The 57,335-nt window shown below is 67.1% G+C and carries 51 protein-coding genes and 1 tRNA gene (2 of these 52 only partly in view); 26 read left to right on the top strand and 26 right to left on the bottom strand.

Annotated elements, in window-relative coordinates; translation table 11 throughout:
- From LE197_RS20000 to LE197_RS19935, 14 genes are all read left to right on the top strand, one after another.
- A protein-coding gene (locus LE197_RS20000; RefSeq protein ID WP_003112720.1) for a substrate-binding domain-containing protein crosses the window boundary here: on the top strand, positions 1–593 show its 3' portion. 520 nt of this gene lie to the left of the window's left edge; 593 of the gene's 1,113 nt are visible here — the last part of the coding sequence; its start codon lies off the left edge, out of view; the stop codon is at positions 591–593.
- 182 nt (positions 594–775) lie between these two features.
- Positions 776–13,318, top strand: a complete 12,543-nt coding sequence (locus LE197_RS19995) for a filamentous hemagglutinin family protein (protein ID WP_023093651.1) — start codon at positions 776–778, stop codon at positions 13,316–13,318.
- Positions 13,319–13,709: 391 nt separating this feature from the next.
- Positions 13,710–14,312, top strand: a complete 603-nt coding sequence (locus tag LE197_RS37345) for a transposase (RefSeq protein ID WP_023093650.1) — start codon at positions 13,710–13,712, stop codon at positions 14,310–14,312.
- Between the two features lie 163 nt (positions 14,313–14,475).
- Positions 14,476–16,110: a ShlB/FhaC/HecB family hemolysin secretion/activation protein gene (locus LE197_RS19985; RefSeq protein WP_003116531.1), complete on the top strand. Its 1,635-nt coding sequence runs from the start codon at positions 14,476–14,478 to the stop codon at positions 16,108–16,110.
- Positions 16,111–16,133: 23 nt separating this feature from the next.
- Positions 16,134–17,981, top strand: coding sequence for a DUF2341 domain-containing protein (locus LE197_RS19980; protein WP_003085365.1), 1,848 nt, complete (start codon positions 16,134–16,136; stop codon positions 17,979–17,981).
- A gap of 10 nt (positions 17,982–17,991) precedes the next feature.
- Complete coding sequence (locus tag LE197_RS19975) at positions 17,992–18,411, top strand: ExbD/TolR family protein (RefSeq protein WP_003085366.1); 420 nt, start codon at positions 17,992–17,994, stop codon at positions 18,409–18,411.
- An 8-nt stretch (positions 18,412–18,419) separates the two neighbouring features.
- The gene (locus LE197_RS19970; RefSeq protein WP_003098450.1) at positions 18,420–19,166 is read left to right on the top strand and encodes an energy transducer TonB; all 747 of its coding nucleotides are present in this window, start codon (positions 18,420–18,422) and stop codon (positions 19,164–19,166) included.
- 67 nt (positions 19,167–19,233) lie between these two features.
- A complete protein-coding gene (locus LE197_RS19965; RefSeq protein WP_003145785.1) occupies positions 19,234–20,940 on the top strand; it encodes a putative porin in 1,707 nt (568 codons plus the stop codon).
- A 34-nt stretch (positions 20,941–20,974) separates the two neighbouring features.
- The gene (locus LE197_RS19960; protein ID WP_003085372.1) at positions 20,975–21,637 is read left to right on the top strand and encodes a hypothetical protein; all 663 of its coding nucleotides are present in this window, start codon (positions 20,975–20,977) and stop codon (positions 21,635–21,637) included.
- Between the two features lie 28 nt (positions 21,638–21,665).
- Positions 21,666–22,145, top strand: a complete 480-nt coding sequence (locus LE197_RS19955) for a YbjN domain-containing protein (protein WP_003085375.1) — start codon at positions 21,666–21,668, stop codon at positions 22,143–22,145.
- Between the two features lie 4 nt (positions 22,146–22,149).
- Positions 22,150–23,094: a peptidylprolyl isomerase gene (locus LE197_RS19950; RefSeq protein WP_003145782.1), complete on the top strand. Its 945-nt coding sequence runs from the start codon at positions 22,150–22,152 to the stop codon at positions 23,092–23,094.
- Complete coding sequence (locus tag LE197_RS19945; protein WP_003110838.1) at positions 23,094–23,519, top strand: hypothetical protein; 426 nt, start codon at positions 23,094–23,096, stop codon at positions 23,517–23,519. The genes LE197_RS19950 and LE197_RS19945 overlap by 1 nt, the downstream gene beginning before the upstream one ends.
- Positions 23,520–23,528: 9 nt before the next feature.
- Positions 23,529–24,515 carry a LysR family transcriptional regulator gene (locus LE197_RS19940; RefSeq protein WP_126605034.1) on the top strand — a complete coding sequence of 329 codons (987 nt, stop codon included), beginning with the start codon at positions 23,529–23,531 and terminating at the stop codon, positions 24,513–24,515.
- A 71-nt stretch (positions 24,516–24,586) separates the two neighbouring features.
- Positions 24,587–25,252 carry a helix-turn-helix transcriptional regulator gene (locus LE197_RS19935; protein ID WP_003116524.1) on the top strand — a complete coding sequence of 222 codons (666 nt, stop codon included), beginning with the start codon at positions 24,587–24,589 and terminating at the stop codon, positions 25,250–25,252.
- Here the strand turns inward: LE197_RS19935 and LE197_RS19930 are convergent.
- The 7 genes from LE197_RS19930 to LE197_RS19900 form a co-directional block, all read right to left on the bottom strand.
- A complete protein-coding gene (locus tag LE197_RS19930; RefSeq protein WP_003085391.1) occupies positions 25,235–26,140 on the bottom strand; it encodes a sterol desaturase family protein in 906 nt (301 codons plus the stop codon). The genes LE197_RS19935 and LE197_RS19930 overlap by 18 nt on opposite strands.
- A 78-nt stretch (positions 26,141–26,218) precedes the next feature.
- Entirely contained in the window at positions 26,219–27,535 is a 1,317-nt protein-coding gene (locus LE197_RS19925) for an MFS transporter (RefSeq protein ID WP_012614489.1), read from the bottom strand.
- Positions 27,536–27,605: 70 nt separating this feature from the next.
- On the bottom strand, positions 27,606–29,000 hold the full coding sequence (locus LE197_RS19920; protein ID WP_003145770.1) for an amidase: 1,395 nt from the start codon (positions 28,998–29,000) through the stop codon (positions 27,606–27,608).
- Between the two features lie 127 nt (positions 29,001–29,127).
- Entirely contained in the window at positions 29,128–30,027 is a 900-nt protein-coding gene (gene migA, locus LE197_RS19915) for an alpha-1,6-rhamnosyltransferase (protein WP_003145769.1), read from the bottom strand.
- Between the two features lie 242 nt (positions 30,028–30,269).
- Positions 30,270–30,908: a type B chloramphenicol O-acetyltransferase gene (catB, locus tag LE197_RS19910; protein WP_003145768.1), complete on the bottom strand. Its 639-nt coding sequence runs from the start codon at positions 30,906–30,908 to the stop codon at positions 30,270–30,272.
- 92 nt (positions 30,909–31,000) lie between these two features.
- A complete protein-coding gene (toxR, locus tag LE197_RS19905; protein WP_003120800.1) occupies positions 31,001–31,780 on the bottom strand; it encodes a toxA transcriptional regulator ToxR in 780 nt (259 codons plus the stop codon).
- 285 nt (positions 31,781–32,065) lie between these two features.
- Positions 32,066–32,920 (bottom strand): LysR family transcriptional regulator, encoded by an 855-nt coding sequence (locus tag LE197_RS19900; RefSeq protein WP_003145767.1) that lies wholly within the window; start codon positions 32,918–32,920, stop codon positions 32,066–32,068.
- 115 nt (positions 32,921–33,035) lie between these two features.
- Between LE197_RS19900 and LE197_RS19895 the strand changes: the two genes are divergently transcribed.
- Both LE197_RS19895 and gloA read left to right on the top strand, forming a co-directional pair.
- Complete coding sequence (locus LE197_RS19895) at positions 33,036–33,332, top strand: putative quinol monooxygenase (RefSeq protein ID WP_003085421.1); 297 nt, start codon at positions 33,036–33,038, stop codon at positions 33,330–33,332.
- Between the two features lie 44 nt (positions 33,333–33,376).
- Positions 33,377–33,772 carry a lactoylglutathione lyase gene (gene gloA, locus LE197_RS19890; RefSeq protein WP_003112706.1) on the top strand — a complete coding sequence of 132 codons (396 nt, stop codon included), beginning with the start codon at positions 33,377–33,379 and terminating at the stop codon, positions 33,770–33,772.
- A 43-nt stretch (positions 33,773–33,815) separates the two neighbouring features.
- Here the strand turns inward: gloA and LE197_RS19885 are convergent, their stop codons facing one another.
- Positions 33,816–34,322 carry a GNAT family N-acetyltransferase gene (locus LE197_RS19885; RefSeq protein WP_003145766.1) on the bottom strand — a complete coding sequence of 169 codons (507 nt, stop codon included), beginning with the start codon at positions 34,320–34,322 and terminating at the stop codon, positions 33,816–33,818.
- 59 nt (positions 34,323–34,381) lie between these two features.
- A complete protein-coding gene (locus LE197_RS19880; protein ID WP_003085431.1) occupies positions 34,382–34,639 on the bottom strand; it encodes a YjhX family toxin in 258 nt (85 codons plus the stop codon).
- Positions 34,640–34,978: 339 nt separating this feature from the next.
- Between LE197_RS19880 and LE197_RS19875 the strand changes: the two genes are divergently transcribed.
- On the top strand, positions 34,979–35,272 hold the full coding sequence (locus LE197_RS19875) for a DUF2845 domain-containing protein (RefSeq protein ID WP_003085435.1): 294 nt from the start codon (positions 34,979–34,981) through the stop codon (positions 35,270–35,272).
- Positions 35,273–35,503: 231 nt separating this feature from the next.
- Entirely contained in the window at positions 35,504–35,980 is a 477-nt protein-coding gene (locus tag LE197_RS19870; protein ID WP_025270870.1) for a hypothetical protein, read from the top strand.
- A gap of 136 nt (positions 35,981–36,116) precedes the next feature.
- Here LE197_RS19870 and LE197_RS19865 read toward each other — a convergent pair.
- The 8 genes from LE197_RS19865 to LE197_RS19830 form a co-directional block, all read right to left on the bottom strand.
- Positions 36,117–36,190: transfer RNA gene (locus LE197_RS19865), tRNA-Gly, on the bottom strand.
- A 130-nt stretch (positions 36,191–36,320) separates the two neighbouring features.
- Positions 36,321–37,223, bottom strand: a complete 903-nt coding sequence (gene phaG, locus LE197_RS19860) for a (R)-3-hydroxydecanoyl-ACP:CoA transacylase (RefSeq protein ID WP_003098365.1) — start codon at positions 37,221–37,223, stop codon at positions 36,321–36,323.
- 451 nt (positions 37,224–37,674) lie between these two features.
- The gene (locus LE197_RS19855) at positions 37,675–38,412 is read right to left on the bottom strand and encodes a murein L,D-transpeptidase catalytic domain family protein (protein ID WP_003085453.1); all 738 of its coding nucleotides are present in this window, start codon (positions 38,410–38,412) and stop codon (positions 37,675–37,677) included.
- Positions 38,413–38,491: 79 nt separating this feature from the next.
- Positions 38,492–39,535, bottom strand: a complete 1,044-nt coding sequence (locus LE197_RS19850) for a L,D-transpeptidase (RefSeq protein ID WP_023109150.1) — start codon at positions 39,533–39,535, stop codon at positions 38,492–38,494.
- 135 nt (positions 39,536–39,670) lie between these two features.
- Positions 39,671–40,363 (bottom strand): pseudouridine synthase, encoded by a 693-nt coding sequence (locus LE197_RS19845; RefSeq protein ID WP_023109149.1) that lies wholly within the window; start codon positions 40,361–40,363, stop codon positions 39,671–39,673.
- Complete coding sequence (locus tag LE197_RS19840; protein ID WP_003098360.1) at positions 40,363–40,575, bottom strand: cysteine-rich CWC family protein; 213 nt, start codon at positions 40,573–40,575, stop codon at positions 40,363–40,365. The genes LE197_RS19845 and LE197_RS19840 overlap by 1 nt, the downstream gene beginning before the upstream one ends.
- Positions 40,576–40,655: 80 nt before the next feature.
- Positions 40,656–41,471, bottom strand: a complete 816-nt coding sequence (locus tag LE197_RS19835; protein WP_023109148.1) for a DUF4824 family protein — start codon at positions 41,469–41,471, stop codon at positions 40,656–40,658.
- Complete coding sequence (locus LE197_RS19830; protein WP_023109147.1) at positions 41,468–42,544, bottom strand: DUF2157 domain-containing protein; 1,077 nt, start codon at positions 42,542–42,544, stop codon at positions 41,468–41,470. The genes LE197_RS19835 and LE197_RS19830 overlap by 4 nt, the downstream gene beginning before the upstream one ends.
- A 233-nt stretch (positions 42,545–42,777) precedes the next feature.
- Between LE197_RS19830 and LE197_RS19825 the strand changes: the two genes are divergently transcribed.
- From LE197_RS19825 to LE197_RS19810, 4 genes are all read left to right on the top strand, one after another.
- Complete coding sequence (locus tag LE197_RS19825) at positions 42,778–42,957, top strand: hypothetical protein (RefSeq protein ID WP_003098355.1); 180 nt, start codon at positions 42,778–42,780, stop codon at positions 42,955–42,957.
- A gap of 95 nt (positions 42,958–43,052) precedes the next feature.
- A complete protein-coding gene (locus LE197_RS19820; protein ID WP_003114164.1) occupies positions 43,053–43,508 on the top strand; it encodes a hypothetical protein in 456 nt (151 codons plus the stop codon).
- A 116-nt stretch (positions 43,509–43,624) separates the two neighbouring features.
- Entirely contained in the window at positions 43,625–43,870 is a 246-nt protein-coding gene (locus LE197_RS19815) for a DUF1145 domain-containing protein (protein WP_003085479.1), read from the top strand.
- A gap of 122 nt (positions 43,871–43,992) precedes the next feature.
- Positions 43,993–44,181, top strand: coding sequence for a hypothetical protein (locus tag LE197_RS19810; protein ID WP_003098351.1), 189 nt, complete (start codon positions 43,993–43,995; stop codon positions 44,179–44,181).
- 3 nt (positions 44,182–44,184) lie between these two features.
- Here the strand turns inward: LE197_RS19810 and LE197_RS19805 are convergent, their stop codons facing one another.
- Positions 44,185–45,099 carry a LysR family transcriptional regulator gene (locus tag LE197_RS19805; RefSeq protein WP_003098349.1) on the bottom strand — a complete coding sequence of 305 codons (915 nt, stop codon included), beginning with the start codon at positions 45,097–45,099 and terminating at the stop codon, positions 44,185–44,187.
- Between the two features lie 102 nt (positions 45,100–45,201).
- Here LE197_RS19805 and LE197_RS19800 point away from each other — a divergent pair, with 102 nt between their 5' ends.
- Complete coding sequence (locus tag LE197_RS19800; protein WP_003123039.1) at positions 45,202–47,178, top strand: alkyl/aryl-sulfatase; 1,977 nt, start codon at positions 45,202–45,204, stop codon at positions 47,176–47,178.
- A gap of 34 nt (positions 47,179–47,212) precedes the next feature.
- Here LE197_RS19800 and LE197_RS19795 read toward each other — a convergent pair whose 3' ends face one another.
- The 7 genes from LE197_RS19795 to LE197_RS19765 all read right to left on the bottom strand — a co-directional run bounded on the left by LE197_RS19795 (position 47,213) and on the right by LE197_RS19765 (position 54,408).
- Complete coding sequence (locus LE197_RS19795; protein WP_003110820.1) at positions 47,213–47,854, bottom strand: NAD(P)-dependent oxidoreductase; 642 nt, start codon at positions 47,852–47,854, stop codon at positions 47,213–47,215.
- A 115-nt stretch (positions 47,855–47,969) separates the two neighbouring features.
- Positions 47,970–48,614, bottom strand: a complete 645-nt coding sequence (locus tag LE197_RS19790; RefSeq protein ID WP_003085490.1) for a potassium channel family protein — start codon at positions 48,612–48,614, stop codon at positions 47,970–47,972.
- A gap of 56 nt (positions 48,615–48,670) precedes the next feature.
- On the bottom strand, positions 48,671–49,567 hold the full coding sequence (gene mmsB / locus LE197_RS19785; RefSeq protein WP_003454697.1) for a 3-hydroxyisobutyrate dehydrogenase: 897 nt from the start codon (positions 49,565–49,567) through the stop codon (positions 48,671–48,673).
- A gap of 111 nt (positions 49,568–49,678) precedes the next feature.
- Complete coding sequence (locus LE197_RS19780) at positions 49,679–50,782, bottom strand: enoyl-CoA hydratase/isomerase family protein (RefSeq protein WP_003120788.1); 1,104 nt, start codon at positions 50,780–50,782, stop codon at positions 49,679–49,681.
- A gap of 58 nt (positions 50,783–50,840) precedes the next feature.
- Positions 50,841–51,659, bottom strand: coding sequence for an enoyl-CoA hydratase (locus LE197_RS19775; protein WP_023109146.1), 819 nt, complete (start codon positions 51,657–51,659; stop codon positions 50,841–50,843).
- A gap of 65 nt (positions 51,660–51,724) precedes the next feature.
- Positions 51,725–52,888 (bottom strand): isobutyryl-CoA dehydrogenase, encoded by a 1,164-nt coding sequence (locus LE197_RS19770; protein WP_003116511.1) that lies wholly within the window; start codon positions 52,886–52,888, stop codon positions 51,725–51,727.
- Between the two features lie 11 nt (positions 52,889–52,899).
- Positions 52,900–54,408: a CoA-acylating methylmalonate-semialdehyde dehydrogenase gene (locus tag LE197_RS19765; protein WP_021264279.1), complete on the bottom strand. Its 1,509-nt coding sequence runs from the start codon at positions 54,406–54,408 to the stop codon at positions 52,900–52,902.
- A gap of 132 nt (positions 54,409–54,540) precedes the next feature.
- Between LE197_RS19765 and LE197_RS19760 the strand changes: the two genes are divergently transcribed.
- The 3 genes from LE197_RS19760 to ung all read left to right on the top strand — a co-directional run bounded on the left by LE197_RS19760 (position 54,541) and on the right by ung (position 57,095).
- Positions 54,541–55,422 (top strand): AraC family transcriptional regulator, encoded by an 882-nt coding sequence (locus LE197_RS19760; protein ID WP_003106441.1) that lies wholly within the window; start codon positions 54,541–54,543, stop codon positions 55,420–55,422.
- Between the two features lie 56 nt (positions 55,423–55,478).
- The gene (locus LE197_RS19755; protein ID WP_003114171.1) at positions 55,479–56,300 is read left to right on the top strand and encodes a VanW family protein; all 822 of its coding nucleotides are present in this window, start codon (positions 55,479–55,481) and stop codon (positions 56,298–56,300) included.
- 99 nt (positions 56,301–56,399) lie between these two features.
- On the top strand, positions 56,400–57,095 hold the full coding sequence (gene ung, locus LE197_RS19750) for a uracil-DNA glycosylase (RefSeq protein ID WP_126605036.1): 696 nt from the start codon (positions 56,400–56,402) through the stop codon (positions 57,093–57,095).
- Positions 57,096–57,221: 126 nt separating this feature from the next.
- Here the strand turns inward: ung and LE197_RS19745 are convergent, their stop codons facing one another.
- Positions 57,222–57,335, bottom strand: partial view of an AbrB family transcriptional regulator gene (locus LE197_RS19745; protein WP_003114172.1) — the 3' end only. It continues 924 nt past the right edge of the window; 114 of the gene's 1,038 nt are visible here — the last part of the coding sequence; its start codon lies beyond the right edge, outside the window — the gene reads right to left on this strand; its stop codon occupies positions 57,222–57,224.

The raw sequence follows: 57,335 nt of genomic DNA, 5'->3' as shown, positions 1-57,335 counted from the left end.
CCCGCCACCTGAACTCGGTCTGCCCGACTCGCTTCGCCACCAACTCGATCTTCACGAACGCCCGTCTGCCGGCCGGCGGTGCGCTGCCGAGCAACTGGGTGGCAGTACAGCCTTATGAAAGTGTCAGGAATGCCGTCGACAATGTGTCAGGCTCGATCGGCTATGAGGGGCCTGATGGTGTGGACCTGAGCGACAATTCAAAGATCGCGCGAGTGAATGGCTTGCTCCCTACTCTAGCCAATCGCGTGATCGCTGTTCGTAGCGTGGCTCCGCCGGGTGTCGCTGCAGATCGCGCCGATCCGAGCAAGTGGATACCGGTCTTCGTCAACCCGAACGCAGGCTACTCCATCGTCGGCTATACCAACTTTGTCTTTGGCCAGTGCTACAAGGATGCCACTGTTGCCGCCGACCTGCGTGCCTTCCTTACCCAGCATTATGGCGGCACCACTACAAATAGAGCGGTAGCTGACCACCGTTTCGTACCCCTGGTCGCTTCCTGGAAGAGCGCCATCATGAGCGCCTTCATCACTGGTACCAGCGAAAATCTCGCGATCAACAATCCCTCCGTCTGCAACGGCAAAGGGCGTCCATGAGTGACCTAGCATGACGGTGGCTGAAATCCGGCTGCCGTCGTGTTTCCGTTCGCCCAGGCTCCTCGCTCCGCTCCATGAACTTTCCATGACAAGTCTTCGGCCCACCCTCCGCCAGGCCGTCTACCAGTAACGGGCGTCGTTGCGGGCGCCCGACCGACTTCATGCTCAAGGACCCCTTCGCCATGCCGTCCCGTTCGCCGTCGTCCGCCCGTTCCTCCCGCGCGCTTTACGCGCCGCGCCTGAAGCCGCTGGCCCAGGCCATCGCCCTGCTGCTGGTCGCAGGGGGCGCCCAGGCCGCCGGGCAGCCGTTCAGCGCCGCCTGGTTCGCTGCCAAGGGCGTGGCGCAGGGCGGCGCTGCCGGGGCGCCGCGACCGGGAGCGCAGTTGCCGGGGGCGCCGCCGCCGCTGGCGCAGCAGCAGCGGGTCAACCAGCAGTTGCAGCGTTCGATGGCCAACCTGAACAACACCGTCGCCGCCATTGCCGCCCAGCAGGCCGCCCAGGCCGCCGGACGCCAGGCGGCGCTGAACCTTCCGCAGGATGTTCCGGACGGACTCGGCGAGGGCGGCCTCAAGGTCGACGCCTCGCTGCCGTTCGAGCAGGCCTGGCAGAACGCCAAGGGACCGGTGCAGACCCAGGCCGGCGGCAAGACCACGGTGAGCATCGAGCAGACCGCCGACAAGGCGGTGCTCAACTGGGAGACCTTCAACGTCGGCCGCAACACCACCGTGGACTTCCAGCAGCACGCCGACTGGGCTCTGCTCAACCGGGTCAACGACCCCAGCGCGCGGCCCAGCCAGATCCAGGGGCAGATCAAGGCCGACGGCACGGTGATGCTGGTCAACCGCAACGGCGTGGTGTTTTCCGGCAGCAGCCAGGTGGACGTGCGCAACCTGACGGTGGCGGCGGCGAACATCTCGGACGAACAGTTCCGTCAGCGCGGCCTCTACTACGACAATGCCGGCAGCCGTCCGACCTTCACCGACGCGGCTGGTGCCGTGCGCGTGGAGCAGGGCGCACAGTTGCGCACGGCAGCGCCGTCCGGCTCGACCAGGGGCGGCGGCTACGTCCTGCTGCTCGGCAGCGAGGTGGACAACGCCGGCAGCATCGTCACGCCGAAGGGGCAGACGGTCCTGTCCGCCGGCGACAACTTCGTCATCCGCCGTGGCCAGGGCACCGACGGCAACCTGACCTCCACCACCCGCGGCAACGAGGTGCTGCCGGGCTTCGCCGCCGACAGCAGTGCCGGCCGGGTGCGCAACAGCGGCCTGGTGCAGGCCGCCACCGGCGATATCAGCCTCAGCGGCCGCGAGGTGGAGCAGGCCGGCGTATTGCTTTCCAGCAGTTCGGTGGACAGCCGCGGCACCCTGCACCTGAAGGCCAGCGAGCGGATCACCCTGGCCGAAGGTGCCACCAGCGCGATCTTGGTGGACAGCAGCGGCAGCGCCGCCCTCGACAGCCAGCGCGAGGCCTTGCTCAAGCCGTTGAACGGCTCCAGTGCCGCCGTCAGCCGGGGCGACGACGACCGCCGCGACCTGTCGCGGGTGGAGATCGACTCCGCCGGCAGCGTCGATTTCCGCGACGGCTCCATCACCCTCGCCAGCGGCGGCCAGGTGGCGGTCAACGCTGGCCAGCGCGCGCTGTTGCGTGACGGCGCGGTGATCGATGTCTCCGGCGCGCAAGGCGTGCAGGTGGCGATGGAGACCAACAGCATCAAGGTCAACGTGCGCGGCAACGAGCAGCGCGACGCCTCGGTCAACCGCGAGGGCGGCGGTCTGAACAGCCAGGATGTGTGGGTCGACGTGCGCGACCTGGTACGGGTGCCTGCCGGCACCAACGGCTATGCCAGCGACCGCTGGTACACCGCCGGCGGCCTGCTGGAGGTCGGTGGCTACCTGGGCACCCAGGGCCACTCGGCGGGCGAGTGGATGGCCCAGGGCGGCATCGTCAGTTTCACCGGCAACGACGTGGTGACCCAGGCCGGTTCGCAGATCAACCTGTCCGGCGGAACCCTCGATGTGCAGGGCGGCTACATCCGCCAGACCTGGCTGAAGGGCTCGGACGGACGCCTCTACGAACTCGGGTCGGCGCCGGGCGACCTGCTCTACGACGGCATCTACCGCGGCTACGAGGCACACAGCGAGCGCTGGGACCAGACCCGTTATTTCTACAATCCGCTGATCGCGCCGACCCAGCGCTACGAGAACGGCTACATCGTCGGCCGCGACGCCGGCAGTCTGGTGATCGGCAGCGCCAATGCGCGGCTCGACGGCCAGGTGGTCGGCGACACCTACCGCGGCGAGCGGCAGACCGAAGCGCCACAGGCCGGCCTGGACGGCTACAACCAGTCGCAGAATGCCGTGGCGCGCGGCGCACAGTTGGTCGTCGGGCGCTACACCCCCTACTACGTGAAGAGCAGCGGCCTGCTGGAGTACGCTCTCGGCGCCGATGCCGGCAGCCTCAAGCAGGTGGTCATCGGTGCCGGCGAGGCGGCGGCCGAGGAGCCGACCCTGGACGCTCCGGTGGCCGCCGAGCGCCAGGGCCGCCTGAGCCTGGACAGCGAACTGCTCAACGGCTTCCAGCTGGGCGGCCTGAAGGTGGCGGCCGGCGAGAGCATCCGCGTCGACGGCGCGCTGACCCTGGCCAATGGCGGCGAGGCAATCCTGTTCGCCAACGACGTGGCGATCGACGCCGACATCACCGCCCATGGCGGCAGCCTGCAGGCCGGCAACGTGTTGGCGCAGATTTCTCCGAACGGGACGATCGATGGTTTCGTCGATGCCGGCCGCGAAGACGGCATCTTGCGCGTGGGCGACGGCGTACGGCTGGATGCCAGCGGCTTGTGGAGCAACCTGCTGCTGGCGCCGGAGGACAACGATACGTTGGCCTACCGCGACGGCGGACGGATTTCCCTGCGCAGCGGCGGCGACCTGAGCCTGGGACAGGGCAGTCTGCTCGACGTGTCGTCCGGGGCGGCGCTGCTGGCCGACGGCAAGCGACTGGGCGGTCGCGGCGGCGACATCGCCTTGCACGCCAGTGCCGGGCTGGCGCAGGCCAGCGATGGCCAATTGCAGTTGGGCGGCACATTGAATGGTCTCGGCACGAGCGGCGCCGGCACGCTGTCGCTGCAGAGCGGCAAGGTGCGGATCGGCGGCGACGACCTCGGGGATGGCAGCCTGCAACTGGCCGAAGATTTCTTCCAGCAGGGCTTCGCCAGCTACCGGGTGGTCGGTCGCTCCGGATTGACGGTAGCCGAGGATGCCCAGGTGCGGGTCGCGCGGCCGGTCTACCGTTTCGCCAGCGGGGCCGGCGAGGTCGCGGCTGGCGAGGCGCCGCGAGAGGCGCTGGAGGCCTGGACACCGCCGCTGTACCTGGAGGATGCCTTGGCCGGACGCTTGATCCAACGCGAAGGGGCGGACCTGTACCTGCAGGCAGGCGGCGACGGCAATATCCTCGGGCAGCTCGATCCCGCCAGCCAGACGCTGGAGCTGGGGCGCGGTTCGCTGGTCGAGGTCGATCCGGGGCGCGCCATCGTCCTGCGCGGTCCCGGACAGATCACCTTGGATGGCACTCTGAACGCTTGGGGCGGACGCATCGACGTGCGCCAGCAGCAGTTCGGCGCGCTCGACGTTACTCAGGACAATCAGCCCAAGGCGCAAGGCCAGCCCCATGCACGCTCCATCTGGATTGGAGAGCAGGCATTGCTGGATGTTGCCGGCCGCGCTGTCACTGCCGTGGATGGGCGCGGTCGCCGCTATGGAGAAGTGCAGTCCGGCGGCAGCATCGTCATCGGCGGCGAGATCGATCCGGGCAAGGCGATCGCGACCTCGGCGGATGCGTTCGTCATCGTACGCCCCGGTGCACGACTGGAGGCCTCCGGCAGCCAGGCACAGCTGGATGTACCGGGACTGGGAAGGGTTTTGCTGGCCGGCGACGGCGGGCGCATCGCTCTCAGTTCCTACAATGGGCTGTATCTTGACGGCTCGTTGCGCGCCGCAGCCGGCGGCTCGGGAGCGGCGGGCGGCAGCCTGGAGATCATTGCGGACGCTCCCCTGTACCAGGGTTTTACTGTCGTGGATGACCGGGTATTGGCCATGCGCGAGCTGATCCTGACGGCAGGGCATGCCGATTCGGGATTGCCGACCTTGCTGCAACCGGGAATGGACGATTCGGCTCTGCGCTATGGCCAGAGCCGAGTTGGGACGCAGTCGCTGACGAGCGGCGGATTCGACCAACTTTCATTGTTCAGCAACGGTCCGCTGTCGTTCGAGGGGAACATCGATCTTGCGATGGGGCGCAGCCTGAATTTGTACGCGGGGACGATAGCCGCCACGGGTGGTGGGCCGAGCGAGGTGAGGTTGCAGGCGCCCTATGTCCGCCTTTCCGGCATCGGGATGTATGGGCAGCAGGCCTCTGGCGAGTTTCGTCCGCGTCTCACGTACGGGCCGACCGCGACAGCGGAGCAGGTTCGCTTGCAGGTTTCTGCCGGGCGCCTGCTGGATATCGCCGGGCGCTTGTCATTCGGTAGCGACGGGGTGATCAATGGGGTCAACGCAGAGGCTGTCCGCTATCAGCGACCAGGTTTCGAGAAGGTAACGCTGCGCAGCGAGGGCGACCTGCGTTTCGCTGGCGACTATCCAGAGAATGGCGATCCGTCGGGGCGCTTGATAACCCACGGCGATCTGCAACTGACTGCGGCCCAACTCTATCCGGTGACGGGAGCGAGTTCGACCCTCTATGCCGGGTATGGACTGGATGAGGGGGGGCAGGCTGTCTTCGATGCCGAACGGCATTTGGCTATCGAACGTAGCGGCGAGTCCTTGCCGGACACTCCGCTGTCGGTATTCGGCAGTCTGGCGTTCATGGCATCGAATATCGAGCAGGGGGGCGTGGTGCGTGCGCCGCTGGGGCTCATCCAGTTCGGCAGCAATCTGGATCGTGCCCCGGGCACGGTAAGGTTGTTGCCGGGTAGCCTGACCTCGGTTAGCGGCGCTGAGCTGGTCATGCCCTATGGAGGCACGACCGATGGGATCAACTATCTGGTCAACCAGGTCCCCATTCAACTGACCGGTGCCGGGGGCGCTCTCGCTGCTGGGACACTGGTTGCGGGAGTCGGCCTTTATGCCAGCGAGGTCGATGTGCAACAGGGCGCGCGGCTGGACCTGTCCGGCGGCGGCGAACTCGCGGGGGCTGGATTCATCTCCGGCAGAGGGGGTTCGACCGATGCGCGTTTTCATCCCCTGGTGCAGCAGGACAATGATGGGTTCCGTCTGCCGGAGCTGTCCAGCAACCCGGTGTATGCCATCGTGCCTGGACACCAGGCCGTTAGTGCGCCATTGGGCGGCGAGGCGGGCGCCATCCAGCCGTTGGTCGGGCAACAGGTCACCATCGGGGGTGGCGTTCCCGGCCTGGCCGCCGGTACCTACACCTTGCTGCCTTCGACCTATGCCCTGTTGCCGGGCGCTTTCCGCGTCGAGATCAACGGTCTGGCGGGGCAAGGCGCGCCCATGGCGACGCAGGGGTTGCGCAATGGCTCCTGGGCGACGTCCGGGCAGTTGTCGATTGCCGGCACGTCCATCCGCGACAGTCTGAGCCGTCAGGTCATCCTGTCTTCCGCCGATACGCTGCGCCGCTACTCGCAGTACAACGAAATGAGCTATGCGGATTTCATTCGCGCCGATGCCGCGCGCAAGAACATCCCCAGAGCGATGTTGCCAGTGGATGCCAGATCCCTCTACCTGGGATTGCGCGCGGATGAGGAGCTTCGGGAAAACGCCCTGAGCTTCGAGGGGAAGGTCGACTTCACGCCGGAAGAAAGCGGATATGGCGGCAGCCTCATCGTGGATGCCGAGGCGGGCATCGAGATTCTGCCTGAAGGTGGGCTGCCCGACTCCGATTTCGCTGGCGTGTCGTTGGTTGCGGACGATCTGAATGCAATAGGCGCCAGCCGTATCGCCATTGGCACGCTGCCCTACGTCGAATACGGCGAGCAAGGAAACTTCGTCCAGTTCGGCGGGAGCAACCGGCTCTTTCCCGTTGTGCTGCGAAAGGGCGCGCACCTTTCCGCACCGGAGGTGATCATTGGCAGGGATATCACCCTTGAAGGCGGGAGTGGCATCAGCACTCTGGGGAAAGGCAAGACTGCATACGATTCGTCCGATGGTTTCATCTATCAACCCGGCGGCCGTAACCTGCTGCTCTTGTCCAACGGATGGCTGAACCTGCTGGCACCCGCAGCGGATAGCTCGTTACCGGTTCGTCTCGGAGGTTGTGCGGAAGGGGCGGGCTGCGCCGACACCGAACTCTATTCGGAGGGCACTCTGGGTATCGCCACCAATGGTACGGTGACGTTTGGCGACAACGTTCGTTACGGGACACGCAATCTCAGCCTGGCGCTGAGTACGATCAATATCGGCTCCAGCCAGTCGCTGGCCGACGCGGCCGCTCGCGGCGTGTTGCCGAACGGCCTGGCGCTGGACCAGACGGTGCTCCAGCGCCTGCTGCGCGGCGAGCGCGGGGCGGGTATTCCGGCCCTGGAAAACCTGATTCTCAGCGCCCGCGACGCGGTCAACATGTACGGTAGCGTCAGCCTCGACACCTACGACCCGGCCACCGGCAAATCCAGCCTGGCCAACCTGGTGCTGGGCACCCCGGCCATCTACGGCCATGGCACCGGCGAGGATGTCGCCAGCATTCGCACCGCCAGCCTGGTCTGGAGCGGCTCCAGCCAGCCGGCTGCGGCACCGGTCACCGGCGGCGCCGGTAGCGGCAGCGGAACCCTGCGGGTGGACGCCGAGCGCATCACCCTGGGCTACGGCGCGAATACCCAGCCGGCCGGCGAGACCGACGAGGCGCGCCTGGCGCTGGGCTTCGCCGAGGTGCAACTGAACGCCAGCGAGCGGATCAGCGCCAACCACAAGGGCAGCTTGCGGGTCTACCAGCGCCTGGACGGCTACGTCGCCGGCGAAGGCTTGCACTACAGCGGCGGCGACCTGCGCCTGAGCACGCCGTTGCTGACCGGCGAGGCCGGTTCGCTGAGTCGGATCAGCAGTGGCGGTAGCCTCAGCCTGGCGGCTCCGGCGGGCGCTGCCGCGGTGACCTTCGACAGCGGCACCGCCGGGCTTGGTGCCGAGTTGTCCCTCAGCGCCCGCGAGATCCGCCTGGATAGCGCGGTCTCGCTACCCAGCGGCAAGCTGAGCCTGAGCGCCGAAGACGACCTGGAGCTGGGCGATGGCGCGCGCATCGACCTGGCCGGACGCAAGGCCAGCTTCAACGATGTGGATAAATACAGCTGGGGTGGCGACCTGCTGCTGAGCAGTCGCGCCGGCGACATCCGCCAGGCCGCCGGTTCGCTGATCGACCTGTCGGCGCGCAACAACCGCGGCGGTACCCTGAGCGCCGTGGCGTTGGCCGAGGACGCCGGGATGGTGGACCTGCAGGGCCGCATACTGGGTGGCGCCAGCGGCGACTACGATGCCGGCGGCACCCGCGTGCCGTTCCTCGGTGGCGAGCTGGAGATCCGCGCCCAGCGCCTGGGCGATGGCGGCAGCCTGAGCGAGCAGTTCACCGCCTTGAACCAGCGCCTGAACCAGGGCGAGGTCTTCGGCGCGCGGCGCTTCCAGCTCAAGCAAGGCGACCTGCAGATCGGCGACGGCCTGAAGGCGCATCGCATCGAGGTGTCCCTCGACAATGGCCAGCTCGGCGTGAGCGGAACGGTGGACGCCAGCGGCGCGCAGGTCGGCGAGATCCGCCTGGCCGGTGGCCGCGGCCTGAGCCTGGGCGGCAACGCGCTGCTGGATGCGCATGGGAGCCTGCTGCGGCGCGACAGCTACGGGCAGATCATCGACAGCCCGAACCGGGCGATGGTTGAGCTGAGTTCCGGCAGCGGCACCTTGGTCCTGGCCAGCGGCGCGCGCATCGACCTGCGCCATGGCACCGCGGCGCCAGCGGAACAGGTTGATGGCGTCGCCCGTGGCACGTTGGAGTTGAACGCGCCACGCCTGGGCGGGGTCAGCGCCGGCGACATCGCCATCGATGCCAGCGGCGCGCTGGACATCCGCGGCGCCGGCAGCATCGCCCTGAACGCGGTGCAGCGTTACGACGATGCGCCCTGGGGCAACGATCCGGCGGCCGGCGGGCGGCCCTACCAGGTGATCGACCAGGCTTACCTCGATGCGCGGCATGCCGAGAGCAGCGCGTTCATCGCCGCGGCGCTGGCCAACCGCGAGTTGCTCGACGGCAAGCTGGCCGGACTGACCAATGCCACCTACGCGGATGCTTTCCACCTGCGTCCAGGGGTGGAGATCGTCAGCGCAACGGCGGACGGCGACCTGGTGGTGCAGGGCGATCTCGATCTGTCCGGCTACCGCTACGCCAGCCTCAATCCGAACACGCCGCTGACCGAGGTCTACGGTTCCGGCGAGGTCGGCGCGCTGGTGCTGCGCGCCGGCGGTGACCTGAACCTCTACGGCAGTATCAACGACGGCTTCGCGCCGCCGCCGGACTCGCCGGACGACAAGGGCTGGATCCTCACCCCGGGGGTGCAGCCGTTCGGCGGCGACCTGGTGGTTCCCGGCCCGGGCGTGGTGCTCGGCGACGGTACCGCGTTCCTCGGCGGCCGCACCCTCAACTACGACCTGCCGATCAAGGGCACCACCCTGGCCGCCGGCACCCGTCTGGCCACCGAGGCAGTACTCGAACAGCCCTATACCCTGGCCGCCGGCAGCGTGCTGGTAGCGGACATCCACGATGCCGCCGGCAACCTGCTGTACGCCGCGGGCAGCCTGCTGCGCGACGGGGTGACGCTGGAGGTCGGCAGCCGGCTGGGTGCCGGTACCCTGCTGGCGGCACCGGCCAGCGTGCAGGCGATGACCTGGCCTGCGGGCGTGCCCTTGCCGAGCATCCTGCGCGAGGGGCCCAGCAGACCCAATGTCCTGCTGCTCAATGGAGAGCTGGCCTTGGCACGTGGTTCTCTGATCCCTTCGCAGACCGAGGTGGTACTGGCTGGCGATGCGCCTTTCATCGAGTTGCGGCCCAGCGACGGTGTCCGCCAGGGACGCAACTGGGCATTGGCCGAGATGCTGCCGGCCGGTAGCCAGTCCTGGTCCATGCGCCTGGTCGCCGGTGCCGATCTCGCGGCTGCCGACAACCGTCTGGTGCGTCCGGACTCCTCGGCCAGCCTGAACCTGGCCGATACGCACTATCAGGCGAAGATCGAACAGAGCTCGGGAGGGCTGGTGTTCACCGATCAGGCTACCGACTGGGGGATCACCCCGGGAACTCCGGTCGACGAGAGCAATGAATGGATCTGCGGGCTGGGGCCGTATTGTGCCGAGCCTCCCCGCTGGACCTGGGCGCCCGGCAATTACCTGGGCATGCCTGCTGGTACGGCGATCGGCGAGGGCGATCTGTGGTGGTGCAGTGTCGATCCGTCCCTGTGTATCGAGAATCTCGGCAAAACCGTGGTCACACCGCAGAACCAGTTGTTCAGTGTGCTGCGCACCGGCACTGGCGATCTTGACCTGGCCAGTGCCGGTAACCTTACGCAATGGTCGCCGTACGGCGTCTATACCGCCGGAACGCAGGCCGCCGATGTCGCGACGGGATTCAATCAGCCTCGCGGTCTGTTCAATGGGTCGGTACTGGGCGCCGGTGGCGCGGATTACGAAGTGCTCTCAACCAGCCAGTACCAGGCCTGGTATCCGGAACATGGCGGCAACCTCGATATCGCCGTTGGCGGTGATGTGGTTGGCGATCAATGGGCCGAGAAACTGACAAGTAGCGATCCCATTCGCCCCTTGCCCCCCAGCGCTGCAGTCGGCAACTGGCTCTGGCGCCAGGGCAGCGCCGATAGGGAAGGAGTGCCGACGGCCTGGTGGGTCAATTTCGGCAGCTATGTGCGTGGCGCGGAGGGAGATGCTCCCTATCTGGTCGGCTTCACCGGTTTCGGCACTCTGGGAGGCGGCAATCTCAGCATGCGAACCGGAGGTGATGCCGGCAATATCGCGCCACGCGGAGATGGCTCGATACCTTCGTCCGGTAACCTTAATCCGCGCAGCCAGGGACTGGTCTTGGCGGTTGCCGGCACTGGCCGGCTCACCTCCGACGGCGCGCTGCAACTTGGCGGCGGCGGTGACCTGAATGTGAGAATTGGCGGGGAGGTGAACCCGAGCCGGGAGGCGCGGGCTACCCAGACCTACTCGAGTTCGGGGTTTGACGGTCTTTACAGCGGCGGCACCATTCACGATCTGCAGGGGGCCCTCATCAATCTGCGCGGTTCCGCGAGCTTGTACAGTGGTGCGCTGGGAGGCATCGATCCTCGCTACGACACTCTACTGCGGGACCCCGCCGAAGTGCGCAGCAGGGATGCGTTCAGCCCGACGCTGGCTAGCTCCACGGGTGGCCTCACCCTGGTGGCCGGAGATACTGGCATGCGTCTGGAAACCCGTGGCGACCTGGTCCTGGGTGGGGTGACTGACCCCGGTAGGGTGGGGGTGCCGAATACCGTTGGCTTCACGGCTCCCGATGGCAGCGTCTACCAAGGGGGTGGGATCGGTTGGTTCAGTCTCTGGACTGCACACACCTCGATCGATCTGTTTGCGGCGGGCGGCAACCTGACGCCCAGCACCCAATTGGTCGAGGCAACCAACGCTATTCCCATGGCAGGCCGAAACCTGTCGCCTAGCGATGGGCGATTCATCTATCCATCGATAGTACGTGCGGCTGCCCCGGAAGGAAGTATCTATCTCGGTCCTTCCAGCGGTTACATGGGAGGCGTGAGCCTGAATGTCTCGACCACTCCCTACTCCTTGTTACTGGCACCGTCGCTCAACGGTGAACTGGAGTTGCTGGCTGGAGACTCCATTTATGCCGGTGGCTATTCGGTGCAACGCTCAGGTGCCGATCCTGCGAACCTGCCATCGATCTGGACGCCGGCATTTGCCGGCTACTCCGATGCCGCGCTGCTCAACCCGATAGCGGGCAACGGCAGTCCGGACGGGAATCCGGCCGTCATTGGCGGATTGCCTCTGTTCTACTTCGGCCCCGATAGCGCTGCGAGCCTGGCGCGCGATCTGCAACCGGCGCGTTTCTATGCGTTGACAGGAGATATCGTCGGGCTCAATAGCGGTGCGCAGATTCGTTTCGGCGAGCAGGCGGGGAACCGCGCCGGGCAAACCTGGTATGAAGGCGCCGGTCCCGTCTGGATGCGCGCCGGGCGCGACATCGTTGCCTCCGGAACCCCATTGGGACAGCGTATCAGCGCTCCCAGTCAGATCAGTACGGATGCCTCGTTCACCGGCAACCTCTTCGTCCACGACGACCCCAACGACCTCTCGCTGGTCCAGGCCGGCCGCGACATCCTCTACGGCAACTTCAACGTCGCCGGCCCCGGTACCCTGGAGATCAGCGCCGGGCGCAACATCCTCATGGAGGACCGCGCAGCGATCACCAGTCTCGGCGCGGTGGTGCCGGGCGACAGCCGGCCGGGTGCCGATATCGTGCTCCAGGCCGGCGCGGCGGGGGCCGACTATCAGGCCTTCCTCGAGCGCTACCTGGATCCGGCCAACCTGGCGCAGGCCGGCACCCCGCTGGCCGAGCAGCCGGGCAAGGTGGTCAGGACCTACGAAAGCGAGTTGGCCAAGTGGTTGAACGAGCGCTTCGGCTTCGCCGGCGACGCGGAACAGGCCCAGGCGTTCTTCGCCGGCCTGCCCGCCGAGCAGCAGCGGATCTTCGCCCGCCAGGTGTACTTCGCCGAACTCAGGGCCGGCGGCCGCGAGTACAACGAAGTCGGCGGGGTACGCCAGGGTAGCTACCTGCGTGGGCGCAACGCGATCGCCGCGCTGTTCCCCGAGCGCGATCCGGCGGGCAATCCGATCAGCTACGAAGGCGATATCGTCATGTATGGCGGTGCCGGCGTGCACACCGACTTCGGCGGCGACATCCAGTTGCTCAGCCCCGGCGGGCGCCAGGTGTTCGGTATCGAGGGCGAGGCGCCGCCGTCCACCGCAGGTATCGTCACCCAGGGCCAGGGCGATATCCAGGCCTACTCGCGGGACAGCATCCTGCTCGGCCAGAGCCGCATCATGACCACCTTCGGCGGCAGCATATTGGCCTGGTCGGCGGAAGGCGACATCAACGCCGGTCGCGGTTCCCAGACCACCGTGGTCTACACCCCGCCGCGGCGCATCTACGACGCCTGGGGCAACGTCAGCCTGTCGCCACAGGTGCCCAGCACCGGCGCCGGTATCGCCACCCTCAACCCGATTCCCGAAGTGGCACCGGGCGACATCGACCTGATCGCCCCGCTCGGCACCATCGATGCCGGCGAGGCGGGCATCCGGGTTTCCGGCAACGTCAACGTGGCGGCGCTGCAGGTGGTCAACGCGGCGAACATCCAGACCCAGGGCCAGTCCAGCGGCATTCCGCTGGTGGCTTCGGTGAATACCGGGGCGTTGACCTCCGCCAGCGCCGCGGCGAGTTCCGCGACCCAGGCGGCGGAGGACGTCAGTCGCCAGCAGCAGGCCGCCGCGCGGCAGCGCATGCCGTCGGTGATCACGGTGCAGGTGCTCGGGTTCGGCAACGAGCGCCTGGAGCCTTCGCGCGACGGCGCCAGTCGTTCGCCGGGCTACAACCCGGACAGCGCCGTGCAGGTGCTCGGCGCCGGAGCCCTCGGCGAACAGGCGCGCAGCCAATTGACCGATGAAGAGCGCGGCAACCTGATCCTGTAAGGCACCGCCGCGGAGGCACGATACCCGCCAGGCCCTCCCCACGGAGGGCCTTTTTTTCGGCGAACTTCCGAGGCGCTGGTCGATTCTCGGGTGAATGCCCGTTCGTCCCCGCCGGCGGCGCGCGAACGGCCGGTCGCATGAAGTTTTCATGACAAAAGTTCGGTGGTGCGGCGGGGTCGCCGTCAAACAGGTGTGAATGAGGAAAACGGAATTCAGTGGTGAAAGGCAGGGACGGGAACGAAAGGAATCGGCCATTTCCCGGTTGCGCTGACCGGTTGCTGGAAATGAGCGTGTCGTTCGAGCAAGACGCGTTCCGCTCTGAAACAAGAGAACAGTATCCGCTAACGGCCGTGGTCACACCGGTGAATACGGCGAAGGACGGTGAGTATTGATGGAAAGTTACTCGAAAGTCGGTATGCAGGAACTTGACCAGCGCCTATCGAAGATCGTCGAAGCCGCACGCAAGAAACCGGTATCGGTTTATCGATATGGGGCGCCATGGGTCTGGATAGTGTCCCAGGAAGATTGGCAGGGTGCGCTCAAGGAAGTGTCCAGCTATATGCCGCCGGGACATTCCCTGGCGTTGCTGAAACCGCAAATAGAAAGTCTCCTTGGCGAAGAGGCGAAAGTCCTCTCGGCGCTCGCCCGCGAACATGGCATGCAGTTGGCCCCGGAGCCGCTGATCCACGCGCTGCTGCTGCAACTGCTGTACGCGATTCCCAGCGAGCAGCAGTTGTACGAGCAATTGAACTACAACCTGCTGTATCGCTGGTTCGTCGGCCTGGAAATGAAGCAGAAGATCTGGAATTTTCCGGTTTTCGTCAGCGATATAACCGTCCTGCTGAACAGCGCGGAGGCGGTAAGGATAATAGGCAGGATTATCGGGGAAGTGATTTCCGGGGATCTCATGCAGATGCCGGAGTTCTCCCTGAACTTCGCCTTGTTGCATACATGGCAAGCGCGCCATGGCGGAGCGCGACGGCTGAATATCTAGCACGAAAGTGAAAATAGAAAAGAACGAGATTTCATAAGGGCGGGCGCCGTTTTTAACAGGTTGTTCATGCGTCGCCGCTAGTTTGTTGTCTTTCACAGAACTGTTCGATGAACGGACTTGTTGCATTAGAACAATAAGTCCCGATGGAACTTCGGGGGACCGTGTGAAGCGTTCGCTGTTCAATTGTGCGCACCCGTTTCGCCAGCGCTGGTCGATCGGTTGCCTGGCTGTCGCATTGTCGTGCGCTTCGCTGGCCGACGAGGCCCCTCCCGCCGCGGCGGGAGCCGAGACCCAGCGTCTGGTGGACATCAACGAGTACGTGGTACGCGGCAACACCGTGCTGGACAACCGCGCCATCGAGGCGGCGGTGTATCCCTTCCTCGGACCGCAGCGCAGCCTGGGCGACATCGAGGGGGCGCGCGATGCGCTGCAGGCCGCCTACCAGGAGAAGGGCTACCAGTCGGTCTACGTCGAGCTGCCGGAGCAGCAGGTGAGCGGCGGGGTGGTCTACCTGCAGGTCACCGAGACCACTGTCGGTCGCGTCCGGGTGGTCGGCGCCAAGCACTATTCGCCGGTGGAGTTGCGCGAGGAAGTGCCGGCCCTGGAGGAGGGCAAGGTGCCCGACTTCGCCCAGGTCCAGCGCGAGCTGGCGCAGGTCAACCGCACCCCCGGCCGCCAGGTGCTGCCGATGGTGCGCGAGGGCCAGCGGCCCGGCACCATGGACGTCGACCTGCAGGTGGAAGACAAGAATCCCTGGCACGCCAGCATCGGCCTGAACAACGACTACAGCGCCGACACCCGTCACTTGCGCTCGGTGGTTTCGCTGGGCTACGACAACCTCTGGCAACTCGGCCACGCCATCTCGCTGACCTATTTCACCGCGCCGCAGGACCAGGACAACGCCAAGGTCTGGTCCGGCTCCTATACCGCGCCGCTGAGCCAGCGCTGGAGCGTGCAGCTGTCCGGCTACCAGTCCGACAGCGACGTGGCCACGGTGGGCAGCATGAATGTGGTCGGCCAGGGCCATTCCTATGGCGTGGCGGCGATCTACAGCCTGCCGGTGACCGGCCTCTGGTCGCACTCGTTCTCCTTCGGCGTCGACTTCAAGGACTTCGAGGAACAGACCCGGATCGGCGGCAACAACGACAGGGTGCCGATCAAGTACGCCCCGCTGACCCTCGGCTACAACGGTTTCCGCTACACCGAACGTTCCCAGTTGGCCCTTGGCCTGAGCCTGGTGGCCGGTACCGGCAGTCTCCTCGGCTACGGCGACGACGACGAGGAATTCGACCGCAAGCGTTATCGCGCCAAGTCCGGCTTCGGCGTGCTCAAGGGCGATCTCAACCACACCCTGACCTTCGGCGGCGACTGGCAGGTGGCGACCAAGGCGGCCTTCCAGCTCGCCTCCGGGCCGCTGATTTCCAACGAACAGTTCGCCGCCGGCGGTGCCACCAGCGTGCGTGGCTACCTGGCGGCGGAGAACACCGCCGACGACGGCTATCTGCTCTCCCAGGAATGGCGTACGCCGTCCCTCGGACGCTTCCTCGGCAAGCGCGCCGGCGGCTACGTCAACGACTGGCGCTTCTACGTGTTCGCCGAGGGCGCGCAACTGCGCCTGCAGGATGCGCTGCCCGAACAGGACGACGACTTCAGCCTGGCCAGCGTCGGCATCGGCACCCGCGCGCAACTCGCCGACTGGCTGTCCGGCAGCCTCGACTGGGCCTTCCCGCTGCTGGAAGGGACGAACACCGACAAACACGACTCGCGCCTGCATTTCAGCGTGCAGGCGAGCTTCTGACGCTGACCCCGGAGTAACCCCACATGTATCGCTTATTGCTGACATCGCTGATCTGCCTGGGCCTGCTGGCCCCGGCCAGCGCCAGTGCCTGGTGGCAGGACGACTGGCAGTACCGCAAGCAGGTCTCGGTCGATACCACCCCGCAAGGCGCGGCGATCAACGAGAGTCTCGGTCGCCTGCCGTTGCTGGTGCGCCTGCATACCGGCAACTTCACCTTCGACGGGGTCAACGAGAACGGCTCGGACATCCGCTTCGTCGCCGCCGACGACAAGACCGTGTTGCGCCACCAGGTCGAGAGCTTCGACCCGCTGATGGGCATGGCCCTGATCTGGGTCGACGTGCCGCGGGTGGAGGGTGGCCAGCGCCAGGACATCTGGATGTACTACGGCAACGCCAAGGCGCCGGAGAGCGGCAACGGCCAGTCGGTGTTCGACCCGGACTACACCCTGGTCTATCACTTCGACGGTGCGCCGGGCACTCCGCCGCGGGACTCCACCGCCTACGCCAACAATGCGCAGACCGCCGCCGGCAGTCCGGTGGAGGGCGTCATCGGTCGCTCCGCGCAACTGCTGGGCCAGCCGCTGCTGCTGCCGGCCAGCCCATCGCTGGCGGTGAGCGCCGGTGGCACCTTCAGCTTCAGCGGCTGGGTGCGTCCCGACCAACTGGCCGGTGAACAGGTCCTGCTGTCGCGCCGCGAAGGCGGCAACGCCCTGTTGGTCGGCCTGGCCCAGGGCGCGCCCTTCGTCGAGCTGAACGGTCAGCGCGCTGCCGCCAGCCAGGCCCTGGCGCAGGGGCAATGGCAGCATCTGGCGCTGGTCGCCGACGGTACCCGGCTGGCGCTGTATCTCGGGGGGCGCGAAGTCGCCAGCCTGGCGGCGGCGCTGCCGGCGTTCAGCGGTGCGATCGCCATCGGCGCGGAAGGCCAGGCCGCGCCTGCGGTCGCCACCGAAGCGGCAAGCGGGGAAGGTGAGGCGAGCGCCGCGGCGCCGACCCTGCAACCCTTCCAGGGCGCCATCGACGAGTTGCGCCTGTCGAAGATCGCCCGCCCGGCGGCGCTGCTCCTCGCCGACGCCACCGCCCAGGGCGCCGAGTCGCGCCTGGTGGCCTACGGGGTCGACGAGAAGCAGTCCGGCTTCGGCTTCGGCAAGCTCGGCTTCCTGCTCAACGCAGTGCCGCTGGATGCCTGGGTGATCATCGCGATCCTGGCGCTGATGATGGTCCAGTCGTGGGTCATCATGTACCGCAAGAACCAGAACGTCGGCCGTGTCAGTCGCGCCAACGGGCTGTTCCGCGAGCGCTTCGCCGAGGTCGGCACGCGCCTGGAACTGCTCGCCGACGACCGCGAGCTGGCCGCCCGCCTGCAACACTCCTCGCTGTGGCGCCTGTACCAGGTGGCGGTGAAGGAGATCCGCACCCGCCGCGAGCAGGGCGCCGACACCTCTTCCGTCTCCGCGGCCACCATCGAGGCGATCCGCGCCTCCATGGACGGCGTGCGCACCAAGGAGAACCAGCAGCTCGGCTCGCGCCTGTCGAGCCTGTCCAACGCCATCGCCGGCGGCCCCTACATCGGCCTGCTCGGCACCGTGCTGGGGATCATGGTGGTGTTCCTCGGCACCGCCATGGCCGGCGACGTCAACATCAATGCCATCGCCCCGGGCATGGCCGCCGCCCTGCTGGCCACGGCCATGGGCCTGTTCGTCGCGATCCCCGCGTTGTTCGGCTACAACCGCCTGGTCACGCGGAACAAGGAAGTCAGCGCGGACATGCGGGTGTTCGTCGACGAGTTCGTCACCCGCCTCGCCGAGGTGCATGGCGAAAGCCAGCTCAGCGAAGTGGCCCATCGTCGCAACGGCCAGCCGTTGCCGGCCTGAGGAGAACGCCATGGCTTCCGTGAACAGCAGCCACGACGATGACGACGACGGCGCCGTCGACAGCATCAACATCACCCCGCTGGTGGACGTGCTGATGGTGGTGCTGGTGATGTTCATCCTCACCGCCACCGCCCAGGTCGCCGGGATCCAGATCAACCTGCCGAAGGCCAGTGCCACCGTGGCGCTGTCGCAGCCCAAGACCAAGGCGATCTCGGTGAACGACGCCGGCCAGGTGTTCCTCGACGCCTACCCGGTGACCCTGCCCGAGCTGGAGGACCGCCTGCGTACGGAGAAGGCCCTCAACCCCGACTTCCCGGTAGTGGTCCGCGGCGACGCCACGGTGCAGTACCAGAAGGTCATCGAGGTCCTCGACCTGCTGCGCCGCCTGGAGCTGTCCCAGGTCGGCCTGGTCACCGGCAAACCGACCTGAGGCCCGGGATGAACATGTCCGCCGATCCCAAGCACACCCCCGAGCCGAAAAATGCCGCGCCACTGTCCATCGACGGCCGCCCGGCGAACCCGACCCTGCGCTACCTCAAGTGGGGCCTCGGCGCGCTGCTGCTCGCCGGCCTCGCCTGGCTGGTCTGGGAGTGGGCCAACGACATGAGCGGCGTGCGCCGCGAGGCGCCCAAGGTGCCGGCGATCATCCCGCTGCCGCCACCGCCTCCGCCGCCGCCGGAAAAACCGCCGGAACCGGAGCAGCCGGTGGAAGAGGAAAAGATCGTCGAGCCGGAACCGCAACCCGAACTGGAGGAGGTCAAGCCGCAGGAGGAAGCGCCGCCGTCGCCGGCCGACGACCTGGCCGACCCGATGCAGATGGATGGCGACGCCCAGTCCGGCTCCGACGCTTTCAACATCGGCGCCGGCAAGGGCGGCGGGATGGCCGGTTCCGGCGGCGGTCGCGCCGGCAACGCCAGCTATAGCCAGTACCTGGCCTACGCCTTCCAGCGCCTGCTGCGGGACAACCCGGAGCTGCGCAACCTGGCGTTCCGCCTGCAGGCGGAGATCTGGCTGAGTTCCTCGGGGGATATCACCCGGGCCGAACTGACCCGCTCCAGCGGCGACCCCGAGACCGACCAGAAGGTGCTGGCCGCGCTGCGCGCCGCCGGCCGCCTGGAAGAACGCCCGCCGGCTTCGCTGACCCTGCCGGTGCGCATCGCCCTGCAGGGCAAGCGGCCGGGATGAGAAGACGCCAACCCAGAATGATTTCCGGCAGGCGACTGCCTTGAAGGACCTTAGGAGCCGTACACAGATGAACGCGAAAGTGAACCGACTGGCGCTGGGGATGGGCGTCATGCTCGCCGCGCTGGCCGGCCAGGCGCAGGCCCAGCCGCCGGCGCCCTCGGAGAACGCCACGATCAACCTGATCCGCCTGCTGGTACAGCAGGGCGTGTTGAAGAAGGAACAGGCCGATGCGCTGGTCAGGCAGGCCGAGGCCGAGGCGCAGCAGGCCCAGCAGGCGCGCCAGACCGTGGCGCCCGCGGCGGCCGTTGCCGCTGTCCCCGGGGAGGTCCGCGTACCCTATATCCCGCAGGTGGTGCGCGACCAGATCCGCGACGAAGTGAAGGCCGAGGTAATGACCCAGGCCAAGGCGGAGAATTGGGCGCAGCCCAACGCCTTCCCGGACTGGGCCTCGCGCATCAGCTTCGACGGCGACGTGCGCCTGCGCTACGAGTCGCGCTCCTTCGGCAACGGCAACAGCAACCAGATCACCGACTTCGCCGAACTCAACGACGACGGTCCCTATGACGTCAACCCGAATACCAGCTCGGGCCTGCCGCCGCTGCTCAATACCCGCGAGGACCGCGACAGCCTGCTGCGCCTGCGCGCGCGTTTCGGCCTCAAGGCGGCGCTGTCGGAAAGCTGGAGCGCCGGCATCCGCATCGGCACCGGTTCGGACAACAACCCGGTGTCGACCACCCAGACCCTCGGCGGCGGCTTCGGCAAGAAGGACCTCTGGCTCGACCAGGGCTACCTGACCTGGAAGCCCAGCGAGCGCCTGAGCCTGACCGGCGGGCGGATCGCCAATCCGTTCCTGTCCACCGACCTGCTGTATTCCAACGACCTCAACTTCGACGGCGTGGCGGCGATCTTCAACCAGCCGCTGAGCCGCGATGTCTCGCTGTTCGGCACGGTCGGCGCGTTCCCCGTGGAGTACAGCTCGGACACCGCCTCGTCGAACGGTTTCGACAAGGAAGACAGCGACAACAAGTGGATGTACGGCGCGCAATTGGGCGCCACCTGGAAGATCAACCCGCAGCACAGCCTTACCGGCGCGCTGGCCTACTACCGCTTCGACGATATCGAAGGGCGGCGTTCCAGCCCCTGCCGGCCCTGGGCCGGAGATCCGGAGTGCGACACCGACGGCAGCCGTCCGACCTTCATGCAGAAGGGCAACACGGTGTTCCTCCTGCGCGACATCGTGCCCAACCCGGCCGACCCGGCGAACACGCCGAACCCGCAGTACGTCGGCCTGGCCTCGGAGTTCAATCTGCTCGACCTGAACCTCGGCTGGGATGCCGAGCTACCCAACGACTTCAAGCTGCGGGTGGCCGGCAACTACGTGCACAACCTGGGCTACGACGAGGGCGACATGCGCAAGCGCGCCGGCGGTGTGGCGCAGATCGCCAACAACCTCGGCTCCGACGGCGACATCAAGAGCGGGGCGAACGCCTGGATGCTCCAGTTCACCCTGGGCAACGCCCTGGACATGCGCGACGCCGGCGACTGGCAGGTCTTCGCCGCCTACAAGTACATCCAGCCGGATGCCCTGCCGGACGGTTTCAACGATTCCACCTTCCACCTTGGCGGGACCAACGCCAAGGGCTACATCCTCGGCGCCAGCTATGGCTTCGACAAGCGCGTCTACGGTACCGCGCGCTGGCTCAGCTCCGACGAGGTCTACGGCGCACCGTTCTCCATCGACGTCCTGCAACTCGAGGTCAACACGCGCTTCTGAGCGCTCCTCGAGGCAGACCATGAAGAGGCAGACCATGAACACGCGACCTTTCTCATTACCGATCTGGGCCCAGGCGCTGCTCGCCGGGGCCGCCTTCGCCGCCTACGCCAGCCAGGCGGCCTACGCCGACAGCCTGGAGGAACGCCTGCGCGCCCAGTTGCGCAGCACCACCCAGCAACTCCAGGCGCTGCAGACCGAACAGGCCCAGGCCACCGCGGCGAAAGCCGCGCTGGAAAGCCAGCGCGATGCGGCGCTGGCCCAGGTCAAGCAACTGAGCGCCGAGCTGGCCCGGGCCAAGGGCCAGGCCGAGCAGCTCTCGGCCCAGCAACAAGGCTTGCACGACCGGGCGCGGCAGATGGTCGAGGCGAGCAACGAGCAACTGGGCAAGTACAAGCAGGCCTACGACGAGTTGCTGGTCATGGCGCGAGCCAAGGAGGCCGAGCGGCAGAAGCTCGACCTGGCGTTCCGCGAGCACGACCAGCAGTTGCAGCAGTGCACCGCGAAGAATCGGGAGATGTATGGCGTGGCCAAGGAGATCCTCGGCGCCTACGAGAACGTCAGCGTCGCCGAGGTGATGAAGATCCGCCAACCGTTCGCCAGCGGTGCGCGGGTGAAATTCGAAGAGATGGCGCAGAAGCTCGGCGACGACCTCTACAAGACCCAGGTCGAGAACCGCCAGGCGGCGCTCGCCCAGTGAAATCCGACAGCAAACCAGGAACCCGGACATGAACGACATCACCCTGATCGAACACCTTTCCGTCGACAGCCTGACCGAGGCCTTGCAGGACGCCGGCTACCGGGTCAACCGCAGCGAGCAGAACGGCGTCGTGCAACTGCTCAGTGCCAGCCAGGGAATCGGCTACGCGGTGCGCTTCGGCAATCCGGCGGCGACGCCGGCGAGCTACCTCGACTTCACCTTCAGCTGCGCCCTGCGCGTGCAGGGCGAATTGCCCGCCGGGCTGACCGAGCGCTGGAATCTCAGCCGGCGCTTCGGCCGCCTGTCGCAGCAGGGCGAGTTCCTGGTGATGGAAATGGACGTGATCGTCGCCGGCGGCGTCAGCCCGGCCAACCTGCGTAGCCATATCGAACTGTGGGATCGCCTGCTGCAGGAGTTCATCGCCTACCTGCGCGACTACAGCCGCCTGGCCGCGGAGCAACAGGGCATGGCGCAGGATGCCGGTCAACCCGTCGATGGCGAGGCCTGAGCCGATGCGGCCGGCATTTCGTTGCGGTGTCCTGGCGTTCGCGCTTGCCCTTCTCGCCGGCTGTGGCCAGCGCGAGGACGGCGGCGCGGGCCAGGCCCAGGCCGCGCTTGCCAAGCCATCTGCCAGCGCCGCCGCGGAGCCCGCGGTGGCCCGCCTCGGCGCCTTGCAGGTGGCGCCGGACGAACTGAAGGCGCTGCTGGCCGAGGTGCCGGCGGAAACCCGCGTGCAGTTGAGCGAGAACCGCGACGCGCTGGAGCGCTGGATGCGTGCGCGACTGGCCGAGAAGGCGCTCTACGAGCAGGCCAGCGCCCAGGACTGGCAACAGCGTCCGCAGGTGAAGACGCTGATCGATGCGGCGGCGCGGCAGATCGTCCTGCGTACCTACCTGGAGTCGGTGAGCACGGTGCCCGAGGACTACCCCAGCGATGCCGAACTGCAGGCAGCCTACCAGGCGAACAAGGCGCAACTGGCTGTACCGGCGCTGTACCGGGTCAGCCAGATCTTCATCGCCGCCTCTGCGGCCGGCGGGCTTGCCGAAGCGCGCAAGCGCGCCCAGGAACTCTACCGGCAGGCCGCGGACGGCGACTTCGCCGAACTGGCGCGCAAGCATTCCGACGACCCGCAGACCGCCCGCAACGGCGGCGACATCGGTGGGTTGCTGGCGCAGGCGCAACTGCTGCCGGCGATCCGTCCGGCGCTGGAACGGCTGAAGGTCGGCGCGGTGTCCGAGCCGATCCAGGGCGCCAACGGTTTCCACCTGGTCAAGCTGACCGAGCGTCGCGACGCCCGCCTCGCCACCCTCGACGAGGTCCGTGGTCGCCTGCGCGAAAGCCTGCGCGCGCAACGCCAGGAGCAGATTGCCAAGGCCTACCTGGATGGCCTGGTGAACAACGCTACCCTGAGCATCGACGGCGCGTTGCTCGGCAAGACCCTGGCGGAACTGCACTGATGGACGGCATCCCGGAGGCCAGGCGTGGGCCGCGCGCGAGCCGCTGGCGGCACCTGCGCAGTTGGCTGTTCGGCGAGCCCGAGCGGTTCCGCGACGAACGCCAGCGGCTCTGGGGCGCCTATGCCGCATGGCTCGGCGAGCAGGTCCAGCAGCGCCTGGGCGAAGACGCCGAAACCGCGCCGCGGCTGCTGGCCTTCCTGGAGTCGCGGCGCGCGGCGGGGCAGTTGCCGAATACCGACATCGACCTGCGGGTCTGGCTCGACGAACGCGGCTGGATCGTCCGTCTCGCCTGCCTGCGCAGCGACGCCGAGCCGATCGAGAATGAACTGCGGCGCGCGCTGATGGACCGTTCGTTGCGCCTGCCGCCGCCGGAACACATGCCGCAGCCGATCGAACTGCGGATTCGCCTCATGCCTGGACGCTAGCGAGGAAGCATGGCCCTATCGGAGTCCGCCGGGCAGCGCCCGGCACTGCTCAGGCCCGCGCAGGGACGCGACGACCGTGCCTATTGGCACGAGCTGTTCGGTTCTCTGGAGGTGGTGCATTTCTTCCTGGTCACCGCCCGTTGCGGCTGTTTCATGCAGGCTGCGCGCAGCCTGGACGTCAAGCCGACGCTGCTGCGCAAGACCCTGGCCCGGCTCGAGGAGCGCCTCGGCCTGCATCTGTTCGTGCATGAGGGCAACGCCCTCTCGCTGACCCGCGAGGGCCGCATCGTCCAGGCCGCCGGGCAGCGCCTGGTCGAGGACAGCCAGAGCCACGCCGATCTTCACCGGCAACAGCCGCTGGTGGGCCTGGCGGTGGCCGAAAGCGTCCTGCACGATGTGCTCAGTCGCGAGCTGTGGGGCTACCTGCGCAAGAACGCCAACCTGCGCGTAGCCCTCGCCGAGTTGCGCGAGGGCTGGCCGGAAAGCGCAGGGCCGGCGGAGATCGCCATCTGGATCGCCGATCCGGGGCAGCCGCATCCGCCGATGGAAGGCCACTTCGCCGCACCGGCGCGCATCGCTGAGCTGGAGTACCAGCCGCACATCGGCAAGCGCTATTCGCGCGAGCGCACGCGGCCGGCCAGCGAGGACGAGCTGGACGACTACCTGCTGGCGCAGCTCCACGGCCAGGCCGCCAGCGCCGCCCTGGCACCCTGGAACCGGCGGGTGGCGGCTCGCCAGTCGGGAGTGATCGAGGTACAGAGCCACGACCTGCTGCTACAGGCGATCCTCTGGGGCGCCTGCATCGGCCTGCTGCCGCATTACGCCGGACGCCTGGAGCGCAACCTGGCGGCGTTGCCGCAGGTCTTCGACGAGCCGATGCGGCGGGAAGTCTGGATGAGCGTGCAGCCGGAAGCGGAGAACCGCGTGGAGGTGCGTGCCTTGCTCGATCTGATCGAGCACGCCTTCGACGATCGGCGCGACTGGTTCGGACGCTGACCTTGCGGGCTTGACGGCGGTCGCCATAGCCGACACCGTTTCGCCACGGAACGGTTGACGGAAGGTACGCGATGACGGAGCGGCATTGGCAGGGCGAGGTCTGGCTGGCGCGGGACCACGCGCTGTTCGCCGGGGTCAACGGCGATACCCGCGAGCACGCGCACTATGCCCACCAGTTGCTGCTGGCGGAGACGCCGCTGCGGGTGCGCGTCGCTGGCCAGGTACTGGAGGCCCGGCGCTTGCTGGTGCCCTCGCTGCAAGCCCATTGCGTCGAAGCGTCGCAGCCGTTGCTGGCGCTGTACGCCGAGCCGCTGGCGTTCGACAGCGACGACCTGCGTCAGCTTCTCGAGGACGCTCCCGGCGAGCCCGAGGCGTTGCTGGGGCGGCTTGCGCGGCTGCCTCGTCGACGGCTCGACCGCCGCGTCGAAAAGGCCCTGGCGGCGCTCGACGAGCAACTCGCGGCGCGGGTCGAGGCGGAAAGACTGGCGCGCAGCGCCAGTCTTTCGCTGAGCCAACTGGAGCGGCTGTTCGCCGTCCAGGTCGGCCTGTCGGTACGCCGCCTGGTGCTCTGGCGCCGCCTGTACCTGGCCTTCGCCCTGGCCTTGCAGGGGCGCAGCCTGACCGAGGCGGCCCATCACGCCGGCTTTGCCGACGCCGCGCACCTGTCGCGCAGCGTACGCAGCCTGCTCGGTATCCGCGCCGGCCTGTCGCTGCCGCACCTACGCCTGGCCGGCTGAACGCCCCAATCCTTCCGGCGGCTGTGGGACGTGCCTGCTGCGTGGCAGGTCGCGGAATGGCGCGAGCAACTGGCCGGCATAGTCGCGGGGATAGTCAGGCTGGTCGCCGATGCCCATGTCGGTGCTGTCCAGGCGGTAGTCGGGACGATGGAGGGCGGTGCCGAGCAGGCGGTCCCAGACGCTGAAGAACAGCGCGAAGTTGACGTCGCCGGCGCGCCCGTAGCGGATGTGGTGCAGGCGATGCAGCGGTGCCCAGGCGAACACATGGCGTAACCCGCCGATGCGCATGTCGACGTTGCTGTGTTGCAGCAGCAACTGGATGCCGATGGCGAAGGCGAGCAGCGCGGCGACCGTCTGCGGCACGCCGAGCAGCAACAGCGGCAGGGTGCCGCCGAGCGCTTCCAGGCCCAGGTGCAGGGGATGCTTCATCAGCCCGTTGAAACCGTACAGGCGCTGCACGCTATGGTGCACCGCGTGCAGCCGCCAAAGCAGCGCCGAACGGTGGCTGGCGTAGTGCACCAGGGTGATGCCGAGATCGGCCAGGACGATCGCCAGCAGCAGTTGCAGCCACAGCGGCCAGGCCTGCGGCCATACCGGCCAGAAGCCCAGGACTCCGGCCAGCAGTGGCAGGGCGAGGATGCCAAGTGCGTTCAGGCTTTCGTTGACCGACGCGTGCAGGACATCGCGCAGGCGGTCGGCGTGCGGCCGGTTCCAGCGTGGCTGGTAGGGCAGTCGTCGTTCGGCGAGAAAGGACAGGCCGAGCGCCCCGAGGAACAGGGCGACCAGCCAGGCGTGGGAAGCTTGGCGATAGCCGACCTGCCAGGTCGCCAGGCCGATGAAGCCGGACCAGAAGAGGGGCGCGTAGGCGTAGCGCAGGAAGAACTGCATGGTGGGACCTCCGGATGAATGAGGTCCCCAGCGTCGCTCGCGACAGGCCGGCGGCGCTTGAACGAACCGCGCAAGTTCTCAGTCGCGCAGCACCAGCGGCGCGCCTCCCATGTCCCCGCGACCCGGCCAGGTCTCGCGGGCCAGCCAGGCCCCACCCAGGCAGACCAGGTTGGCCAGCAGCAGGTAGCCCAGCGGCGACAGCGGATTGCCGGTGACGCCGATCAGCCAGGTCACCACGATCTGCGCGGTGCCGCCGAACGCGGCGACGCCGGTCGCATAGACCAGGGAAAAACCGGTGGAGCGCAGCGCCCGGGGGAAGCTTTCTACCAGCAGCACGATCAGCGCCGCGCCGCTCATGCCATGCAGGGCCGAGAGCAGGGCGAGGACGGCGAGGAAGACTGCCGGCTCGGGGTGACGGGTCATTGCCTGCAGTGCCGGGAACAGCACCGCGAGCAGCGCCAGGCGCGGCAGGATCAGCACGGCGCGGCGCCCGTAGCGGTCGCAGAGCACGCCGCCGAGCAACGCCGAGAGCGCCAGTGCGGCGCCGGCGACCAGCGTCGAGAGCATCGCGATGCCCGCCGGCAGGTGTAGCTCGGTAAGGGCGAAGGTGGTCATGTAGTTGAGGAAGTACTGGGTGATGGTGCTTCCGGAGAGGATCAGCAGGCCGAGCAGCAGGGCCCGCCGATGATTGCCGAACAATTCGCCGAGAAGGCTCCGGGTGCTGGCCTGGCGGCCGCGTCCGGCAAAGGTCTCGGCCAGGTTGAGGCGGATGTACAGGCCGATCGGCAGGACCAGCAGGCCGGCCGCGAAGGGAATCCGCCAGCCCCATTCCTGCAGTTGGCGCTCGTCGAGCCAGAGGGTGAGCAGGTAGCCCATCAGCCCGGCGGCGACCGCCGCGATGCCTTGCGCCACGACCTGCCAGCAGGCGTAGGTGCCGCGCTTGTGCGGCGGTGCCGCCTCGAGGATGTAGGTGGTCGCCGGCCCGGCCTCGCCGCCCCAGGCCAGGCCTTGCAGCAGGCGGGTCAGCACCAGCAGCAGCGGCGCAGCCGGGCCGATGCTGTCGTAGCCGGGGAGCACCGCGATGCCGCCGGTGCCCAGCGCCATCAGGAACAGGGTAAGGAGCATCGCCGGCTTGCGCCCGGCGCGGTCGGCGTAGGCGCCGATAAGGATCGCGCCGAGGGGGCGGATGATGAAGCCGACGCCGAACGCGGTGACCGACAGGAGCAGGCTGACGAAGGCGCTGTCGGAGGGGAAGAAAGTCCGTCCGATCATCACCGCGAAGGTGGCATAGACCCCGAAGTCGAAGAACTCCACGGCGTTGCCGAGGACCACGGCAAAGACGCTGCGGCGGCTGGCCGGATCGGCGGCCGCCGGGGGACGGGTGGGGGAGCGCATGGCGAAGGCCCTCTCGGAGTGACGACTGAAACACTCAGGCCTGGAGCCGAGCGACGAGCGGCCGCCGGCTTCAGTCAGCCGGCGGCCGGGGCCAGCCGTGGATCGGACCGCGCCAGCCTTCGTAGGTCTTGCCGATGCGCAACAGCCAGGTATCGGCGAAGCGCGGCGCGACCAGTTGCAGGCCGATCGGCATGCCGGCGGCCGTGAAGCCGCAGTTTATCGAGAGCGCGGGCTGTTCGCCCATATTCCACGGCACGGTGAAGACGATGTGCTCGAACGGCCGCTGCGGATCGTTCAGCGGCGAGGCCCAGTCGGCGGGGAAGGCCTCGACCTGGTTGGTCGGCGTCAGCAGCAGGTCGATCTCGCCGAACAGCTGGGCGGCGCGCCGGCGCATCTCGAAGGTCTGGTTGAAACCGCGCACCGCATCGACCCCGCTGACCCGTGCGCCGCCCTCGGCCCAGGCGTGGACATAGGGCAGCACCCTGGCCCGCCGCGTCTCGTCGAGGAGCAGCAGTTCGCTCCACAGGCGGGCGCGCCAGAAGTCGTTCAGGCCGTCGAGCAGGCTCCGGTCCATCAGCGGTTCGACGATCCTGAGCTGGGCGCCGTGCTCCTCGAACAGCTGCGCTGCGGCCTTGATCGCGGCGCGGATTTCCGCGTCGGGCTGCAGGCCGCAGCCGGGGTCGAGTTGCAGGCCGACCCTCAGGCCGCGCACCGACAGCGGCTCGGCGCTCCAGTCCAGCGCTTCCGGCGGCAGGCTGGTGGCGTCGCGGGCGTCGGGCTGCGCGAGGTAGCGCATCAGCAGCAGGCAGTCGTCCATGCAGCGGGTCATCGGACCGGCGCAGCGACCGGTGTAGTAGGGGTCGATGGGGATCCGCCCGAGGCTTGGCTTGAAGCCCACCAGGCCGCACCAGCCCGCCGGCAGTCGCACCGAGCCGCCGATGTCGGTGCCCAGGTGCAGCGGTCCGTAGCCGGCGGCGGCCGCCGCTGCCGCGCCCGAACTGGAGCCGCCGGTATTGTTGGCCAGGTTCCAGGGATTGCGGGTGACTCCGTGGAAGCTGGAGAGGCCGGATGAGAGCATGCCGAAGTCTGGAACCGTAGTCTTGGCCAGGACGATCGCGCCGGCTTCGCGCAGCCGAGCGGCCGGTGGCGCGTCGCAGGGCGCGGGTTGCAGGGCGGTGGCGGCGCTGCCCAATGGGATAGGTTCGCCAGCGGTGGCGATCAGCTCCTTGATGGTTACCGGCAGCCCGTCCAGCGGGCCTTTGGGCTGTCCCTTGCGCCAGCGCTCGGTGGCCGCCGCGGCCTGTTCGCGAATCCGTTGCGGGTCGAAGCGATACAGCGCGTTGAGATGCGGTTCCCAGCGCTGGATGTGGGCCAGCAGATGCTCGTAGTACTCGCTGGGCGAGAGTTCCCGGCGGGCGAACAGTGCCAGCAGGCGGGTTCCCGGAAGGTCGTGCAGCGCGGTCATTCAAGCTCCCTCGAAGAACGGCCGCGGGCGTCAAGCGGCCGGCCTACCCGTTGTCGGGCGGCAATTCGAAACCAAGGTGTATCGGGGAGGTATAGCCCATGCACGACGAATCTTCGCGGTGACGGACTCAGCTCTCGTGATGGAGAAGGAAGCGCTTCAACCGGCGGAAGGTGGTACGGTTCCACTGCCGCAGCGGCAGCGAGCGGAGTAGTTGCCAGGCATGCCGCTTGTCCGCGACCACGGCGTATTTCAGGGCCTTGTTGACCAACTCCGTGCGGCCGCGCTCGTAGGCGGGATGCGACTGGTAGGGCGCGATGGTGCGCAGGTCGGCATCGAGCAGCACCTTGTAGCGCCGCGACAGGTTGTCGGGGTGGCGCCGGTAGCGGGTGACCAGCACCGGCAGCTTGTGGATCTGGTAGCCCTGGCTGGCGATGCGCAGGGTCATCTGGAAGTCCTGCACCTTGATCTCGGGATCGTAGAAGCCGGCTGCGCGCAGGGCCTCCATGCGGTACAGGGACACCGGGGCGCCGCAGACGTAGGCGTTGCCGAGCAAGTAGTCGAAGTCCAGCTGGCGGATGCGATTGCCGTTCTGCCGCTTGGTTTCCTGGCCTTCGCTGTCGATGTAGATCACCAGGGCGCCGACGCAGCCGACCTCCGGGTGCTGGTCGAGGTACGCGGCGCGCACGCTCAACGAGTGCGGCAGCATGATGTCGTCCAGGTCCGGCGTGGCTACGTAGTCGCCGCGGGCGTGTTGCAGACCGAAGTTCAGCGCTGCGCTGACGCCCTGGTTCTGCTGGCGGTAGAGCTGGAAACCGTGGACTTTCTGCAACTGCTCCAGCATGGCGTAGCTGTTGTCGGTGGAACCGTCGTCGACGATGATCACTTCGAAATTCGTGTAGTCCTGCTCGTAGATGCTGCGCAGGGCTTCTTCCAGGTACTTTTCCGCGTTGAAGCAGGGCGCTACGACGGATACCAGCGGGGTGTCCGTCGTGCCTGAGTGCTTGCTGGAAGTGGCTTCTTCAATCATGTGTCGTTCTTGTCACTCGTCTTGCCCGGTAGCCGTTCCAGGGGGCCGTCGGTCATGAAGTCCTGCGATCGGTGCGCGGCACGGGCTGGCGGAAATACAGCGTTTCGCTCCGCCGGTACGGTCGCTGGAGTAGCTCTGGCACGCATGCCTGGATGGCCAGGCATCGCGACAGTACACCGTTGGAAGCATAGAGGGTAGGCCATCGGGCCCGAGAAAAATCCTCGACCTCCTTCGTCCAACCGTCAGGCCGTGGCCTGGCGCTGTTTCCAGTGCCGGTACAAGGCGGGGATGTCCCCGGCGCACAGCAGCGGCATGGCTGCCTCGATATCGGCCAGTGGCCAGTCCCACCAGGCGATTTCCAGCAGGTTCTGGATATCGCCATCGGAAAAGCGCTTACGAATGGTCCGGGCCGGGTTACCGCCGACGATGGCATAGGGCTCGACATCGCCGGTCACCAGCGCGCGGCTGCCGATGATGGCTCCGTGGCCGACCCGTACGCCGGGCATGAACATCGCCTCGGTACCGATCCAGACGTCATGGCCGATCAGCGTGTCGCCCGCTGGCTGATAGCCGTTCACGGCGCCGGCGAAGGCAGGCTCTTCGTGCATGAAGTGGAAGGGGAAGGTCGACGCCCATTCGGCGCGGTGTCCCTGGTTGCCGGCCATGATGAAGGCGGCGCCACTGCCGATCGAGCAGAAACTGCCGATGACCAGCTTGTCCACGTCGTCGCGGTCCGGCATCAGGTAGCGGGCGCAGTCGTCGAAGGAATGCCTGTGATAGTAGCCGGAGTAGTAGCTGTAGCGCCCCACCCGTATGTTCGGGTTGCTGACCTGTTCCGAGAGCAGCTTGCCCCTGAAGGGGCTCTCGAAATAGTTGCCCATGACCGTCGTCCCTGTCCGTCGAAACCGCCAAGGGTAGCGCCTGGTGGGATAGCGGGCCAGCCTGGCGTGACGGCTGGCAGCCGCGTCGGCGTTCAGCAGGCCGGACTGCTGAACGGCCAGGCCTGGAAAGGCTCCGAATAGTGCCTGCCGTGACGGAAGGCGAAGGGGAGTGCGTTGGCTTGTTGGTGCAGTTCCTCATTGTCGACGTTGAGGCAAAGCATCTGGATGTCCTGTGCCACCAACAGCCGGTTCAGGTACTCGATGCTCTTGCGCTGGCGCAGGTTACGCGTCAGCGGGCCGGGGGCAAGCAGGCGCGCGTCCAGGCCCAGGTAATCGCAGAGGCCGGCGTCGACCTCGGCGAAGCACTGGCGAGCGTCGGTATCGATGCGTTGCGGGTGCAGCGCGATGCGCACGCCGCTGTCGCGTAGCCGGGCGAGGGACGCCAGGTACTCCGCCGAGGCGGGTTCCTGCTCGTCGATGGCCAGCAGCAGGCAGAGTTCGACCTGGTGCTGCTGCAATTGCCTGGCCGAGGCCAGGATCCGCTCGCAGACCCCGGCGTTGCCCAGGCTGCTGGCATGCAGGGGAATGAAGTTCTTGCCGAGCAGTTCGAGGTCGGTGTTGTGCCGGTGCACGCACAGGAGGCGCGCCAGCAGGTGCTTGACCGCCGCCTCAGCAAGCAGCGGCGGTGCGCCGGAAAGGAAGGCCGACAGGTCGACGCGCTGGCGCCGTTCGCGCAGGGAGAGCTTGCTGCCGACCAACGCGCCGTTCCTCGCATAGATGCCATGGGCGAAGAGCTCGAATCCGTCGTTCGCATCACGGTTGCCGAGGCAGAGCCATTTCAATGGCGGGGGCGTTCTGTCTGTCGCAGTCATAAGTGATGGCTCTATGGGCAAATCTCGCCAAGGCGCTCGGGCATGGAGCCCGCACGCAGGGTTGAGGGGTATCTAGCGGAGACGACCCTACCTCCCACGAATCAAGGTCTTTCGTCGGAAAACCCAGGGGGCAGGTAGGGGATCGGCTCGGCAATCGGCCGCCGAGGGTACTTCCGGTGTCGCCGCCAGGCCTGGTTGGTGGCGGCTTTTTCTCTGGTCTGTGCAGTGGTTCCGCTGTTACCGATTTTTCCGAGTGCGTTTGTGTTGCGGCATCGATCGTTGGCGTCAGTCGGCGCCGATGCTGTCGATGAAGCCCTGGATCAGCGGCGAGGCTTGCTGTTTGCGCCAGACGAAATGGATATCGCTGGAGTCCAGGCCGGCTACCGGTTCGGCATGGAAACCCCGTCGCGTGGAGGGCATGCGTGCAACGAAGCTCTCCGGCACGCAGGCGAAGCCGAGACCGGCCTCGATGCAGGCGAAGAGGCTTGGGTAGGACTCGATTTCCAGGGTTGCACGCGGCTGGATACCGCTTTCCGCCAGCCAGCGGTCGACCTGGCGGCGGTAGTGGCAAGTGTGGCCGAACACATAGAGTTCGAGGCTGGCGAGGTCCTCGGGAGTGGGCGCCGGCAGGTTGGCGGGAGTGACTCGCAACAGGCGCTCGCGGAAGGCCAGGCGGCTGGCCAGCAACGGGTGTTCGATGGGGCCGTCGGCAACGATCAGGTCCAGCTCTCCCTCCATCAGCAGACGCTCGAGCAGCAGCGAATGCTCGGGGCGGATGTGCAGTTCAACGCCCGGCGACTCGCGGCGGTAGCGGGCCAGGCGCTGGGGCAGATGATTGGCCAGGGCCACGTCCAGTGCGCCGACCCGTAGCGCGCCGTGCGCCTGGTCGCCGGCGAACAGCGCAGCGGTCTCGTCGGCCAGCGCCAGCAGGCGCGTGGCGTGGCGGTACAGCAGGCGGCCCTCGGGGGTGACCAGCAGGCGATTCCTTTCGCGATTGAACAGGGCTACGCCGAGTTGTCCTTCGAGTTCGCGCAAGCGGGTAGTGATGTTCGACGGCACGCAATGCAACTGTTCGGCCGCGGCTGCGATGGTGCCGCGTTCGACCACCGCGCAGAAGAATCCGAGTTGGGAGAGTTTCACATAATTCTCTTTAAGTGAGTGCTTTGCTGATTATTGATTACTTTTAATGAGTGAAAGGCCACCCTAGCATGGACCTCGCGATCGCTTCCAACCCCATTTCACGAGGAAAGATTCCATGACCTACCACGTACTGGTTCAGTTCGACGTTCCCTCCGACAAGCGCGAAGCGTTCGCCGCGGCAGGCCTGTTCGATGCCAATGGCTCGTTGCAGAATGAACCGGGCACCCTGCGCTTCGAGGTGATCCGCGACGAGAACAACCGCAACCGCTTCTACCTCGACGAGGTGTACGAAGACGAGGCGGCGTTCCTCCAGCATTGCCGCAACGAAACCATCGCGCGCTTCTACGAACTGATCGACAGCTATGCCTTCGGTCCGCTTTTCCTGTTCAAGGGCTACCGCGTCGAGGGTTGATTCCCGCTCCGGCGGCTCGCCGCCGGATTCCACGGAGAATTTCCATGCGAATCCTGCACAGCATGCTCCGCGTGGCCGATCTCGAGGCCGCGCTGGAGTTCTACACCCGCGCCCTGGACATGCGCCTGCTGCGGCGCCGGGACTATCCCGAAGGCCGCTTCACCCTGGCCTTCGTCGGCTACCAGGACGAGCGCGCGGCCGCTGCCCTGGAGTTGACCCACAACTGGGACCGGGACGGCTACACCCAGGGCGACGGCTACGGCCACCTGGCCATCGAGGTCGAGGATGCCGCCGTCACCTGCGCCCGGGCCAGGGCGCTGGGCTATCGGGTCACCCGCGAGGCCGGGCTGATGCAGCACGGACGCAGCGTGATCGCCTTCCTCGAAGACCCGGACGGCTACAAGGTGGAACTGATCCAGAAGGGCACCCAGTTCGATTGAGCCCGCGACCAGGGGGCGACATAGCGGCTGCTGTCGTTCCGGCTCAGCCGCTGGCGTCGAATGCGGCGTGGAAGGCCACTATTCCTTGCGCCATGCGCCCGCTGAAGGACTGTGCCTGGAAGTATTCGGCGGGAACGCCGGGCAACGCCAGGCCGCTTTCCACCCGAAAGCCGAAGCGCGAGTAGTAGGTCGGTTCGCCCAGTACCACGCAGCCACCCGCGGGCAGCAGTCGCAACTCGGTGAGCAGGCGCCGGACCAACTGCGAACCGAGACCCTGGCGCTGTCGCCCGGGCGCCACCGATAGCGGCGCGAGGCCGTACCAGCCGCCCGCTTCGCCATCGATGGTCACTGGTGAGGCAGCGATATGGCCGATCACCTGGCCGTTCGCTTCGGCCACCAGCGAAAACGTCAGCGCGCCGGCACGGCGCAGGGCATCGACGATGTACTGCTCGGTATGGCTGCTATGCGTTTCGTTGCGGAACGCGGCTTCGGTCAGGCGGGCGATGGCGTCGATGTCGCCGGGCGTCTCCGCACGGATGGAAATATTCATGCAAGCACTCCTCGGAACCCCCGCCTTGTCCCGGCGGGGGCAATGGAAAAGGAAGGGGGTCAGCGATTGTCCGCCTGCGGGCGCACGGCTTTCAGCCCGGCCATGGATATCCGGTAGGGCCTGCCCTGGCGGGAGTGGACCAGGCCCTTGTTCTTCAGCCTGGAGAACACCGCCAGGGTGCAGTCGAGCAGCAGATGGCCGTCGCGGTTGTAGCACTCGACGCGGGTGATCTTGCCCGAAGCGTCGCGAAGGAAGGCGATATGGCCGCCCTGGGCCAAGGCGTGAAGCGTCCGTTGTTCCGGCTTGGAAACGTTCATGTCGGTAGAACCTGTAATCATCGGTATGACAACGCGGCCGCACGGCGCGAAAAGGCGCGTGCGAGCCATGGCGAAGGCAGATAACCGGCGACACCTCGTGCGGGATGACGAAGTGGCGGTTATCGGATGACTACTATCTCCAACATGCAAGCCTCGGATCGGGGAGGGCGCAGCCACGAAAGCGTGCTGCGATGCGGCAGTCTAACGAAGCTGGCGAAGCGACGGCAAGGAACTGCCTGCGTCGCCATGCCGCTGTGCGACGCTTGCGCCTTTGTGAGGGAGTTCGCCTCGCCCCGCGGCGGTCCGCGCTTTCATTATCGGGGGAGGCGGGAGGTATCCATGTTTCGCACGGCGCTGACGCTGTTCATGTCTTCGTTGGCAATTCCTGCCCTCGCCTCGATGAGATGCGGCACGCATCTGGTGGACGAGGGCGACAGCGTCGAGCAAGTCCTGGAAAGGTGCGGGCAACCGCTGAGCAGGATCGTCAACGAGCCTGCCCTGCGCAACAACGGCGTGCCCAAGTTGAATGCCGCACGCACCGAATTCTGGGTGTATGGCCCCAGTGGAGGCGTCTACCGACACTTGCGCTTCATCGATGGCAAGCTGGTCGAGATTCGGCTCGAGCGGAAGTGATACGAGGCTGTTGAGGAGTTATTCCTACAGATAATTACTAATTTGCTGCGGAACACCGTGAAAGAGCGCTGAGCGAGAAGACGAGCCGGGTGCGGGCCCAGGTGGATGCGTCTTCTGTCGTGTAGGAATTGCCCGATATCGGGCGGCGGGGCGGAAGGTTGCGGGCCACCCTGATCGCATACCTGAAAAGTTGGCGGCGTAATCTCCGCGATTTTCAGGCGAGGACGCGTCGTGTTGAAGTTATTGGTCGTGGTTGCTTCCCTGTTCATCGGCGGAGGCATGGCCATGGGAGAGCCCGGGGGGGCGGATGGGTCTTCCGCTGTCGCAGCGGTCGATCCGGGAGCGAACCCCGAAGCGCAACTGGACGGGGAGCCTCAGGAGGTCAGCGAAGCGCCGGCCTATCGCGTGGATGACCTCACCTTCCTGTACCTCACCCATGAGGTCTATCTGGAACCCTACGTTTCCTGCCGTCCGAAAGTCCTGGGCGAACGTTCGTACGTCGCCTGCTGGAACGAAACCTACTCCGGCCGCTCCCCGCTGAACTTCTGGGAATACGACGGGGGTGACTTCCTCGCCCTCAACGACCCGGCACGTGTGTTGGCCGAGGGAAAGTTCGCCAGCGAGCAGCACATCGGCGAAGCGCCCCTGCCGCTGCCTCTGGATATCGATCTGGACCAGTTGGAACGGGCCTACTCGCTGATGATGTAAGGAAGAGGAACCTTCCGGCTGCGCCTCCGCCGAAATCCAGGGGGCGCTTCCGATCTTTCCTGGGCTTTACGCGGTAAAGCCTGAAAACAGAAAGCCCCTGGCACTGGTTGGTGTCAGGGGCTTTTGCATTGGGATCTGGAGCGGGCGAAGGGAATCGAACCCTCGTCATGAGCTTGGGAAGCTCAGGTAATGCCATTATACGACGCCCGCTCGGATGGCTTTTGCGGCCAGGGCGCCTTTTTACCAGATGCGCGGCGGCAGGTGAAGCCCGGGGCGGGGTTTTTGTTGATTTCGCTGGGTTTTTCCGCCAGGGGAGCGGGGCTCCCCGTGGCGGTGGCGGTTAGCTGGCGAGGGCGGCGAGGGGGACGCTGGCGCCGTTGGGCTGGGGGCGGTAGATCGGGTTGAGCGGCTGCGTGCGCTGCGGGCGGAGGAAGGCCAGCAGGGCGTCCTGGGTCTGCTGCCAGGCGGCCTTGTGCTCGACGTCGATGAAGTGGCCGGCATTGCGGATGGTGTGGAATTCCGCGCCGCGGATCAGTTGGCCGAACTGGCGGGCTTCGTGGGGCGTGGTGTAGATGTCCAGCTCGCCGTTCATGAACAGCACCGGGATCTCGATGCCGGCGAAGCTCTCGGTATAGCTATCGGCGTTCAGGCGCAGCACTTCGCGGATATGGAAGTGCATCTGGTGGTATTCGTGCTCGTCCAGGCTGCTGACGTGGCGGAAGTTGTAGCGCTTGAACAACTGTGGCAGGTAGCGGCCGATGGTTTCGTTGACCAGGTTGCCGATCTGGGTGCGATCGCAGGCGGCGAGGTAGTCGAGGCCGCGATGCAGGTAGTCGAGCATGGCCGGGTTGAGCTGAGGCGAGAATGAGTTGACCACCGCCCTGCGGATCCGTCCGGGACGTTGCGCCAGGGCCAGCAGGGTGGCGACGCCGCCCCACGAGAACGACATCACTACCTCGGCACGGAAGCGTTCGATCAGTTCCAGCAGGATCCTGGCCTCGCATTCCTTGCTGATCGGCGTGTGGTTTTCGTTATGGGGTTTGGACTGGCCGGCATACGGCTGGTCGTAGAGCACCACGTTGTAATGCGGCTGCAGGTACTTCACGGTCTGGGCGAAGGACGCTGTGGTCGACAGCGAGCCGTTGACCAGGATGATGGTCTGCTGCGCCGCGGGGTTGCCGTAGAACTCGGTGTGAATCCTGTATTGCCCGTGGATCTCGATGATGGCTGTTTCCGGCCTCATGTCGCTTCCTCCTGGAATCGTTCGATGGGAACGCGGCGACCTGCTTGTCGCGGCGAATACAAAATGCTCATGGGCAGATGAAAGCGCCTCCCAATGACAGTTGAATGTCATTCGGATGGATTTGTTAAACTTTTGATTTTCAACGACTTACAGGCAAATAGAGAGCGTCCGAAATCCTCTCGGATTTTGGCGAAGCGGCTATTGGCCGGGCAGGAAAGGCCGGCGCCGAAGCGCGGGCAGTCACGCGGGCTTTCTTGGAAGTCGTTTGTGACTGGTCAGTCACAACGTGAGCGTCAGTTAAGCAGCCGGCGTGCCGGACTGCAAGCCCTGTTTCGCTTTTGGATGGGGGAAGGGGGGCTGGAATCCGACGAAATGCCGCGAGGCAAGTACCGATGCTGCGATTTCGGGATGCCGGGAAGGAAAGGGACGGCGCGGCCGCCGCCCCGGCGGTTCATTTGAGCAGGCTGGCGATGACTTCCGGCGTACGCGCCGCACGTGCCACGGCGCAGCTCTGCGGGGCGAGGAAGCGCGAGGTCTCCAGCCACTTCGGCTGCGGATAGTAGGCGAACACGTAGCTGCCGCGCTTGAGGGTGTTGATCAGCCGGGCCGCCACGGCCGGGCGTACCGCAGGGCAGCCCTGGCTGCGGCCCAGGCGACCGAGCCCGGGAACCACCCTGGGATCGGCGTAGGCAGCGGAATGCATGACGATGGCGCGTTCTTCGCTCTTGTCGTTGAAGCCCGGCTCCAGGCCAACCAGGCGCAGCGACTGACCATGCTTGCCGGTATAGAGCTGGCCGGTCTGGAACAGCCCGATCGACGACTGGTAGCTGTTCGGCCGGTTGGAGAAGGAGGTGGCAAGGTCATCGCCGCTGTTCTTGCCGTGGGTCACCCACTCTTCGAAGAGCAGCTTGCGGGCCTTCAGGTCGAATACCCAGAGACGCTTGTCGCGCGACGGCCGCGAGTAGTCGATCACCGTCAGCAGGCCGTTGTCGCCGCCCTGGCTGGCACTCGCGCAGGCATAGGCGGTAAGGGCCAGTTCGAGGGTCGGCAGGCTGGCCTGGGGAGCGAGTTTCTGCAGGTCCTTGGCGGAGGGAAGTGGCATGGCGAATACCGGCCCGCTGGCCAGTGCGCAAAGGGTGGCGCCCGCCAGGCTCAGCCTGCGCAGGGCGGCACGGAGGAAGGTTGGCATACGAGCAGTATTCCCATCGGTTCAGTGTGGTTTTTACCGGATGAGAGGCATTGTGCTCGATTTTTGAACAACTTGCCGACTACTTTTTAAGCGATTTCGTCGGATTGTTCGGTGTTTCCGTGGCGATCACCGTGAAATCGGAGTCGCTGTGGGTGTCCCGGGTCGAGGCCCAGTCGGTGATCACCAGGGTGCTGCCGACGTCCATGGCACCGAGCATTTCGCGGACGAAGGTCGGGTCCATGCGGATCTTGCCCAGTTGCTCGGAGGGTGTCAGGCCCTGTCCCGGGTTGCTCACCTGGACCACCGACCAGCGCAGGTTCGGCGAGGTCTCGCTGATTTCTTCCGGGGTCGGCTTTTCCAGCAGCGAGAACACCGCCATGCCGGTCTGCGGGCGTGCCGGCAACTGCACCGGCGCGGTGCCGATGCGCTGGCCGCCGCGATAGACATAGGCGCGCTGGTCGGCGCGGCTGATCAGCACCGACAACGGACCGCGTTCCGCGCCGGGGTCGTTCCAGGCGATTTCTCCGGGCTCCACCGGCAGCGTCACCGGTCGCCCGTCCGCTACCGTCGGTGCCAGCAGGCCGGGGTGGTCGACTTCCTTCGGCGCGCTGCTGGCGTTGGAAATGATTACCGTGGTGGAGCTGAATCCGGTGATGCCGTAGAGTTTCTTGGCGAACGCCATGGGCAGGCGGATGCAGCCGTGGGAGGCGGGATAGCCGGGCAGGTTGCCGGCGTGCAGGGCGATGCCGTCCCAGGTCAGGCGCTGCATGTAGGGCATGGGCGCGCTGTTGTAGAGGTCGGACTTGTGGTCGACGCTCTTTTGCAGGATCGAGAACACTCCGGTCGGGGTCTCCCGGCCCTTCTTGCCGGAGCTGAGGGTGCTGACCCCGATGGCGATACCGTTGCGGTAGATGTAGGCCTTCTGTTCGGTAAGGCTGACCACGATGGTCACTGGTCCCTGCGGGGAAACCTCCGGGTACCAGAGGTACTCGCCGGGCTTCATGCTCTTCAGCCGCGCCTTGATGTCGGCCGGCGGCAAAGGCGCGTTCGCTGGGCTGGCGGGCGCCGCGTGGAGGCTGCCGACGGCGAAGGCCAGCAGCAGTACGGCAAGGGATTTTTTCATTGGCGCTTTCTCTTGCTCCATGCGGGAAAGGCTGTCGCTCCGACAGATGCCATTCAGCTTAGCGTCGCTCGCGACGGCCGGCCAAACCCATGCGGTCCGGCCTCTTTCGGTGGACAGGCGGCGGGCGGCGGGGTTTCACACCGAACAGATTTCTTCAGCATTCAGGGGGCGCCAGGCACCCGGCGGCAACTGCGGGTCGAGACAAATATCGCCCATGCGCTCGCGGTGCAGGCGCAGCACCTTGTTGTCGAAGTGGCCGAACATGCGCTTGACCTGGTGATAGCGGCCTTCGTGCAGGGTCAGGCGGGCGCAGCGTGGGCCGATCGGTTCGAGCTGCGCGGGGAGGGTGACCAGGTCTTCGAAGCGGAAGTGGAGGCCGGCGGCGAAGGCATCCACGTAGCGTTGGTCGATGGGCGCCTCGGTTTCCACGTAGTAGACCTTGTCGCGCCGGCTGCCCGGCAGGGTCAGGCGGCGCGACCACTGGCCATCGTTGGTCAGCAGCATCAGGCCGGTGGTGTTGTAGTCGAGACGACCGCCAATGTGCAGGTCGTCGCGCAGGTCTTCCGGGAACAGGTCGAGGACGGTCGGGTGTTGCGGGTCGTGGGTGGCGCTGACGCAGCCCACCGGTTTGTGCAGCATGTAGTAGCGCGCCGGCTTGCCAGCCTGGAGCAGCCGCTCGTCCAGTTCCACCCGGCTGAACACCCGCACCTCGTGGGTGCCGTCGCGCACCACCTGGCCGTCCACGCGCAAGCGTCCACCGGCGATCAGCATCTGCGCGTCGCGGCGGCTGAGTTCGGGCAGGTTGGCGAGGAAGCGGTCCAGGCGCATCAGTCGTCGGCGTCGGGGGGCAGCAGTTGCGCGCAGCGTGGGCAGAGGCAGGCGCGGCGGCGCAGCTCGGCGGGAATCCGCTCCAGCACGGCCGCATCGATCTCCGTGGTGAAGCACCAGCAAGCCTGGGTGGCGCTAGCGGGATAGGCCAGGGTGCAGCGGTTGGATTGCTGGCACAGCGGGCAGCGGCCTGGATCGATTTCGCTGTTCATGGCGCGGTGGATGGCTGGCGGGTGCCCAGGGTGCAGGGCCCGGCGCGCGGATGCAAGCATCGTGCGCCAGGCGGGGCGTTTCAGCGGCGAACGGCGTTGGTGATCCAGGGCTCCAGGCGCTGGCCGAAGCTGAGGTGCAGTTCCAGCGGCGCTAGCCGGTAGTTTTGTTCGTCGACCTTGGCGAATACCGCGTGCCATTGTCGTGGCACGTTGATCGCGGCGAGGTCGGTACGGCTGATGTAGCCGCCGACCAGCGTCCTGCCTCCGTCGACCGCGGACCAGGGACGCACCCGGCCCTTGACGATGGCGTAGCGCTGGCGCTCGGGGTAGCGCTGGCGCAGGGCGGCCAGGTCGAGGCCGGCGTCGACGATGAACAGTCGGCTGGCCTCTCCCTGCTCATGCTTCAGTTGGTGGCGAGCGGCTTCCATCTGGCTGGACAGCATTTCGTCCTTGGGCAGGGCCTTGCTACGGGCGCTGGCCTCGGCCAGGCGCTCCTCGGCCAGGCGTACTTCGCGGCGATAGGCCGGGCCGTCGAGCTCCAGGACCAGCAGCACCTGTTTTTCCTGTTGACGGCGGTAGCGCCGTACGCTCTCTTCGTCGAGCGCGTCCGGGATGCTGAAACCGAGGGCGCGCATCTGCTCGGGCGGCAGCGGGGGTGCGAGGTCATTGGGCGGCTCGCCGTTCGGCGAGCGAAGCTCCAGGCGCAGTTCGACGCCACTGTTCTCTTCGCTCCAGAAGCCGTAGGACCAGTTGCGCTGGAGTTCGCGCTGACTGAGCACCAACTTGCTTTCGGCCTCGCCGGACCGGTTCCAGGCGACGCCACCGAGGGCGGCCAGGTTCGCCGCCAGCAGCAGGAGGCTGCCGGCGATCAGGGCGTTGCGACGGTTGCGATTCATGCGTCAGTCCTCGCGGCGATGCCCAGGGGCGTGCGCAGGCGGCGCAGGACCAGCAGGATCAGCAGGGCGCTGAGGCCGAGCACCAGGAAGAACAGGTACTTCGGCATCGCTTCCCACCACCAGTCGAAGAACTTGGTGTAGAGGAAGATGACGAAGAAGGTGATCCCGGTATTGCTCACGTCCGCCCAGTTGCGTCGCGCGCCGAGCCAGATCACAAGGGCGGCGGCGACGAAGCCGGCGACCTGGTAGAGCCCCTCGATGAGCGCCGACGGTAACGCCAGGTAGCTGCCTGAGCCCCAGTTGGCCAGCACCAGCATCGGCAGGAACAGGCCGAGCAGGGCGAACACCCGGTAGATCACGGCGAAGCCGCTGAAGTTGCGCTGCTCGAAGCACAGCGGCACGGCGAAGATCAGCGCGGCGGCGGGGAAGAAGTTCTCCGGTCGCTCGCCTACGCTCAGCCAGTAGCCGCCGCCCCAGGTGCCGACGCGCGCGGCGATGAAACCCATCACGCAGAGGATCGCCGCCGCCAGCAGCAGGCGGGCGTTGCACAGGTAGGCCAGGAGCAGGGCGTAGAGCGCCCAGGGCACCAGCGCCAGGTCGCTGGGGGTGACGTTGAATATCTGCCCGAGCATGGTCAGGTCGAGGACGAAGCAGGCGAACGCGACCATCGCCGCCAGCTTGCTGAAGTAGCCCGAGGCGTCCTTGGCCTGGACCCAGAGCGTGGCGAAGAACGAGGCGAAGGCGCTGCCGATCAGGATCGCCACCTGGGCGACGGTGGGGAACAGGCCCCAGAAGCGATAGAACAGCAGGAACACGCTGGCGGCGAAGGCCAGGGCGCCGAAGAACGAGGCTACCCGCATGCCCAGCGAAAGTTGCTGGCTGCGCAGGTCGTGGTCGATGTCGAAACGGTCGCGGTAGCTGTCCAGCAGGGCCAGGTGATAGTCGGCGAGTTGCCGGGCCTGGGCCGGTTCGAGGCGGAACGCCTGCTCCTGGTCGAGGCGTTGCAGCTCGCGCTGGAACACCAGGATGTCGTTGGCGCGCTGCTGTGCCTGGGCGCGGTCGATGGGTTGCATGCATGCTCCTTGAGCGGTTCCGGCGGGGCCGGCAGTCCTTGGTCCGCGCACTCTACCGAGAAACGCCGGCTGCGGTCACGTTCTGGAGGCCCGGTGTCGTTGGTCGGATTCAGGGAATTTCCGTTTTTTCCTTCGGTCTCTATTGCAGCCGGGTTGCAACCGCCGCAACCGGCTTCCCGCTCCATCGGGATCTTGTCCAGGCGTGGTTCGGCTGCGTTCTGCGATGAAGGAGAATGCTGATGGTCATGCGATTGTTCGGGCTGCTACTGGCGGCCTTCCTGATGAGCGGTTGCAGCGTTCGGGTGCCGGGCGCCTACGTCGAACTGGATCCGTTCGACGATGGCTACTACGGCTACGATCGCGGCGGCCCGCCCCATTGTCCTCCGGGCCACGCCAAGAAAGGCTGGTGCTGAGCCCACTTCCATTTCCCGAGTCTTCACGTCGTATGCGCGCCTCGCGGCGTCGCCGGTCGTCCGGCCGGTCGGCAGCGGGGCCGCAGGAGGCTGCCATGTGGCGCACATTCCTGAGAGTCCCGCTTCTTCTGCTTCTCGCCAGCCTGGGTGGCTGCGCGGTGTATGACTACGACTACGATGACGGCGATTGGCGCCACTATCGCGGCCAGCCCTACGGCTACGCCTACGAAGTGCCGCGCTATCGCGTGTATGACGATGGCTGGCGCAGCGAACGGCGCTACTACTCGACGCGCTACTACGACCAACGCTACTACCCGGCGCCACGCCGCTACGATGGCCACCGCGACTACCGGCGCGAGCAATATCGCTACCAGCAGCGCTACCACGAATCGCGCCCGGCCCATCGTGGCGAGCGGCATCCGGGCAACTGGCAGCGCGGCGGCCAGCCGCAATGGCGCGGGCATTCTCCGCAACGCTGGCAACAACACGGTCGGCAGGATCGTCCGGGACACCAGGGCCAGCAGGGCGGGACACCTCGCTGGCGCAACTGAGGTGCGCAAGGAAAGGCGGCGCCTGCGGGCGCCGTCGTGCTTTCCAGTCGAAAGTGCGGACCCTCTTGGCGCATTTGCTCGGCACACTCTGCCGATACCGAAACGAGGAGGTTCCCATGAGTCATTTTCTGTCGTTCGCCAAGGGCGCCCTGGCGATGTTCTGGCTCGTCGCGCTGGTCAACCTGGCCTACCCGCTGGGCGAGTTGCATCGACCGATCCTGCTGTTGTCCGGCGTGCTGGTGCTGGTCCATGCCGCCGAGATCCTGCTGCTCAACGGGCGTCTCAAGGCGCGCCCGGCACCTTGGCTGGAGCGCCTCCAGGTGCTGCTGTTCGGCGTCCTGCACCTGCGTAGCCTCGGCTGATTTACCCAGGCTTTACTCTCGCCGCGGGCACCGCCCGCGCGCCGCGCAGTCCGATGTGCAGGTTCCGGAACAGGCAATCCTCCCGCATCCGCAGGAGAGGCCGGAACCGCACAGGAGGCGCCATGCGTCGTTTGCTTTCCCTGCTGATCCTCGTCCTGCCGCTGTCGGCCTGCGTGGTCTACGACCGCAACGACCACCGGCATCGTCCCGACTACCGTTACGAGCGCTATCACGACCGCGACCGTGACAACCGCGGGCGCGACTGGAACCGTTCCTGGCAGGAGCGCCGCGACGACGCTCGCTGGCGCTGATCCTCAGGTGGCGGCGAAGCGCCGGTCCTGTTCCAGCACCCGCTCGACGAACACTGCCGCGGCCGGCGACAGGCTGCGGCCGGCGCGGCTGACCAGACCGTAGGCGGAGCCCTTGGCGCGGGCGGGCTCGGAGCCGGCGGGCCAGGGCAGCAGCGCCAGGCGGCCGGCCTCGACGTCGGCGGCAACCACGTCCCAGGGCGCCAGGCTGATCAGCTCGCTGGAGCCGACCAGGCCCTTGAGCATCAGCACGTCGTCGCACTGTATGCCGAGCGGTTCTTCGCGTTGCAGCAGGCGCGCCAGGTCGCCGCGGACTGCCTCGGGCAGGCGCGGGCCGGCCAGCGGGTAGTCGGCCAGTTGCTCGGCGCTCGGCCTCACCAGACGCAGCAACGGATGGCCGGGGCGGCAGAAGAGTACGCCGGGATACTCGCGTAGCGGGTGGATGCGCAACTGCGGATCGCCTTGCAGCTCGCGGATATCGGCGACGAAGAGTTCGACGGCGTCATCCAGCAGGCGCTGGCGTAGGGTCTGCCAGTCTTCGATGAGCAGTACGACGCGCACGCGTGGGTGGGCGCTGGAGAAACCGGCCAGTGCCTCGGGCAACAGCCGTGCGGCGGGGAAGGGACCGCCGCCCAGGCGTAGCTCGCCGCTGTCGAGATTGGCCAACTGGCTCACCGCGTTGTGCAGTGCGCGATGCCCGGCCAGCAGGCGCCGAGCGTGTTCCAGCACCAGCCGGCCGTGGGCCGTGAGGGCCACGCCGCGGCTGCCGCGCTCCACCAGGGTGCAACCCAACTGTCCCTCCAGCGCCTGGATGCTGCGTGACAGCGCCGGCTGGCTGAGATTCACCGCTTCGGCGGCGCGGGCATAGTGGCCGTGCTCGGCGAGGGCGACGAAGTGGCGGAACTGGCGTAGATCACTCATGCGGACTCCGCATCGAATGTGGACCTGGAATGCATTGGAATTATTGCCGTGCCGCTCGGCATAGTGCCAGCCGAAGCCCACAACAATAAAACGGAGTATCCGATGAGCCGTCTGCTTGCACTCCTGGCGCTCGCCCCGCTGCTCGCCGGCGCCGCCGAAACCACCGCGCCCAAACCGCCCAGTGCCTTCACCGTCGAGGCCCAGCGGCGGGTCGAAGCGGAATTGCCCTTCGCCGACCGCGCCGACTTCGAGCGCGCCGAACGCGGCCTGATCCGGCGCCCGGAGCGGTTACTCATCCGCAACCCCGACGGCAGCGTCGCCTGGCAGCTCGGTGGCTACGACTTCCTCCTCGACGGCAAGCCTCGCGACAGCATCAATCCCAGCCTGCAACGCCAGGCCCTGCTCAATCTCAAGTACGGCTTGTTCGAGGTTGCCGAGGGTATCTACCAGGTGCGCGGCTTCGACCTGGCCAACATCACCTTCATCCGCGGCGACAGCGGCTGGATCGTGGTCGACACCCTGACCACCCCGGCCACCGCCAGGGCGGCCTACGAACTGGTCAGCCGCGAGCTGGGCGAGAGGCCGATCCGTACGGTGATCTACAGCCACGCCCACGCCGATCACTTTGGTGGCGTGCGCGGTCTGGTAGAGCCACAGCAGGTCGCCAGCGGCGCGGTGCAGATCATCGCTCCGGCCGGCTTCATGGAGGCGGCGATCAAGGAGAACGTCCTGGCCGGCAACGCCATGATGCGCCGCGCCACCTACCAGTACGGCACGCAACTGCCCAAGGGGCCGCAGGGGCAGGTCGACATGGCCATCGGCAAGGGATTGGCGCGCGGACCGCTGAGCCTGCTGGCGCCGACCCGCCTGATCGAAGGCGAGGGCGAGGACCTGGTGCTGGATGGCGTGCCGTTCACCTTCCAGAACACGCCGGGTACCGAATCGCCGGCGGAGATGAACATCTGGCTGCCGCGGCAGAAGGCCCTGCTGATGGCCGAAAACGTGGTCGGCACCCTGCACAACCTGTACACCCTGCGCGGCGCCGAGGTACGTGATGCGCTGGGCTGGAGCAAGTACATCAACCAGGCGCTGCATCGTTTCGGCAGGCAGGCCGAGGTGATGTTCGCAGTGCACAACTGGCCGCGCTGGGGCAACGCGGAGATCGTCGAGGTGCTGGAGAAGCAGCGTGACCTGTACGGCTTCCTGCACGACCAGACCCTGCACCTGGCCAACCAGGGTGTGACCATCGGCCAGGTGCACAACCGCCTGCGCCTGCCGCCCAGCCTCGACCAGGAATGGTACGACCGCGGCTACCACGGCTCGGTCAGCCATAACGCACGGGCCGTGCTGAACCGCTACCTGGGCTACTACGACGGCAACCCGGCGAGCCTCGACCCGCTCAGCCCGGAGGACTCGGCGGGCCGCTACGTGAAATACATGGGCGGCGCCGAGCGCCTGCTGGAGCAAGCGCGGGCGTCGTACGCCAGGGGCGAGTACCGCTGGGTGGTCGAGGTGGTCAACAGGCTGGTCTTCGCCGAGCCGGATAACCGGGCCGCGCGCGAGCTGCAGGCCGACGCCCTGGAGCAGCTCGGCTACCAGGCGGAGAACGCCGGCTGGCGCAACAGCTACCTCAGCGCCGCCTACGAACTGCGCCACGGCGTACCGCGCGACCAGCCGACGATGAAGGCCGGCAGCGCCGATGCCCTGGCGGCGATGGACACCGGCCTGCTGTTCGACTATCTCGGCGTGCGCCTGGACGCCGGCGCTGCGGAGGGCAAGGCGCTGAGCATCAACCTGCGCCTGCCGGACATCGGTGAGAACTACCTGCTGGAACTGAAGAACTCGCACCTGAACAACCTGCGCGGCGTGCAGAGCGAGGACGCCGGGCAGACCGTGAGCATCGACCGCGCCGATCTCAACCGGCTGCTGCTCAAAGAGGTATCGGCGGTACGCCTGGTCTTCGAGGGCAAGCTGAAGAGTTCCGGCAATCCGCTGTTGCTGGGGCAACTGTTCGGCATGCTCGGCGACTTCGACTTCTGGTTCGATATCGTCACGCCGGCGGCGAAGTCCGAAGGCTGACGACGAAGGCGCCCGAGAGGGGCGCCTGGTCTTTTCAGTAGGCCACGGTGAAGCGCTGGCGATGATGACGGGGCTGCTCGGCCTCGTCGAGCATGGCTACCGCCAGGTCTTCCAGGGAAATCCGGCTCTCGCCCTTGGCGTCGAACAGAACCTGGTCGCCGCCGAGGCGGAACTTGCCGCTGCGCTGGCCGGGTTCGAGGAGCATCGCCGGGCTGAGGAACACCCAGTCCAGTCGTTGCTCGCCGCGCAGTTGGTCGAGGGCGTCGGCGGCGCCGAGGGCGCCCTGCTTCCACTGCTCGGGGAATTCCGGGCTGTCCACCAGGCGCTGGCCGGGGGCGATCTCCAGGCTCCCGGCGCCGCCAAGAACCAGCAGGCGCGGCACGCCGGAGCGTTTCACGCCGTCGAGAATGGCCTGGCTGCCGGCGGCGTGGCGGGCGCGGAGGTCGGCGCTACCCCAGCCGCCGTTGAAAGCGCTGATGACCACTTCGTGGCCTGCCACGGCGCTGGCCACCTGGGCCGGGTCGCTGACGTCCGCCTGCACTACGCAGAGGCCGTCGCGCGCCGCCAGCTTGCTCGGGTCGCGGACCAGGGCGGTCACCGCGTGGCCGCGTTGCAGGGCTTCGTTGAGGAAATAGTGGCCGACGTGGCCGGTGGCGCCGATCAGGGCGATTTTCATGCTGCACCTTCCGTTCGAGAAATGCCGCAGAGCGGCGTCGATCAGCATCATCCGCCCTGCGCTCGCCGGGATAAACCGCTGCGCGGGGGATGCACTCGTTAGCTCAGCTTAATAATCAGACCTCCTCGCTGTCGCTCATCAGGGTCAGGCTGCGGGCCACGGCGAGGGCGATGAACAGGACCCCGATCACTCCTTCGCTGCCGGCCAGCAGGCGCGCCAGCGGGTTGATCGCCTGGATGTCGCCGTAGCCCACGGTGGTCAGGGTCACCAGGCTGTAGTAGACGAAGGTATCCAGGCCGAGTGCGCCATGGCTGGCGATGAAGCTGGCCGGCTGCATCTGTTCGACCATGTAGTAGGCGAGAGCGAAGGCCAGCGCCATCTGCAGGTAGAGTGCGCAGAGTCCGTAGAGCAGCTCGTGGGTCACCGGGCGCTCCTGGGTGACGCGGCGGAACAGCGCGGCGAACAGGGTCAGGTACAGCAGGATCAGGCTCAGCCCGCGCAGCAGGCCGGGCGGCAGGCTGGAGTAGGGACTGCTGAAGTCCGCAGTGGTGTACAGGGCCAGGCTGAACAGGCCGAAGAAGGCCGTCAGGTAGACCAGCGGACTGCGTCTGCGCAAGGTGTTCATCCCGGCCAGCACCAGCAGCAGGAGGCTGCCGAGCACCCGTGGCTTGGTGCTCGACGGCAGGCCGAGGATCGCCGTGAACAGCACGGTGGAAAAGAACAGCAGGCGGAAACGGTAACGCAGCAGCAGGGCGTTCAAGGCGGGCTCCTCGCATCGTCGAATCGACCAGCCTGGGCGCGGACCCGCCTGCCTGTCTATTGGCCTTGGGTCGGATCGAACAATTTCTGCACCACGGAAAAGTCCCGCTCCGCATAGCCCTGCTTCAGCAGCAGACGGTACAGGCTCAGCGCCAGGCTGCCCATCGGCGTGCTGCTGGCGCTGGCCTGGGCGGCTTCCTGGGCCAGCCCGAGGTCCTTGGCCATCAACTGGGCCATGAAGCCGCCGCTGTAGTCGCGCGACGCCGGAGCGTTCTCCATAACCCCCGGCCAGGGGTTGTAGACTTCCAGCGCCCAGTTGCCACCGGAGCTGCGGCGCATGATCTCGGCCAGCACCTTCGCGTCGAGGCCGTTGGCCACGCCCAGGGCCATGGCTTCTGCGGTACCGATCATCAGCACCGCGAGGAGCTGGTTGTTGCACACCTTGGCCACCTGGCCGGCGCCGTCGGGGCCGGCATGGAAGATGTTGCGACCCATGGCCTCGAACAGCGGCCGGGCCTTCTCCAGGGCTTCGGCGTCGCCGCCGACCATGAAGGTCAGGGTGCCGGCTGCCGCGCCGGCAGTGCCGCCGGACACCGGCGCGTCGAGCATCGCCAGGCCGCGCTCGCGGGCGGCGGCGTGGACCTTGCGCGCCGAGGTCGGGGCGATGGTCGAGCATTCCAGCACCAGGGTGCCGGGGGCGATGTGCGCGAGCAGGCCATCGTCGTCGAGGTACAGGCCTTCGACGTGCTGGCTGGCCGGCAGCATGCTGATGACCACGTCGGCGCCCTGCACCGCGTCGCGGGCGCTGCGGGCGGCGCTGGCGCCGGCGGCGACCAGGCCGTCGACGGCGCTCTGCACCAGGTCGAAGACGTTCAGCAGGTAGCCGGCCTTGAGCAGGTTGGTGGCCATCGGCGCGCCCATGTGGCCGAGGCCGATGAAGGCGATCTGTTTCATGGAGCTCCTCCTGTGGCGGCCGCGAGGCCTCTTGGGGATGCTGTGAAACAGCTTAGACGCTATGGACGTGGCGGGCCCGCGCCTTCCTTCGGCAGAGGGCGGCGCGGCGGATCAGAGCCCCGCCAGCGGATGCTCGCCCTCCCAGGTCGGCTCGAAGTGCGCCTCGATCACCGCCTGCGGGATCGATTCCACCTGCGGCCAATGCCAGTTCGGTGCGTTGTCGCGATCGATCAGCCTTGCGCGTACCCCCTCGGCGAAGTCCGGATGGCGCGTGCAGTTCAGGCTCATGGCGTATTCCAGGCGGAACACCTCGGCCAGCGACAGGTAGCGCGCACGCTCGATCTGCTGCCAGACCAGATGCGCGGTCATCGGGCAGCCCTCGGCCAGGGTCTTCGCGCCACGCGCAAGCAGCGGGTCGGCGTCGTCGCGCAGCGCCACCAGCGCCTGCCAGGCGCTCGCCAGGTCCGGCTGGTCAAGCAGTGCGTCCAGGCGCGGCCGGCGCGGGAGCAACTGGGCCTCCGGCAGTTCGCCGCGGGCCTCGTGTTCGAGGGCGCGAAGCAGGCTGTGAAGTTGCACCTGGGGCGACTCGTTCCAGTTCATCTGCACCAGGCCGGCGAGCAGGGCGTCCTGCTGGTCGTCGAGAAGGAAGCGGTCGGCCAGGTCGAGGTCGAGAGCGTCGCGGGCGTTCATCTGCGCCGCGCTCAGGCCGAGGAACAGGCCGAGCCTGCCGGGCAGGCGGGCGAGGAACCAGCTGGCGCCGACGTCTGGGTACAGGCCGATGCCGATCTCCGGCATCGCTAGGCGGCTGGACGGGGTGACGATGCGAATTCCGGCACCCTGCATCAGCCCCATGCCGCCACCCATCACATAGCCGTGGGCCCAGCAGATGAAGGGTTTCGGGTAGGTATGGATGCGGTAGTCGAGGCGGTATTCATCGGCGAAGAAGCGTCGCGCCAGGGCCGGTACCTCGCCGGGTTGCTCGCGGCAGGCGTCCACTAGCTTGCGCACGTCGCCGCCGGCGCAAAAGGCCTTGGCGCCGTTGCCGCGCAACAGCACGCAGGCGATGCCGGCGTCCTCGGCCCAGGCGTCGAGTTTCGCCGCCAGGGTCTCGATCATCGGCAGGGACAGGGCGTTCAGACTCTTTTCCGCATCCAGGGTGGCAATGCCGATGCGGAAGCCATGCAGGCTCGGGCGTTCTTCGAAAAGCACGTTCATGTCGGGGCTCTCGGCTCGGGCGGGCTGTGGCGCAGCCCGCCGGGTTCGATGGGAAGGCTCAGCAGTTGCGCCACTTGGGATCGCGCTTCTCGAGGAAGGCGTTGACCCCTTCGCGGGTGTCCTGGGCGTCGAACAGATCGACGAAGCGCTCGCGCTCCTCCGGCAACCAGGTGTTCGGCGCGCGTTCGCGGGCACCCTGGATCAGCGGCTTGATGGTGCGGATCGCCACCGGGCTCTGGCGTGCCACCTTGGCCGCCAGCAGCAGGGCGGCGCCGCGCGCCTCGCCGCTGTCCACCACCTGTTCGACCAGGCCGATGCGCAGGGCGGTTTCCGCATCCACCCGCTCGTTGCAGAGGATCATCCGCTTGGCCCAGCCTTCGCCCACCAGCCAGGGCAGCGCCTGGGTCCCGCCGGCGCAGGGCAGCAGGCCCACCGCGGCCTCCGGCAGGGCCATCTGCGCCTGGCGCTCGGCGATGCGGATGTCGCAGGCGAGGGCGCACTCCAGCCCGCCGCCCATGGCGTAGCCGTTGATCGCCGCGATCGACACCCCGCGGAAATTGCGCAGCGCCTCGAAGGCTTCGCCGAAGCGGCGGGCCATCTCGCGAGCGCGGGCCTTGTCGCCGTCGGCGAACATGTTCAGGTCGGCGCCGGCGGAGAAGAACTTCGGCCCCTGGCCGGTCACTACCAGGGCGTAGATATCGTCGTCGCGGTTTAGGTGCTCGATCAGTTGGCGGAGGCCGATCAGCGAGTCGCGGTCCCAGGTGTTGGCCGGCGGGTGGTTGATGGTGATCAGCGCGGTGTGCCCGTGCTTTTCCACGGTGAGCTTGTGGGTCAGGTCGAAGGAGGAAGCCTTGTAGGGTTCGACGGCAGTGTTCATGAAGTCCCTCACTGGATCATGGGCCGGGGCGTCCCGGCACTATCGGATGCGATGGTTCGCGGCGTTCACAGCAGGCGATCGAGCATGCCGCCCTGCTCCAGCAGGCGGCGGGCGACGATCACCCGCATGATTTCGTTGGTGCCTTCGAGGATCTGGTGCACGCGGGTGTCGCGTACCCAGCGCTCCAGCGGATAATCGTTGAGATAGCCGTAGCCGCCGTGCAGTTGCAAGGCCTCGTTGCAGACATCGAAGCAGCGGTCGGTGGCGAAGCGCTTGGCCATTGCGCAGTACAGGGTCGCCTCGGCGTCGCCGCGGTCCAGCCGATGGGCGCCGAGGCGGACCATCTGGCGGCTGGCGGTGAGTTCGGTGAGCATGTCGGCGAGCTTGAACTGCAAGGCCTGGAAGGTCGCCAGCGGCTTGCCGAACTGCTCGCGCTCCTCGACGTAGCGCATCGACTGCTCCAGCGCCGCCTGGGCGGCGCCCAGGGAACAACTGGCGATGTTCAGGCGGCCGCCGTCGAGGCCTTTCATGGCATAGACGAAGCCCTGGCCCTCCGGGCCGATGCGGTTGCCGGCGGGGATGCGCACGCCTTCGAAGGTGATGGTGCGGGTCGGCTGCGCGCGCCAGCCCATCTTGTCCTCGTTGCGGCCGTAGCGGATGCCGGGCGCGTCGGCCGGCACCAGGAAGCAGGAGATGCCCCTGGCGCCGTCCTCGCCGGTGCGCGCCATGACGATCAGCACCTGGGTGCTGCCGGCGCCGGAAATGAAGCACTTGCTGCCGTCCAGCACGTATTCGTCGCCCTCGCGGCGGGCGCGGGTGCGCAGGCGCGCGGCGTCGGAGCCGGCATCGGGCTCGGTCAGGCAATAGGAGGCGAGCGACTCGCCGCCGATCAGGCCGGGCAGCCAGGCCTCCTTCAGCGCCGCGTCGCCGAACGAGGCGAGCATCCAGGCGGCCATGTTGTGGATGCTGATGTAGGCGGTAGTGGCCACGCAGCCGGCGGCCAGTTGCTCGAAGATCAGCGAAGTGGACAGCCGTGACAGGCCCAGGCCGCCGTCTTCCTCGGCGATGTACAGGCCGAGGTAGCCCTGTTCGGCGGCGGCGCGGATGACTTCCTCCGGGAAGTGATGGTCGCGGTCCCAGTCGGCCGCCTTCGGCGCCAGTTCGTGGCGGGCGAAGGCGCGGGCGCTCTCCACCAGCAGGCGTTGTTCTTCGGTGAGGTCGAAATCCATAGGTCCTCGGGTCACTTGAGATGGATGGTCATGTTCGGGCCGGCCGACGATTCGTCGGTCGTCGGTTCATCGTCGAACCAGCGGCTGGTGACGGTCTTGGTCTCGGTATAGAAGCGCACAGCCTGCTTGCCGTAGGCGTGCAGGTCGCCGTAGAAGGAACCCTTCCAGCCGGTGAAGGAGAAGAACGGCAGCGGTACCGGGATCGGTACGTTGATACCCACCTGGCCGACCTGCACCGCGTGCTGGTAGCGCCGAGCGGCGCCGCCGGAGCGGGTGAACAGGCTTGTTCCATTGCCATAGGGGTTGGCGTTGACCAGGGCGATGGCCTCTTCCAGGCTTTCCACCTCCAGGCAGGCCAGCACCGGGCCGAAGATTTCCTCGCGGTACAGGCCCATCTTCGGCGTCACTGCGCGGAACAGGGTGGGACCGAGCCAGTTGCCGTTGGGATAGCCTTCGACCTGGCACTGCGAGCCGTCGAGCAGGCACTCGGCGCCTTCCGCCTTGCCTTCGGCGATCAGGCGCAGCACGCGCTGGCGCGCCTGCGGGCTGATCAGCGGACCATAGGCGGCGTCCGGGTCCTGCCAGTGGCCGGGGCGCAGGGCGGCCATCCGCTCGGCCAGTTCGGGAATCCACTCGCGCGCCGCGCCGACGAACACCGCCGCGCTGATCGCCATGCAGCGCTGGCCGGCGGCGCCGCAACTGGCGCCGACCAGGTTGCCGAGAACCTGGGCCTTGTTCGCGTCGGGGAGGATCACCATGTGGTTCTTCGCCCCGGCGAAGGCCTGCACCCGCTTCAGGTGCGCGGTGCCGGTGCGGTACACGTGCTGGCCGACGGCGACCGAGCCGACGAAGGAAATCGCCCGGATGTCCGGGTGGGTGAGGAGGGCATCGACCTGCTCGCGGCCGCCATGGATCACCTGCAGCACGCCCTTCGGCGCGCCGGCCTCGAGGAACAGCTCGGCGAGGCGATTGGGTGTCAGCGGATCCTGTTCGGAGGGCTTGAGGACGAAGGTGTTGCCGCAGGCGATGGCCAGCGGGAACATCCACAGCGGGATCATCGCCGGGAAATTGAACGGGGTGATCCCGGCGCACACGCCGAGGGGCTGGATCCAACTGGCGGTGTCGATCTCGCGGGCGACGTTTTCCACCGTCTCGCCCATCATCAGGCTGGCCACGTTGGCGGCGTGTTCGACCACCTCGATGCCGCGCCACACGTCGCCCTTGGCATCGGCGAGGTTCTTGCCGGTCTCCCGGGCCAGCAGTTCGCCGAGTTCGTCGTGGTGTTCCTTGAGCAGGTGCTGGTAGCGCAGCATCAACCGCGCTCGCTCGGGAGCCGGGACTTCGCGCCAGGTCTCGAAGGCGCGCTGGGCGCTGGCGATGGCCTGCTCGATCTCGTCGGCGGTGGCCTTCGGCGCCAGCGCGAGGACGTCCTGGGTCGCCGGATCGGTGACTTCGATCAGTTCGCGGGAACGGCTGCCGCGCCATTCGCCGTCGATCAGCTGGGGGATTGCCTTGGCCATCGTCGCCTCCGCTTCCCGGTGGACCGGGATGTTGTTTTGAGTCGTTATAGCCGGCCGCAAGCCGCCTGTGGATTGACGATCTTGCGCAAGGGATGGACGATCTTGGGATTCAGACTGCCGAGTCGCGTCGCCGTGAAGCGTTCCGTACAGACCTCCGCCTGGCCCCTGCCCAACCAGGGGGTGCGTTTCATCACGCCGCCCCGCCTGCGTCGCGCCCTGGCCCGCCATCCGCTCGGCCAGGCCTGCTACCCGCTGGCCCTCGGTTACTACCCGGAGGCGCATGGCCACCACATGCAGCGGCGCGCGCCGGACGACAACCTGTTGATCTACTGCCGGGCCGGACGCGGCTGGCTGGAGTGTGCCGGCGAGCGCGTCGAGGTCGGCGGCGGCGACCTGCTGGTCCTGCCCAAGGGCCGGGAACATGCCTACGGCGCCGACTCGCAGCGGCCCTGGAGCATCTACTGGGTACATTTCGAAGGCGGACTGGCGGAGGATTTCCTGCGTCCGCTGGGCAGCGCCCCGCGCCTGCGCCTGGGCATGCAGCCGCGCCTGCTGGCGGAGTTCGATGCGCTGCTGGCGCTGCGTCGCCAGGGCCTCAGCCTGCCGCACTTCATCCATGCCGCGCACCTGTTGCAGGGCCTGCTCACCTCGCTGGCGGTGCGTCCGGCGCGGGCCAGCCTGAAATCCGGACGGGTGCTGGACATCGACGCGGTGCAGGCGCTGATGCGCGCGCACCTGCACGACAGCCTCAACCTCGACGAGCTGGCGGCGCAGTTCAAGCTGTCGCGCTTCCATTTCGCCAAGACCTATCGCGCCCTGACCGGCCAGGCGCCGATCCAGGATTTCATCCAGATGAAGATGGCCCATGCCTGCCGCCTGCTCGACGAGGGCGCGCTGGAGGTGCGGCAGATCGCCGAGCAGCTCGGCTACGCCGATCCCTATTACTTCTCGCGGCTGTTCCGCAAGGTGGTGGGCATGGCGCCCAGTCACTACCGGGCGCTGCACCAGGGCTAGTGCTCCGGGCATAATGCTGCATCCTGCCCGTGGGCCGAGACCGACAAGGATCGTCGATGCGCAAACCCCTATCGCTCTACCACCCCTGGCTCTACTGGCTGCGGGTCTGGCAACGACGTCTCTGGCGGCACTGCCGCTGGCGTCTTGGCGGCCGTCGCTACGTGCGGTTGCCATCGGTCGACGAGCGCCTGCCGTACCGCTACATCAAGCACACCTCGAAGTTGATCCGCCGCCTCGGCGACAGCGACCTCGCCCTGCAACGCAACAAGGTGGTCAACCTGCGCCTGGCGGTGGACTGCATGAACGGCGTGAGCATCGGCCCCGGCGAGTACTTCTCGTTCTGCCGGCTGGTCGGTCGGCCCAGCGCCCGGCGTGGCTTCGTCGAAGGTATGGAGTTGTCCTTCGGCGAGGCGCGCAGCGGAATCGGCGGCGGCATCTGCCAACTGAGCAACCTGATCCACTGGATGGCCCTGCATTCCCCGCTGCGCGTGGTGGAGCGGGCCAACCACAGCTTCGACCCGTTTCCCGACGAGGGACGGATCCTGCCGTTCGGCTCGGGCGCGGCGATCTTCTACAACTTCATCGACCTGGTGCTGCACAATCCGACGGCGGATACCTTCCAGCTGCGCTTCCATATCGCCGCCCACCAACTGGAAGGCGAACTGCTGTGCAGCGCGCCGCGCCCTGTGCGCTACCACGTCTATGAGAGGGCCCAGCGCTTTGTCCGCGACGGCGATGCGGTGCTGAGGCTCAACGAGATCTGGCGCGACATCCGGGAAAAGGGCCAGGCCGGCACCCTGCTGGCCAGCGAGTGCCTGTACCGCAACCGGGTGCGCGTGAAGTATCCGGTGGAAGAGGCCCGCCTGTCCCGAGATTGACAAGCGCGGCGGGCTTTTCTACGGTTCCGCGGCCACAGGCTGTCGGCGACCTTCTGAAAAAGGCCGGACGACTTTTTCAGTACCGAGACAGGGGGTTCCATGACCGATAACGACGACCGCATCAAGCTCGAGGCGAGTTGGAAGGAAGCGCTGCGCAAGGAATTCGACAAGCCCTACATGAAGCAACTGGGCGAGTTCCTGCGCCAGGAGAAGGCCGCCGGCAAGGTGATCTTTCCGCCCGGGCCATTGATCTTCAACGCGCTGAACACCACGCCGCTGGAGAACGTCAAGGTGGTGATCATCGGCCAGGATCCCTACCACGGACCAGGCCAGGCCCACGGCCTGTGCTTCTCGGTGCAGCCCGGCGTGCCGACGCCGCCGTCCTTGCAGAACATCTACAAGGAACTCAACCGCGACCTGAACATCCCGATTCCCAACAACGGCTACCTGCAGCGCTGGGCGGAGCAGGGCGTGCTGTTGCTCAATACCTCCCTGACCGTCGAGCAGGCCAAGGCCGGCTCCCACGCCAATGCCGGCTGGCAGCCGTTCACCGACCGCGTCATCGAGGTGGTCAACGAGCGTTGCGAGCGCCTGGTGTTCCTGCTCTGGGGCAGCCACGCGCAGAGCAAGCAGAAGCTGATCGACCCGCAGCGCCACCTGATTCTCAAGTCGGCGCACCCGTCGCCGTTGTCGGCCTACCGCGGTTTCCTCGGCAACGGCCACTTCAGCCGCACCAACAAGTTCCTCGAGCAGAACGGCAAGACGCCTATCGACTGGTCGCTGCCGGACCTCTGAAGGCCGCTGTCGCCCAGCTCTTCACATGGTGGGCGCCGCTGTGTGCCTCTGACCGCGCCCGGAAAAAAAAGCCCGCACGAGGCGGGCTGGAAAACGCCACACATCCAGTGTGGCGGCGTGGCTCGATCAGCCGGCGCGCTTCCTCCAGTAGCGGAAGCACGGCTCGGCGAGGAACAGCACCAGCAATAGCCTCAGTACCTGCAAGGCGGTGACCAGCGGCACCGAGAGCTGCAAGGCTTC

This window comes from Pseudomonas sp. PS1(2021), from assembly GCF_020405165.1.
GTDB lineage: Bacteria > Pseudomonadota > Gammaproteobacteria > Pseudomonadales > Pseudomonadaceae > Pseudomonas > Pseudomonas aeruginosa.
This window is presented reverse-complemented; position numbering and strand designations above follow the sequence as displayed.

Coding starts and splice junctions, on each gene's coding strand:
- LE197_RS19955 (WP_003085375.1), top strand. CDS start 21,666: ATGAACGACATCACCCTGATCGAACACCTTTCCGTCGACAGCCTGACC.
- LE197_RS19940 (WP_126605034.1), top strand. CDS start 23,529: ATGGCCCTATCGGAGTCCGCCGGGCAGCGCCCGGCACTGCTCAGGCCC.
- LE197_RS19995 (WP_023093651.1), top strand. CDS start 776: ATGCCGTCCCGTTCGCCGTCGTCCGCCCGTTCCTCCCGCGCGCTTTAC.
- ung (WP_126605036.1), top strand. CDS start 56,400: ATGACCGATAACGACGACCGCATCAAGCTCGAGGCGAGTTGGAAGGAA.
- LE197_RS19765 (WP_021264279.1), bottom strand. CDS start 54,408: ATGGCCAAGGCAATCCCCCAGCTGATCGACGGCGAATGGCGCGGCAGC.
- LE197_RS37345 (WP_023093650.1), top strand. CDS start 13,710: ATGGAAAGTTACTCGAAAGTCGGTATGCAGGAACTTGACCAGCGCCTA.
- LE197_RS19970 (WP_003098450.1), top strand. CDS start 18,420: ATGAACATGTCCGCCGATCCCAAGCACACCCCCGAGCCGAAAAATGCC.
- LE197_RS19810 (WP_003098351.1), top strand. CDS start 43,993: ATGCGTCGTTTGCTTTCCCTGCTGATCCTCGTCCTGCCGCTGTCGGCC.
- LE197_RS19880 (WP_003085431.1), bottom strand. CDS start 34,639: ATGAACGTTTCCAAGCCGGAACAACGGACGCTTCACGCCTTGGCCCAG.
- mmsB (WP_003454697.1), bottom strand. CDS start 49,567: ATGAAACAGATCGCCTTCATCGGCCTCGGCCACATGGGCGCGCCGATG.
- LE197_RS19930 (WP_003085391.1), bottom strand. CDS start 26,140: ATGCAGTTCTTCCTGCGCTACGCCTACGCGCCCCTCTTCTGGTCCGGC.
- LE197_RS19805 (WP_003098349.1), bottom strand. CDS start 45,099: ATGAGTGATCTACGCCAGTTCCGCCACTTCGTCGCCCTCGCCGAGCAC.
- LE197_RS19885 (WP_003145766.1), bottom strand. CDS start 34,322: ATGAATATTTCCATCCGTGCGGAGACGCCCGGCGACATCGACGCCATC.
- LE197_RS19845 (WP_023109149.1), bottom strand. CDS start 40,363: ATGCGCCTGGACCGCTTCCTCGCCAACCTGCCCGAACTCAGCCGCCGC.
- LE197_RS19800 (WP_003123039.1), top strand. CDS start 45,202: ATGAGCCGTCTGCTTGCACTCCTGGCGCTCGCCCCGCTGCTCGCCGGC.
- LE197_RS19895 (WP_003085421.1), top strand. CDS start 33,036: ATGACCTACCACGTACTGGTTCAGTTCGACGTTCCCTCCGACAAGCGC.
- LE197_RS19960 (WP_003085372.1), top strand. CDS start 20,975: ATGAACACGCGACCTTTCTCATTACCGATCTGGGCCCAGGCGCTGCTC.
- LE197_RS19840 (WP_003098360.1), bottom strand. CDS start 40,575: ATGAACAGCGAAATCGATCCAGGCCGCTGCCCGCTGTGCCAGCAATCC.
- catB (WP_003145768.1), bottom strand. CDS start 30,908: ATGGGCAACTATTTCGAGAGCCCCTTCAGGGGCAAGCTGCTCTCGGAA.
- LE197_RS19925 (WP_012614489.1), bottom strand. CDS start 27,535: ATGCGCTCCCCCACCCGTCCCCCGGCGGCCGCCGATCCGGCCAGCCGC.
- LE197_RS19875 (WP_003085435.1), top strand. CDS start 34,979: ATGTTTCGCACGGCGCTGACGCTGTTCATGTCTTCGTTGGCAATTCCT.
- migA (WP_003145769.1), bottom strand. CDS start 30,027: ATGATTGAAGAAGCCACTTCCAGCAAGCACTCAGGCACGACGGACACC.
- LE197_RS19780 (WP_003120788.1), bottom strand. CDS start 50,782: ATGAACGTGCTTTTCGAAGAACGCCCGAGCCTGCATGGCTTCCGCATC.
- toxR (WP_003120800.1), bottom strand. CDS start 31,780: ATGACTGCGACAGACAGAACGCCCCCGCCATTGAAATGGCTCTGCCTC.
- LE197_RS19980 (WP_003085365.1), top strand. CDS start 16,134: ATGTATCGCTTATTGCTGACATCGCTGATCTGCCTGGGCCTGCTGGCC.
- LE197_RS19965 (WP_003145785.1), top strand. CDS start 19,234: ATGAACGCGAAAGTGAACCGACTGGCGCTGGGGATGGGCGTCATGCTC.
- LE197_RS19755 (WP_003114171.1), top strand. CDS start 55,479: ATGCGCAAACCCCTATCGCTCTACCACCCCTGGCTCTACTGGCTGCGG.
- LE197_RS19950 (WP_003145782.1), top strand. CDS start 22,150: ATGCGGCCGGCATTTCGTTGCGGTGTCCTGGCGTTCGCGCTTGCCCTT.
- LE197_RS19775 (WP_023109146.1), bottom strand. CDS start 51,659: ATGAACACTGCCGTCGAACCCTACAAGGCTTCCTCCTTCGACCTGACC.
- LE197_RS19815 (WP_003085479.1), top strand. CDS start 43,625: ATGAGTCATTTTCTGTCGTTCGCCAAGGGCGCCCTGGCGATGTTCTGG.
- LE197_RS19920 (WP_003145770.1), bottom strand. CDS start 29,000: ATGACCGCGCTGCACGACCTTCCGGGAACCCGCCTGCTGGCACTGTTC.
- LE197_RS19825 (WP_003098355.1), top strand. CDS start 42,778: ATGCTGATGGTCATGCGATTGTTCGGGCTGCTACTGGCGGCCTTCCTG.
- LE197_RS19835 (WP_023109148.1), bottom strand. CDS start 41,471: ATGAATCGCAACCGTCGCAACGCCCTGATCGCCGGCAGCCTCCTGCTG.
- LE197_RS19850 (WP_023109150.1), bottom strand. CDS start 39,535: ATGAAAAAATCCCTTGCCGTACTGCTGCTGGCCTTCGCCGTCGGCAGC.
- LE197_RS19975 (WP_003085366.1), top strand. CDS start 17,992: ATGGCTTCCGTGAACAGCAGCCACGACGATGACGACGACGGCGCCGTC.
- LE197_RS19820 (WP_003114164.1), top strand. CDS start 43,053: ATGTGGCGCACATTCCTGAGAGTCCCGCTTCTTCTGCTTCTCGCCAGC.
- LE197_RS19945 (WP_003110838.1), top strand. CDS start 23,094: ATGGACGGCATCCCGGAGGCCAGGCGTGGGCCGCGCGCGAGCCGCTGG.
- LE197_RS19935 (WP_003116524.1), top strand. CDS start 24,587: ATGACGGAGCGGCATTGGCAGGGCGAGGTCTGGCTGGCGCGGGACCAC.
- LE197_RS19855 (WP_003085453.1), bottom strand. CDS start 38,412: ATGCCAACCTTCCTCCGTGCCGCCCTGCGCAGGCTGAGCCTGGCGGGC.
- phaG (WP_003098365.1), bottom strand. CDS start 37,223: ATGAGGCCGGAAACAGCCATCATCGAGATCCACGGGCAATACAGGATT.
- LE197_RS19830 (WP_023109147.1), bottom strand. CDS start 42,544: ATGCAACCCATCGACCGCGCCCAGGCACAGCAGCGCGCCAACGACATC.
- gloA (WP_003112706.1), top strand. CDS start 33,377: ATGCGAATCCTGCACAGCATGCTCCGCGTGGCCGATCTCGAGGCCGCG.
- LE197_RS19770 (WP_003116511.1), bottom strand. CDS start 52,888: ATGGATTTCGACCTCACCGAAGAACAACGCCTGCTGGTGGAGAGCGCC.
- LE197_RS19795 (WP_003110820.1), bottom strand. CDS start 47,854: ATGAAAATCGCCCTGATCGGCGCCACCGGCCACGTCGGCCACTATTTC.